This is a genomic window from Jiella avicenniae (assembly GCF_021390325.1).
In the GTDB taxonomy this organism is placed as follows: Bacteria; Pseudomonadota; Alphaproteobacteria; order Rhizobiales; family Rhizobiaceae; genus Jiella; species Jiella avicenniae.
In genome coordinates, this window is the sequence record NZ_JAJUWU010000001.1 from 1 (window position 1) to 53,516 (window position 53,516).

Annotated in this window: 60 protein-coding genes and 1 tRNA gene (1 of these 61 running past the window's edge); 37 read left to right on the forward strand and 24 right to left on the reverse strand. The window is 67.6% G+C overall.

Going from position 1 to position 53,516, the window contains the following annotated elements; all coding sequences use genetic code 11:
- Positions 1-332 precede the first annotated feature (332 nt).
- Complete coding sequence (locus tag LZD57_RS00005) at positions 333-695, reverse strand: DUF1294 domain-containing protein (protein WP_233717063.1); 363 nt, start codon at positions 693-695, stop codon at positions 333-335.
- Between the two features lie 105 nt (positions 696-800).
- Here LZD57_RS00005 and radA point away from each other — a divergent pair, with 105 nt between their 5' ends.
- From radA to LZD57_RS00025, 4 genes are all read left to right on the forward strand, one after another.
- A complete protein-coding gene (radA, locus tag LZD57_RS00010) occupies positions 801-2,204 on the forward strand; it encodes a DNA repair protein RadA (protein WP_233717064.1) in 1,404 nt (467 codons plus the stop codon).
- A 102-nt stretch (positions 2,205-2,306) separates the two neighbouring features.
- Positions 2,307-2,945 carry a CvpA family protein gene (locus LZD57_RS00015; RefSeq protein WP_233717065.1) on the forward strand — a complete coding sequence of 213 codons (639 nt, stop codon included), beginning with the start codon at positions 2,307-2,309 and terminating at the stop codon, positions 2,943-2,945.
- A 130-nt stretch (positions 2,946-3,075) separates the two neighbouring features.
- A complete protein-coding gene (gene purF, locus LZD57_RS00020; protein WP_233717066.1) occupies positions 3,076-4,527 on the forward strand; it encodes an amidophosphoribosyltransferase in 1,452 nt (483 codons plus the stop codon).
- Positions 4,528-4,559: 32 nt separating this feature from the next.
- Complete coding sequence (locus LZD57_RS00025; protein ID WP_233717067.1) at positions 4,560-5,300, forward strand: SDR family NAD(P)-dependent oxidoreductase; 741 nt, start codon at positions 4,560-4,562, stop codon at positions 5,298-5,300.
- A 40-nt stretch (positions 5,301-5,340) separates the two neighbouring features.
- Here the strand turns inward: LZD57_RS00025 and LZD57_RS00030 are convergent, their stop codons facing one another.
- Positions 5,341-6,480, reverse strand: a complete 1,140-nt coding sequence (locus LZD57_RS00030; protein ID WP_233717068.1) for an alpha-D-ribose 1-methylphosphonate 5-triphosphate diphosphatase — start codon at positions 6,478-6,480, stop codon at positions 5,341-5,343.
- Between the two features lie 131 nt (positions 6,481-6,611).
- Entirely contained in the window at positions 6,612-7,160 is a 549-nt protein-coding gene (locus tag LZD57_RS00035) for a GcrA family cell cycle regulator (protein ID WP_233717069.1), read from the reverse strand.
- A 435-nt stretch (positions 7,161-7,595) separates the two neighbouring features.
- On the opposite strand from LZD57_RS00035, the gene LZD57_RS00040 reads away from it, so the two are divergent.
- Genes LZD57_RS00040 through LZD57_RS00050 form a run of 3 tightly spaced genes read left to right on the forward strand, consistent with a single transcriptional unit; the run spans position 7,596 to position 10,756 of the window.
- Entirely contained in the window at positions 7,596-8,810 is a 1,215-nt protein-coding gene (locus tag LZD57_RS00040; RefSeq protein WP_233717070.1) for an aspartate aminotransferase family protein, read from the forward strand.
- Position 8,811: 1 nt separating this feature from the next.
- Positions 8,812-9,762, forward strand: a complete 951-nt coding sequence (argF, locus tag LZD57_RS00045; RefSeq protein ID WP_420844701.1) for an ornithine carbamoyltransferase — start codon at positions 8,812-8,814, stop codon at positions 9,760-9,762.
- On the forward strand, positions 9,755-10,756 hold the full coding sequence (locus tag LZD57_RS00050; protein WP_233717071.1) for an Hsp33 family molecular chaperone: 1,002 nt from the start codon (positions 9,755-9,757) through the stop codon (positions 10,754-10,756). The genes argF and LZD57_RS00050 overlap by 8 nt, the downstream gene beginning before the upstream one ends.
- A gap of 141 nt (positions 10,757-10,897) precedes the next feature.
- Here LZD57_RS00050 and cysN read toward each other — a convergent pair whose 3' ends face one another.
- The 3 genes from cysN to cysQ all read right to left on the reverse strand — a co-directional run bounded on the left by cysN (position 10,898) and on the right by cysQ (position 14,602).
- Positions 10,898-12,787 (reverse strand): sulfate adenylyltransferase subunit CysN, encoded by a 1,890-nt coding sequence (cysN, locus tag LZD57_RS00055; RefSeq protein WP_233717072.1) that lies wholly within the window; start codon positions 12,785-12,787, stop codon positions 10,898-10,900.
- Positions 12,787-13,713: a sulfate adenylyltransferase subunit CysD gene (gene cysD / locus LZD57_RS00060; RefSeq protein ID WP_233717073.1), complete on the reverse strand. Its 927-nt coding sequence runs from the start codon at positions 13,711-13,713 to the stop codon at positions 12,787-12,789. Before cysD ends, cysN begins: the two co-directional genes overlap by 1 nt.
- Before the next feature lie 79 nt (positions 13,714-13,792).
- Positions 13,793-14,602 carry a 3'(2'),5'-bisphosphate nucleotidase CysQ gene (gene cysQ, locus LZD57_RS00065; RefSeq protein WP_233717074.1) on the reverse strand — a complete coding sequence of 270 codons (810 nt, stop codon included), beginning with the start codon at positions 14,600-14,602 and terminating at the stop codon, positions 13,793-13,795.
- A gap of 428 nt (positions 14,603-15,030) precedes the next feature.
- On the opposite strand from cysQ, the gene LZD57_RS00070 reads away from it, so the two are divergent.
- Complete coding sequence (locus LZD57_RS00070) at positions 15,031-16,290, forward strand: polysaccharide biosynthesis/export family protein (protein WP_233717075.1); 1,260 nt, start codon at positions 15,031-15,033, stop codon at positions 16,288-16,290.
- 102 nt (positions 16,291-16,392) lie between these two features.
- On the opposite strand, the gene LZD57_RS00075 is transcribed toward LZD57_RS00070, so the two are convergent.
- The 3 genes from LZD57_RS00075 to LZD57_RS00085 all read right to left on the reverse strand — a co-directional run bounded on the left by LZD57_RS00075 (position 16,393) and on the right by LZD57_RS00085 (position 18,532).
- Positions 16,393-16,845 carry a hypothetical protein gene (locus LZD57_RS00075; protein WP_233717076.1) on the reverse strand — a complete coding sequence of 151 codons (453 nt, stop codon included), beginning with the start codon at positions 16,843-16,845 and terminating at the stop codon, positions 16,393-16,395.
- 212 nt (positions 16,846-17,057) lie between these two features.
- The gene (locus tag LZD57_RS00080; protein WP_233717077.1) at positions 17,058-18,077 is read right to left on the reverse strand and encodes a LacI family DNA-binding transcriptional regulator; all 1,020 of its coding nucleotides are present in this window, start codon (positions 18,075-18,077) and stop codon (positions 17,058-17,060) included.
- Between the two features lie 236 nt (positions 18,078-18,313).
- Complete coding sequence (locus LZD57_RS00085; RefSeq protein WP_233717078.1) at positions 18,314-18,532, reverse strand: hypothetical protein; 219 nt, start codon at positions 18,530-18,532, stop codon at positions 18,314-18,316.
- Positions 18,533-18,846: 314 nt separating this feature from the next.
- Between LZD57_RS00085 and LZD57_RS00090 the strand changes: the two genes are divergently transcribed.
- The 5 genes from LZD57_RS00090 (at position 18,847) to LZD57_RS00110 (ending at position 30,022) form a co-directional block, all read left to right on the forward strand.
- On the forward strand, positions 18,847-24,327 hold the full coding sequence (locus LZD57_RS00090) for an alpha-2-macroglobulin family protein (RefSeq protein ID WP_233717079.1): 5,481 nt from the start codon (positions 18,847-18,849) through the stop codon (positions 24,325-24,327).
- Between the two features lie 363 nt (positions 24,328-24,690).
- Positions 24,691-26,760: a penicillin-binding protein 1C gene (gene pbpC / locus LZD57_RS00095; protein ID WP_233717080.1), complete on the forward strand. Its 2,070-nt coding sequence runs from the start codon at positions 24,691-24,693 to the stop codon at positions 26,758-26,760.
- 182 nt (positions 26,761-26,942) lie between these two features.
- A complete protein-coding gene (locus LZD57_RS00100; protein WP_233717081.1) occupies positions 26,943-28,427 on the forward strand; it encodes a sensor histidine kinase in 1,485 nt (494 codons plus the stop codon).
- A 26-nt stretch (positions 28,428-28,453) separates the two neighbouring features.
- Entirely contained in the window at positions 28,454-28,870 is a 417-nt protein-coding gene (locus LZD57_RS00105) for a response regulator (RefSeq protein WP_255699715.1), read from the forward strand.
- 132 nt (positions 28,871-29,002) lie between these two features.
- Complete coding sequence (locus LZD57_RS00110; RefSeq protein ID WP_233717083.1) at positions 29,003-30,022, forward strand: sensor histidine kinase; 1,020 nt, start codon at positions 29,003-29,005, stop codon at positions 30,020-30,022.
- A gap of 72 nt (positions 30,023-30,094) precedes the next feature.
- Here LZD57_RS00110 and gcvA read toward each other — a convergent pair whose 3' ends face one another.
- Positions 30,095-31,012, reverse strand: coding sequence for a transcriptional regulator GcvA (gene gcvA, locus LZD57_RS00115; RefSeq protein WP_233717084.1), 918 nt, complete (start codon positions 31,010-31,012; stop codon positions 30,095-30,097).
- Positions 31,013-31,135: 123 nt separating this feature from the next.
- Here gcvA and LZD57_RS00120 point away from each other — a divergent pair, with 123 nt between their 5' ends.
- The 3 genes from LZD57_RS00120 to LZD57_RS00130 all read left to right on the forward strand — a co-directional run bounded on the left by LZD57_RS00120 (position 31,136) and on the right by LZD57_RS00130 (position 33,005).
- The gene (locus tag LZD57_RS00120) at positions 31,136-31,327 is read left to right on the forward strand and encodes a hypothetical protein (protein ID WP_233717085.1); all 192 of its coding nucleotides are present in this window, start codon (positions 31,136-31,138) and stop codon (positions 31,325-31,327) included.
- A gap of 292 nt (positions 31,328-31,619) precedes the next feature.
- Positions 31,620-32,558, forward strand: coding sequence for a TerC family protein (locus LZD57_RS00125; protein WP_255699716.1), 939 nt, complete (start codon positions 31,620-31,622; stop codon positions 32,556-32,558).
- Positions 32,559-32,645: 87 nt separating this feature from the next.
- On the forward strand, positions 32,646-33,005 hold the full coding sequence (locus LZD57_RS00130) for an excalibur calcium-binding domain-containing protein (protein WP_233717087.1): 360 nt from the start codon (positions 32,646-32,648) through the stop codon (positions 33,003-33,005).
- A gap of 26 nt (positions 33,006-33,031) precedes the next feature.
- On the opposite strand, the gene LZD57_RS00135 is transcribed toward LZD57_RS00130, so the two are convergent.
- Positions 33,032-33,778, reverse strand: coding sequence for a DUF3750 domain-containing protein (locus tag LZD57_RS00135; protein ID WP_233717088.1), 747 nt, complete (start codon positions 33,776-33,778; stop codon positions 33,032-33,034).
- A gap of 96 nt (positions 33,779-33,874) precedes the next feature.
- Between LZD57_RS00135 and LZD57_RS00140 the strand changes: the two genes are divergently transcribed.
- Positions 33,875-34,882: an asparaginase gene (locus LZD57_RS00140; protein ID WP_233717089.1), complete on the forward strand. Its 1,008-nt coding sequence runs from the start codon at positions 33,875-33,877 to the stop codon at positions 34,880-34,882.
- A gap of 681 nt (positions 34,883-35,563) precedes the next feature.
- On the opposite strand, the gene LZD57_RS00145 is transcribed toward LZD57_RS00140, so the two are convergent.
- A complete protein-coding gene (locus LZD57_RS00145; RefSeq protein WP_233717090.1) occupies positions 35,564-36,391 on the reverse strand; it encodes an NYN domain-containing protein in 828 nt (275 codons plus the stop codon).
- Between the two features lie 261 nt (positions 36,392-36,652).
- On the opposite strand from LZD57_RS00145, the gene LZD57_RS00150 reads away from it, so the two are divergent.
- The 4 genes from LZD57_RS00150 (at position 36,653) to LZD57_RS00165 (ending at position 39,393) form a co-directional block, all read left to right on the forward strand.
- Positions 36,653-37,342 carry a TetR/AcrR family transcriptional regulator gene (locus LZD57_RS00150; RefSeq protein WP_233717091.1) on the forward strand — a complete coding sequence of 230 codons (690 nt, stop codon included), beginning with the start codon at positions 36,653-36,655 and terminating at the stop codon, positions 37,340-37,342.
- A 29-nt stretch (positions 37,343-37,371) separates the two neighbouring features.
- Complete coding sequence (gene ilvC, locus LZD57_RS00155; protein WP_233717092.1) at positions 37,372-38,391, forward strand: ketol-acid reductoisomerase; 1,020 nt, start codon at positions 37,372-37,374, stop codon at positions 38,389-38,391.
- Between the two features lie 258 nt (positions 38,392-38,649).
- On the forward strand, positions 38,650-39,102 hold the full coding sequence (locus LZD57_RS00160) for a PilZ domain-containing protein (RefSeq protein WP_233717093.1): 453 nt from the start codon (positions 38,650-38,652) through the stop codon (positions 39,100-39,102).
- Positions 39,103-39,317: 215 nt separating this feature from the next.
- A tRNA-Lys gene (locus tag LZD57_RS00165) sits at positions 39,318-39,393 on the forward strand.
- A 107-nt stretch (positions 39,394-39,500) separates the two neighbouring features.
- On the opposite strand, the gene LZD57_RS00170 is transcribed toward LZD57_RS00165, so the two are convergent.
- The 10 genes from LZD57_RS00170 to LZD57_RS24100 form a co-directional block, all read right to left on the reverse strand.
- Positions 39,501-39,761 (reverse strand): hypothetical protein, encoded by a 261-nt coding sequence (locus LZD57_RS00170; RefSeq protein ID WP_233717094.1) that lies wholly within the window; start codon positions 39,759-39,761, stop codon positions 39,501-39,503.
- Positions 39,758-39,928 carry a hypothetical protein gene (locus LZD57_RS00175; protein WP_233717095.1) on the reverse strand — a complete coding sequence of 57 codons (171 nt, stop codon included), beginning with the start codon at positions 39,926-39,928 and terminating at the stop codon, positions 39,758-39,760. The genes LZD57_RS00170 and LZD57_RS00175 overlap by 4 nt, the downstream gene beginning before the upstream one ends.
- A complete protein-coding gene (locus LZD57_RS00180) occupies positions 39,928-41,136 on the reverse strand; it encodes a site-specific integrase (RefSeq protein ID WP_233717096.1) in 1,209 nt (402 codons plus the stop codon). The genes LZD57_RS00175 and LZD57_RS00180 overlap by 1 nt, the downstream gene beginning before the upstream one ends.
- Before the next feature lie 64 nt (positions 41,137-41,200).
- Positions 41,201-41,605 carry a helix-turn-helix domain-containing protein gene (locus LZD57_RS00185; RefSeq protein ID WP_233717097.1) on the reverse strand — a complete coding sequence of 135 codons (405 nt, stop codon included), beginning with the start codon at positions 41,603-41,605 and terminating at the stop codon, positions 41,201-41,203.
- Positions 41,602-41,811 (reverse strand): hypothetical protein, encoded by a 210-nt coding sequence (locus LZD57_RS00190; RefSeq protein ID WP_233717098.1) that lies wholly within the window; start codon positions 41,809-41,811, stop codon positions 41,602-41,604. The genes LZD57_RS00185 and LZD57_RS00190 overlap by 4 nt, the downstream gene beginning before the upstream one ends.
- On the reverse strand, positions 41,808-41,948 hold the full coding sequence (locus tag LZD57_RS00195) for a hypothetical protein (protein WP_233717099.1): 141 nt from the start codon (positions 41,946-41,948) through the stop codon (positions 41,808-41,810). The genes LZD57_RS00190 and LZD57_RS00195 overlap by 4 nt, the downstream gene beginning before the upstream one ends.
- Entirely contained in the window at positions 41,948-42,280 is a 333-nt protein-coding gene (locus tag LZD57_RS00200; RefSeq protein WP_233717100.1) for a hypothetical protein, read from the reverse strand. Before LZD57_RS00200 ends, LZD57_RS00195 begins: the two co-directional genes overlap by 1 nt.
- Positions 42,277-42,669, reverse strand: a complete 393-nt coding sequence (locus tag LZD57_RS00205; protein WP_233717101.1) for a hypothetical protein — start codon at positions 42,667-42,669, stop codon at positions 42,277-42,279. Before LZD57_RS00205 ends, LZD57_RS00200 begins: the two co-directional genes overlap by 4 nt.
- Positions 42,666-42,959: a hypothetical protein gene (locus tag LZD57_RS00210; RefSeq protein ID WP_233717102.1), complete on the reverse strand. Its 294-nt coding sequence runs from the start codon at positions 42,957-42,959 to the stop codon at positions 42,666-42,668. The genes LZD57_RS00205 and LZD57_RS00210 overlap by 4 nt, the downstream gene beginning before the upstream one ends.
- Positions 42,960-43,085: 126 nt before the next feature.
- Entirely contained in the window at positions 43,086-43,598 is a 513-nt protein-coding gene (locus LZD57_RS24100; protein WP_233717103.1) for a helix-turn-helix domain-containing protein, read from the reverse strand.
- On the opposite strand from LZD57_RS24100, the gene LZD57_RS00220 reads away from it, so the two are divergent.
- On the forward strand, positions 43,512-43,751 hold the full coding sequence (locus LZD57_RS00220; protein WP_233717104.1) for a YdaS family helix-turn-helix protein: 240 nt from the start codon (positions 43,512-43,514) through the stop codon (positions 43,749-43,751). The genes LZD57_RS24100 and LZD57_RS00220 overlap by 87 nt on opposite strands.
- A 59-nt stretch (positions 43,752-43,810) precedes the next feature.
- Here the strand turns inward: LZD57_RS00220 and LZD57_RS00225 are convergent, their stop codons facing one another.
- Positions 43,811-44,095: a hypothetical protein gene (locus tag LZD57_RS00225; protein WP_233717105.1), complete on the reverse strand. Its 285-nt coding sequence runs from the start codon at positions 44,093-44,095 to the stop codon at positions 43,811-43,813.
- Positions 44,096-44,291: 196 nt separating this feature from the next.
- Between LZD57_RS00225 and LZD57_RS00230 the strand changes: the two genes are divergently transcribed.
- From LZD57_RS00230 to LZD57_RS00285, 12 genes are all read left to right on the forward strand, one after another.
- Positions 44,292-44,756: a hypothetical protein gene (locus LZD57_RS00230; protein ID WP_233717106.1), complete on the forward strand. Its 465-nt coding sequence runs from the start codon at positions 44,292-44,294 to the stop codon at positions 44,754-44,756.
- Between the two features lie 18 nt (positions 44,757-44,774).
- Positions 44,775-45,095 (forward strand): hypothetical protein, encoded by a 321-nt coding sequence (locus LZD57_RS00235; protein WP_233717107.1) that lies wholly within the window; start codon positions 44,775-44,777, stop codon positions 45,093-45,095.
- Complete coding sequence (locus tag LZD57_RS00240; protein ID WP_233717108.1) at positions 45,095-45,367, forward strand: hypothetical protein; 273 nt, start codon at positions 45,095-45,097, stop codon at positions 45,365-45,367. Before LZD57_RS00235 ends, LZD57_RS00240 begins: the two co-directional genes overlap by 1 nt.
- Entirely contained in the window at positions 45,364-45,744 is a 381-nt protein-coding gene (locus LZD57_RS00245; protein ID WP_233717109.1) for a transcriptional regulator, read from the forward strand. The genes LZD57_RS00240 and LZD57_RS00245 overlap by 4 nt, the downstream gene beginning before the upstream one ends.
- A gap of 29 nt (positions 45,745-45,773) precedes the next feature.
- Positions 45,774-46,085: a hypothetical protein gene (locus LZD57_RS00250; protein WP_233717110.1), complete on the forward strand. Its 312-nt coding sequence runs from the start codon at positions 45,774-45,776 to the stop codon at positions 46,083-46,085.
- Positions 46,082-46,354 carry a hypothetical protein gene (locus LZD57_RS00255; protein ID WP_233717111.1) on the forward strand — a complete coding sequence of 91 codons (273 nt, stop codon included), beginning with the start codon at positions 46,082-46,084 and terminating at the stop codon, positions 46,352-46,354. Before LZD57_RS00250 ends, LZD57_RS00255 begins: the two co-directional genes overlap by 4 nt.
- Positions 46,351-46,635 carry a hypothetical protein gene (locus tag LZD57_RS00260; RefSeq protein ID WP_233717112.1) on the forward strand — a complete coding sequence of 95 codons (285 nt, stop codon included), beginning with the start codon at positions 46,351-46,353 and terminating at the stop codon, positions 46,633-46,635. Before LZD57_RS00255 ends, LZD57_RS00260 begins: the two co-directional genes overlap by 4 nt.
- Positions 46,632-47,066, forward strand: a complete 435-nt coding sequence (locus LZD57_RS00265) for a hypothetical protein (protein WP_233717113.1) — start codon at positions 46,632-46,634, stop codon at positions 47,064-47,066. Before LZD57_RS00260 ends, LZD57_RS00265 begins: the two co-directional genes overlap by 4 nt.
- The gene (locus LZD57_RS00270) at positions 47,066-47,362 is read left to right on the forward strand and encodes a hypothetical protein (RefSeq protein WP_233717114.1); all 297 of its coding nucleotides are present in this window, start codon (positions 47,066-47,068) and stop codon (positions 47,360-47,362) included. Before LZD57_RS00265 ends, LZD57_RS00270 begins: the two co-directional genes overlap by 1 nt.
- Positions 47,362-48,474, forward strand: coding sequence for a DUF7146 domain-containing protein (locus tag LZD57_RS00275; RefSeq protein WP_233717115.1), 1,113 nt, complete (start codon positions 47,362-47,364; stop codon positions 48,472-48,474). The genes LZD57_RS00270 and LZD57_RS00275 overlap by 1 nt, the downstream gene beginning before the upstream one ends.
- Complete coding sequence (locus LZD57_RS00280) at positions 48,471-49,079, forward strand: hypothetical protein (RefSeq protein ID WP_233717116.1); 609 nt, start codon at positions 48,471-48,473, stop codon at positions 49,077-49,079. The genes LZD57_RS00275 and LZD57_RS00280 overlap by 4 nt, the downstream gene beginning before the upstream one ends.
- Before the next feature lie 78 nt (positions 49,080-49,157).
- Complete coding sequence (locus LZD57_RS00285) at positions 49,158-51,041, forward strand: hypothetical protein (RefSeq protein WP_233717117.1); 1,884 nt, start codon at positions 49,158-49,160, stop codon at positions 51,039-51,041.
- Between the two features lie 11 nt (positions 51,042-51,052).
- Here the strand turns inward: LZD57_RS00285 and LZD57_RS00290 are convergent, their stop codons facing one another.
- Positions 51,053-51,499: a hypothetical protein gene (locus LZD57_RS00290; RefSeq protein ID WP_233717118.1), complete on the reverse strand. Its 447-nt coding sequence runs from the start codon at positions 51,497-51,499 to the stop codon at positions 51,053-51,055.
- A 412-nt stretch (positions 51,500-51,911) separates the two neighbouring features.
- On the opposite strand from LZD57_RS00290, the gene LZD57_RS00295 reads away from it, so the two are divergent.
- From LZD57_RS00295 to LZD57_RS00305, 3 genes are all read left to right on the forward strand, one after another.
- The gene (locus LZD57_RS00295; RefSeq protein WP_233717119.1) at positions 51,912-52,508 is read left to right on the forward strand and encodes a hypothetical protein; all 597 of its coding nucleotides are present in this window, start codon (positions 51,912-51,914) and stop codon (positions 52,506-52,508) included.
- 257 nt (positions 52,509-52,765) lie between these two features.
- Complete coding sequence (locus LZD57_RS00300; RefSeq protein WP_233717120.1) at positions 52,766-53,035, forward strand: hypothetical protein; 270 nt, start codon at positions 52,766-52,768, stop codon at positions 53,033-53,035.
- Positions 53,032-53,516, forward strand: partial view of a hypothetical protein gene (locus LZD57_RS00305; protein WP_233717121.1) — the beginning only. Its footprint extends 1,039 nt past the window's final position; only the first 485 of its 1,524 coding nucleotides appear in the window; its start codon is at positions 53,032-53,034; the stop codon falls past the right edge of the window. Before LZD57_RS00300 ends, LZD57_RS00305 begins: the two co-directional genes overlap by 4 nt.

Below are 53,516 nucleotides of genomic sequence, written 5' to 3' on the forward strand. Positions count from 1 at the left end.
CTACAACTTCCGCCGCATCCTCGCCTGGCTGAAGCTTTTTGTCGCCTTCATCCAGGCCGCGATCATCAGCCTATTCGGCACCCGCCAAACCGCCGCCGCCGCTTAGGGAGCCTTCTTCACGGACAACGCCTGAAGAAGCGTTGAGTCGCGACCCTTGCCCATCGCCGCTGCGAGTTTGGGCGAAACCGGTTCAGACCTACCTGATTCCTTATCGGTGGCGTCCTTGTCTGGGCGCCTTGTGGTGAAACCCGCCCTATCTCCGGCAAACGGGGCCTTGAGGCGACGCATGCTCCGTTGATCAGCTCAACGGGAACCGTTGCTACCGACCCGCCTCATGCTCCGCTCGAGATGGTTCTGAACCATTCGACGGCGAGGTGAGGTCCAGAGACGATGAGGGTTGCGGCTATCGCCACGACGATGATGCCGTGGAGCACTGCAATCAGGAGCAACTGGGTTCGAAAGGGTTCCTTGTTGGTCTTGTGACGGAGCAGCTTTTGGCCGGCAATCGCGCCGACACTGCCTCCCATTAGCGCCAGGCTAAGGAGCCGTTGTTCGGAAATTCGCCATCCGCCTTGACGCGCCCGTCTCTTGTCGAACAGGAAGGCCAAATAGGCGGCGCAATTGATCGCGACGAGATAGGCCCCGATCGCGAGCATGATGATGCCATCCGTCAAAGTGCCGTCCATCGTGGTCATGCCGCTCCTGATGAAGTCTATGTATCGTGGTCGCTCGTCGGCCCATGGTCGTGCCGACTCGGAGCGGTCTCGATCATGCCGCTTCGGAGCTGCCCAGGGAATTTCATGCCCAAACCCAAGCTCACCTTCATCTGCCAGGCCTGCGGCGCGGTCTATACGCGCTGGCAGGGAAAGTGCGACGCCTGCGGCGAGTGGAACACCATCGTCGAGGAGAACGCCTCGGGTGGCATCGGCGGCGGGCCGCAACGGGGGGCTAGGCGCAAGGGGCGCCCGTCGGCACTCTTGCCTCTTTCGGGTGAGATCGAGGAGGCGCCGCGGATCGTCTCCGGTATCGCCGAGCTCGACCGGGCGACGGGCGGAGGCATCGTGCGCGGCTCGGCGATCCTCATCGGCGGCGATCCCGGCATCGGCAAGTCGACGCTTTTGATGCAGGCGGCGGCGGCGCTGGCGCGGCGGGGCAGTTCGGTCGTCTACGTCTCCGGCGAGGAGGCGGTGGCGCAGGTGCGGCTCAGGGCGCAGCGGCTGCAGGCGGCCGATACCGACGTCCAGTTGATGGCCGAGACCAATGTCGAAGACATCCTGGCGACGCTGGCCGAAGCCAAGCGTCCCGACCTCCTGATCATCGATTCGATCCAGACGCTGTGGTCCGACTTCGCCGAATCGGCGCCCGGCACGGTGACGCAGGTGCGAGCCGGCGTGCAGGCGCTGGTGAAATACGCCAAGTCCTCCGGTGCCGCCGTCATCCTCGTCGGCCACGTCACCAAGGACGGCCAGATCGCCGGCCCCCGCGTCGTCGAGCACATGGTCGATGCGGTGCTCTATTTCGAAGGCGAGGGCGGCCATCATTTCCGTATCCTCAGAACCGTGAAGAACCGCTTCGGCCCGACCGACGAGATCGGCGTCTTCGAGATGGGCGGAGAGGGCCTCAGGGAAGTCGCCAACCCGTCCGAACTGTTTCTCGGCGAGCGCAACGCCAAGTCGCCGGGCGCGGCGGTCTTCGCCGGCATGGAGGGCACACGGCCCGTTCTGGTCGAGATCCAGGCCCTCGTCGCCCCCTCGGCGCTGGGCACGCCGCGCCGCGCCGTCGTCGGCTGGGACCAGCCGCGGCTCGCCATGGTGCTCGCCGTGCTCGACGCCCATTGCGGCGTCCGGCTCGGCCAGCACGACGTCTATCTCAACGTCGCCGGCGGATTCCGCATCTCCGAGCCGGCGGCCGATCTCGCCGTCGCGGCGGCGCTCGTCTCGTCGCTGTCCGGCGCGCCGCTGCCGTCCGACTGCGTCTATTTCGGCGAGGTCAGCCTGTCCGGCGCCGTGCGCCCCGTCGCCCATGCGGCGCAGCGGCTGAAGGAGGCCGAAAAGCTCGGCTTCTCCCGCTCCGTCCTGCCGGACTCGACCGCAGATCTGCCGAAATCCCACGGCATGCGGGTGGAGGCGGTGGAAGCGCTGCCAGATCTCGTCGCCAAGGTCGCGGCCGGAGGCTCGATTCACGGCTCCGGCGAAGAGGCTTGAACGCCCCGCGAATCTTTTAGTGAAAATCATGCCGTAAAACGGTAATGGGGTGTTCGGCCGCGACGGGCCGCCGCCGACCCCTCGACCCTGGAAGTCTCTACGATGTCACTCACACTGCTCGACGCCAGTCTCGTTGCGATCATGCTGGTTTCGGCCCTGCTTGCGATGGTGCGCGGTTTCTCGCGCGAGGTTCTGTCGATCGTCGCCTGGGCGGTCGCGGCCGTCGTCGCCTTCCTGTTCTACGGCGAGCTGACGCCCTATGCCGAGCAGTACATCTCCTCGCGCACGGTGGCGATGGCGGCCTCGGCGGCGGCGATCTTCATCGTCACGCTGATCATCGTCTCCTTCATCACGCTCAGAATCGCCGATTTCATCATCGACAGCCGCATCGGCGCGCTCGACCGGGTGCTCGGCTTTCTGTTCGGCGCGGTGCGGGGCCTGCTTCTGGTCGTCGTCGCCATGCTGTTCTTCAACTGGCTGGCGCCAGAGAACCAGCCGGAATGGATCGCCAACGCCGCCTCCAAGCCCTATCTCGACGACCTCGGAAAGCAGCTCGTCGCCGCGCTCCCGGAAAATCCGGAGGGCCTGATCATGGATCAGATCGACAATCTGAAGGAAGGCGGCGAGCCGGCGGAGGGACAGGCGCCGGCGGGCGAGGAGCCGACGACGATCGACGGCGCCATCCAGGGCTCGGAGCCGGCCAGTCCCGCCCCGGACGTCGACGAGGGACCGACGAATTGACGCGCTTTCGCGTCGGTGCCGGCGGCAAGAGGGGTGCGGCGAACGCTGCGCCCCCGACGCACGACTCGCGCTCTGCGACGAGAGTCCCTATATCTCTCCCATCACACCAGCCAGCGGAACGCGGATAGACATGGACGAGACGCCGTTCGGCGACGACACGCTGCATGAAGAATGCGGCGTTTTCGGCATTTTCGAGCGGGCGGACGCCGCCGCCGTGGTGACGCTCGGGCTGCATGCCCTCCAACATCGAGGCCAGGAAGCGGCCGGCATCGTTTCCCACGACGGCGCCCAGTTCCACGTCGAGCGCCACGCGGGACTGATCGGCGACACCTTCACCAAGCCGCAGGTGCTGGAACGTTTGCCCGGCACCTCGGCGATCGGCCACACCCGCTACGCCACCACCGGCGGCGGCGGCCTCAGAAACGTCCAGCCGTTCTTCGCCGAGCTGTCGGCCGGCGGCTTCGCCGTCGCCCACAACGGCAACATCACCAACGCCATGACGGTGCAGCGCGAGTTGCAGCGGCGCGGCTCGATCTTCTCCTCGACCTCGGACACCGAGACGATCCTGCATCTCGTCGCGACCAGCGGGGCGCGGGCCTTCGTCGACAAGCTGATCGACGCGCTGTCGCGGCTCGAAGGCGCCTTTTCGCTGGTGGGCCTCTCGGCCAGTTCGATGATCGGCGTGCGCGATCCCCTCGGCATCCGGCCGCTCGTCCTCGGCGAGCTCGAGGGCTCGGTCATCCTCGCCTCGGAAACCTGCGCGCTCGACATCATAGGGGCGGAGTTCGTCCGCGACGTCGAGCCCGGCGAGATGGTCGTCGTCACCGAGAGCGGCGTCGAGAGCGTCTTTCCGTTCCAGTCGCGCCGGCCACGCTTCTGCATTTTCGAATACGTCTATTTCGCCCGGCCGGACTCCAACGTCGAGGGCCGCAACGTCTACGACATCCGCAAGAAGATCGGGATGGAGCTCGCCCGCGAGAGCCATGTCGATGCCGACGTCGTCGTGCCGGTGCCCGATTCCGGCGTGCCGGCGGCGATCGGCTACGCCCAGGAGGCGGTGCTTCCCTTCGAACTCGGCATCATCCGCAACCACTATGTCGGGCGCACCTTCATCCAGCCGACGGATTCGATCCGCCACATGGGCGTGAAGCTGAAGCACAACGCCAACCGGATGATGATCGAGGGCAAGCGCGTCGTCCTCGTCGACGACTCGATCGTGCGCGGCACCACCAGCCAGAAGATCGTGCAGATGGTTCGCGAGGCCGGCGCCCGGGAGGTGCACATGCGGATCGCCTCGCCGCCGACCTCGGCCTCGTGCTTCTACGGCGTCGACACGCCGGAAAAGGCCAAGCTCCTCGCCTCGCGCATGACCATCGACGAGATGGCGGAATTCATCCAGGTGGATTCGCTCGCCTTCCTGTCGATCGACGGGCTCTACCGGGCCTGCGGCGAGACGGAGCGCTCGAAGATCTCGCCGCAGTTCTGCGATGCCTGCTTCACCGGCGACTATCCGACCTCGCTGACCGATCAGGACGGGGCGGACAACGTCCGTCAGCTGTCGCTGCTCGGCGGGGCCGGCTGAAGGCAAAGAGGACGAAAGGGGAGGAGATGCCGATGGCCGGACGGCTCGAAGGCAAGACTGCGCTGGTGACCGGCGCTTCGCGCGGCATCGGCTATCAGATCGCCAAGCAGATGGCGGCCGAAGGCGCCCATGTGATCGCGCTGGCGCGCACCGTCGGCGGGCTGGAGGAACTCGACGACGAGATCAAGTCGGCGGGCGGCTCGGCCACCCTCGTTCCCCTCGACCTCACCGACATGGGCGGCATCGACCGTCTCGGCGGGGCAATCAAGCAGCGCTGGGGCAAGCTCGACGTCCTGGTGGCGAATGCCGGTCTTCTCGGCGTCCTCTCGCCGATCGGCCACATCGAGGCGAAGGTCTTCGAAAAGACCATGACCGTCAACGTCACCTCGACCTGGCGGCTGATCCGCTCGGTCGATCCGCTGCTCAAGGCCGCTGACGCCGGCAGGGCGATCGTCATGTCCTCGGGCGCGGCCCATTCGGCCAAGGCCTACTGGTCGCTCTATGCGGCGACGAAGGCGGCCTGCGAGGCGATGGTCCGCTCCTGGGCCAACGAGACGATGAACACGCCCTTGCGCGTCAACGCCGTCAATCCGGGCGCCACCCGCACCCGCATGCGCGCCGAGGCGATGCCCGGCGAAGACCCCAAGAACCTGCCGACGGCCCGCGAAGTGGCCGCGAAGATCCTGCCGCTCGCTTTTGACGACGTCACCGAGACCGGGAAGATCTTCGACGTACGGGAGGGGCGGTTTCTGAGCTATCGGGACCCGGCCTGACGCAATCCGGCTGCTGCCGCCCAAACCATACAGCGGCCGTTCACCCCACCCGCCGTCCTTGCCGCCATACGGCGCGGACCACCGGTGGCTCACCGGGCGCATGCGCCACCCGGATCAGATCGGCCCGCATGCCCGCGGCGACGATGCCGCGGTCGGTCAGGCCGACGGCCGCAGCGGGATTGGCGGTGGCAAGCCTCACGGCAGCCGGCAGCGGCACCTTTCCGCCTTCGGCCAAGGCGAACACCGCCTGGATCAGGCTGAACGGCACGTAGTCCGAGGAAAGCACGTCGAGCAGCCCGGCGCGCATGAGGTCGATCGCCGAGATGTTGCCCGAATGCGAACGGCCGCGTACGACGTTCGGCGCGCCCATCAGAACCTTCATGCCGGCGGCGCGCGAGGCTTCGGCCGCGGCGATCGTGGTCGGAAACTCCGAGATCTTCGTGCCGAGCGCGATCGATTCCTCGACATGGGCGATCGTCGCGTCGTCATGCGATGCGAGCGCGATGCCGCGCGCCAAGCATTCGGCCGCGATCGCCCGGCGGTGTGGGCCGGCGTTTTTCTCCGACTGGGCGATGCGGGTGCGGGCGAAGGCCTCGAAATCGGCCTCGCTCATCTTGAACTTGTCCGTCAGATAGGCCCTGAGGGCAGCCAGATCGTGGAACTGGCGCTGGCCGGGCGCATGATCCATCAGCGAGACGAGCTTCAGCCGCGGATGATCCTTCAGGAGATCGAAACCCTCGACCACGTCGTCGGCCGAAACCTCGCAGCGCAGGTGGACGAAGTGCTCGGCACGCAAGCGCCCTTCGGCCGTCGCCCGTTCAATCGTCGCGACGAGAGTTGCGACGTCTTCGGCACCCGTGCGGGTGTTTTCGTCGGAGCCGACGCGCGCCGCGTCGAAGACCGTGGTGATACCCGACGTCGCCACCTGGCCGTCATGGGCCTGCACAGCCGCCATCGCGTTCCAGACGACGCCGGAGCGCGGGTTGAGGTGCCCCTCGATCTGGTCGGTGTGGAGTTCGACGAGCCCGGGCATGAGATAGTCGCCGCCCATGTCCTCGCCGCCGGTCGATCGCGATGGAAGGATCTCGGCGATGCGGCCGTCCTCGACCGCGACGGCCCCTTCGACGATCGTGTCGTCGAGGACGATGCGGGCGTTGGCGAAGATCGACGGGTCGGTCATGGCGTGTTCCCTCATGGCGGAGCTCGCCGGCCTGCCGGCGACGACCATGCCGTCGGACGAACAAACGAAAAGCCCGTGGCATCGTCTGCCCCGGGCTTTCGGTGGAAGCCGCAAAAATTCGGCAGCTCGCCTCAGCGGACGCGCCGCCGCTCCGTCACCGCCTGAAAGGCGAGCTTGGCGTGGAAGGAGCAGTAGGGCGTACCCTCGCCGGAATGATCGCCGCAGAAGTGGAAGTCCGGCGACAGCGGATCGCCGATCGGCCACTTGCAGGTCCGCTCGGTGAGCTGCACCAGCGACAGCTTGCGCATCATCGGAACCACTTCGGCGCCCTTGCGCGCGACCGGTTCGACCTTTTCCTCGATCTCGTCCTCGACCTCGACCTTCAGCGCCGTCGCGCCCATGGTCCGGGCGACGGGCCGGCTGGTCTGGATGACCTGGGCGGCCATGACCTGCGAGGCGACGACGCGCGGGGCCGCGGCGACTTGCGGCTCGGGAACCGCGGCGACGACGGGCTTTTCTTCCGGCGCCGACTTTGCACGGGATTCCAGCTTCAGGCGATGCACCTTGCCGATGACCGCATTGCGGCTGACGCCGCCGAGCTTCTCGGCGATCTGGCTGGCGCTGTGGCCTTCGGACCAGAGTCGGCGCAGCATCTCCACGCGTTCGTCCGTCCAACCCATTGGCTTGCTCCTTCTTCACGGAAGCGGCGCCCGGAATCCAACACCCTCCCGCGCAAGCCAATGCGCGGATGGGGACACAAGATGTAGGGTGAAACTAGGTCCGCCGCTCGAAGTCTAGTATCTAAGCACGGAATTTACCGTATCGCCCGACTCGCTGACAAGAGTCGCATGGCAAGGAAACGACGCTTCCGATGTTTTTCCCCAGCCAATATGGGTATTGCGCGCGGTAAAACCAGCGTCCCGTGTGGGGCTGCGGGCCGTCCATGCCGCAAATTCGAGGCTCTTGCCTCGCAACGCGCCAGGGGGCATGTTATAGGAGCGCATCCGAGACATCGGAAACGCATGCGAAGCCTGCCCTGTCGGCAGGCTTTGACGTTTTCAGGGGCATCGCCCGTCAGCCTCGCGGCACGGCGCTCCAAGAAGAGTTGACACACCATGGACAAACAGCCGATCGATCCGTCTCCTCTCTACCAGACCTATCAGCGCGCGCCGCTCGCCTTCGAGCGCGGCGAGGGCGTTTGGGTGGAGACGCGAGACGGCCGACGCTTCATGGACCTGTCCGGCGGTGTCGCGGTCAACGTTCTCGGCCATGCCCATCCGCATCTCGTCGCGGCACTGAAGGACCAGGCCGAGAAGCTGTGGCACACTTCCAACCTCTTCGAGATCCCCGGCCAGCGCCGGCTGGCGGAGCGGTTGACCGCCAACAGCTTCGCCGACAAGGCGTTCTTCGCCAATTCCGGGGCAGAGGCCCTGGAATGCGCGATCAAGACCGCGCGGCGCTACCACTACGTCTCCGGCCAGCCGGAGCGCTACCGCATCCTCACCTTCGAGGGCGCCTTTCACGGGCGGACGCTGGCGACGATCGCGGCGGGCGGTCAGGCGAAATATCTGGAAGGCTTCGGTCCGAAGGTCGAAGGCTTCGATCAGCTCCCGTTCGGCGACGAGGCGGCCCTGCGGAAGGCGGCGGCCGGTGCCGACGTCGCCGCGATCCTGATCGAGCCGATCCAGGGCGAGGGCGGCATCCGCAGCGTCCCGACGCCCTTCCTCAAGCTGATCCGCGAACTCTGCGACACCTACGGCCTGCTGCTGATCTATGACGAGGTGCAGACCGGCATCGGGCGCACCGGCCGCTTCTACGCCTACGAGAATTCCGGCGTGGCGCCGGACATCCTCGCCTCGGCGAAGGGGCTCGGCGGCGGCTTCCCGGTGGGCGTCTGCCTTGCCACGCAGGAAGCGGCCAAGGGCATGACTCCCGGCAGCCACGGCACCACCTATGGCGGCAATCCGCTGGCCATGGCGGTCGCCAATGCGGTGCTCGACGTGGTTCTCGAAGACGGCTTCCTCGAGGAGGTCCGCCGCAAGGCGCTGCTCTTCAAGCAGTCGCTCGCCTCGCTCGCCGACCGCTATCCCGAGGTGATCGAGGCGATCCGCGGCGAGGGCCTGCTGATCGGGCTGAAGATGCGCGTGCCGAACACCGAGATGGTCGCGGCGCTGCGCGAGGAAGCCCTGCTCGCCGCGCCGGCGGGCGACAACGTCGTCAGGCTGTTGCCGCCGCTGAACCTCACCGAGGAAGAGATCCGCACGGCCATGGAGCGGATCGAGAACGCGGCGGCGCGGCTGTCGCCGGCGCTGCAGCGCGCGAGTGCATGAGATGACGATGACGACGAGCGAGAACCCGCGCCATTTCCTCGACCTTTCGCAAGTCTCGAAGGGCGACCTCCGGTCGATCATCGACGACGCCTGCCGACGCAAGCAGCGCCTGCCGGGCGGCGACAAGCCGCTCGCCGGCAAGATGCTGGCGATGATCTTCGACAAACCGTCGACGCGCACGCGCGTTTCCTTCGACGTCGCGATGCGCCAGCTCGGCGGCGAGACGCTGTTTCTGTCCGGCGCCGAGATGCAGCTCGGCCGCTCGGAGACGATCGCCGACACGGCCCGCGTCCTGTCGCGCTTCGTCGACGCCATCATGATCCGCACCACCGAGCACGAGCGGCTGATCGAGATGGCGGAGAATGCGACGGTGCCGGTGATCAACGGCCTGACCGACGACACCCATCCCTGCCAGATCATGGCGGACCTGATGACCTTCGAGGAAAAGCGCGGGCCAGTGAAGGGCAAGGTCTTCGCCTGGTCGGGCGACGGCAACAACGTGCTCGCCTCCTTCGCCGAGGCCTCGGCGCGCTTCGATTTCGAGCTCCGGATCGCGACGCCGAGCGGCTCCGACCTCGACGGCCGTTTCATCGACTGGGCCCGGGGCGAGGGGGCGAAGATCCTGACGACCGAAGATCCCGTCGAGGCGGTTTCCGGCGCCGATTGCGTCGTCACCGACACCTGGGTGTCGATGGGGCGCGAGGACCGGGCGCGCGGCCACAACGTCTTCATGCCCTATCAGGTCAACGAGCGGCTGATGGCCCATGCCAAGCCCGAGGCACTGTTCATGCATTGCCTGCCGGCCCATCGCGGCGAAGAGGTGACGGACGACGTCATCGACGGGCCGCAGTCGGTGGTCTTCGACGAGGCGGAGAACCGCCTGCATGCGCAGAAGTCGATCCTCGCCTGGTGCTTCGGCGAGGTGACGTCCGGAAGTGCCGCGCATGGCTGAGAACGAACGCGTTCTTTCGGCGAGCGATCTCGTCGGCGACGACGCCGTCGTGCCCTTCGCGGTCGAGGCGCTGGATGCGCGCGGCCGCGGCGTGCAACTCGGCTCGATGCTCGACCAGATCCTGGCGCGGCACGATTATCCCGAGCCGGTGTCGCGGCTGCTCGCGGAAATGATCGTGCTGACGGTGCTGCTCGGCACCTCGTTGAAGTTCGAGGGCAAGTTCATCGTCCAGACCCAGACCGACGGGCCGGTGGACCTCCTCGTCGTCGACTATGCGACGCCGTCGAGCGTGCGGGCCTATGCCCGCTTCGACGAGGATGCGCTTCAAGCCGCCGTCACCGCGGGCGCAACGAGTTCGGAGGCGCTTCTGGGCAACGGCACCCTGGCTCTGACGGTCGATCAGGGCGCCTATACCCAGCGTTATCAGGGGATCGTCGAACTCGCCGGCCAGGGCATCGAGGCCGTCGCCGAGACCTATTTCCGCCAGTCCGAGCAGATCCCGACCACGGTGAAGCTCGCCGTCGCCAAGATCGCCCGACGCGGCGAGAACGGCTTCGTCGAAAGCTGGCGGGCGGGCGGGCTGATCGCCCAGTTCCTGCCGGAGTCGCCCGAGCGCATGCGCATGCCCGACCTTCCCGGCGGCGACCTGCCGGAAGGCGCGGAGGAATATGCCGAGGGCGACGAGTTCGACGACGCCTGGCTCGAGGTCCGGGCTCTGGTCGACACGGTCGATGCCTCGGAACTGACCGATCCCGAAGTCGGCGTCGAGCGCCTGCTCTTTCGCCTGTTCCACGAGCGCGGCGTCCGGGTGTTTCCCGCCGACAGGGTGATCGACGACTGCTCCTGCTCGCGCGAGCGGATCGGCGAGGTGCTGTCGAATTTCTCCGCCGAGGAAATCGAGGAGAGCATCGAGGACGGCGCCATCAAGGTCACCTGCGAATTCTGCGGGACGAACTACGAGTTCGATCCGAAGGAATTCCTGCAGGAAGAATAGGCGTCGCCACCACGGCCTTGCCGATGTCCGCAGGCCGAGGACGCTTGCGATCTTTTATTGTGTGTCGGCGATGTCCGGCAGGATGGCGGGGCGGCATTCGCTCCGTCCGAAGCACGGTCAGCACCGCCGCCCCGCCTTCGCTCAGATGTACCCCTGCTCGCGCAGATACTCGACGACCTGGTCGGCGAGTTCCTCCGGCGCGGCCATGCCGCCGGCCAGCGTGATCTCGGCCCGTTCGGGCGGCTCGTAGGGGCTGTCGATGCCGGTGAAGTTCTTGATCCGGCCCTCGCGCGCCTTTTTGTAGAGACCCTTCGGATCGCGCTTTTCGGCGACGTGCAGCGGCGTGTCGACGAAGACCTCGACGAATTCGCCCGGCTCCAGCAGATCACGCGCCAGCCGCCGCTCGGAGCGGAAGGGCGAGATGAAGGAGCACAGCACGATGACGCCGGCGTCGACGAACAGCCGCGCTGCCTCGGCGACACGACGGATATTCTCCACACGGTCCACCTCGGTGAAGCCGAGATCGCGATTGAGCCCGTGGCGGATGTTGTCGCCGTCGAGCAGATAGGTGTGCTTGCCGAGGGCGAAGAGGCGCTTCTCGACGAGGTTGGCGACGGTCGACTTGCCGGCGCCGGAAAGGCCGGTGAACCAGATCGCCGCCGGGCGCTGGCCCATCGCCTCGCCGCGGCGATGCTTGTCGAGATCGACCGCCTGCCAATGGATGTTCGACGCCCGCCGGAGCGCGAAGTCGATCATGCCGGCGCCGACGGTCAGATTGGTCAGCCGGTCGATGACGATGAAGCCGCCGGTCTCGGGATTGTCGGCATAGGCGTCGAAGGCGATCGGCTCGCGGAAGGACAGGTTGACGACCGAGACCTCGTTCAGATCGACCTTCTTGGCAGCCAGATGCTGGAACGTGTTGACGTCGACGTTGTACTTGATTTCGGTGACGGAGCCGGGCACCGTCTTGGTGCCGATCTTGAAGAGATAGGGGCGGCCCGGCACGAGCGCGTCGTCATGCATCCAGATGAGATGCGCCGAGAACTGGTCGGCGACTTCCGGACGCTGGTTGGCGTCGCACAGCAGATCGCCGCGGGAGATGTCGATCTCGTCGGTGAGCGTGATGGTCACCGCCTCGCCGGCGATGGCGTTCTCCTTCTCGCCGTCGTAGGTGACGATCGACTTCACCGTGCTCTTGCGCCCGGAAGCCGCGACCACGAGTTCTTCGCCGACGCTCACGGTGCCCGAGGCGAGCGTGCCGGAATAGCCGCGAAAATCGAGGTTGGGACGGTTCACCCATTGCACCGGGAAGCGCAGCGGCCGCTCGGTCTCGGCCCCGCGCACGTCGACCGCCTCGATGTGTTCGAGCAGCGTCGGCCCGTCATACCAGTCGAGATTCGCGCCACGCTGGGTGACGTTGTCACCGAAGCGCGCCGACATCGGGATCGGCTGGATGTTCTCGAAGGCGAGGACGTGGGCGAAGGAATTGTAGTCGGCGAGGATCTTCTCGAAGACGTCCTGCGAATAGCCGACGAGGTCGATCTTGTTGATCGCCAGGACGACGTTCTTGATGCCGAGCAGCGAGGCGATGTAGGAGTGCCGCCGCGTCTGGGTGAGGACGCCCTTCCTCGCGTCGATCAGGATGACCGCGAGATCGGCGTTCGAGGCGCCGGTCGCCATGTTGCGGGTGTACTGCTCGTGGCCGGGGGTGTCGGCGACGATGAACTTGCGCTTTTCGGTGGCGAAGAAGCGGTATGCGACGTCGATGGTGATGCCCTGCTCGCGCTCGGCTTCCAGCCCGTCGACGAGAAGTGCGAAGTCGATGTCCTCGCCGACCGTGCCGTGCTTGGCGCTGTCCTTCTGCAGCGTCGCCAGCTGGTCCTCGAACAAGAGCTTGGTGTCGTAGAGCAGTCGCCCGATCAGCGTCGACTTGCCGTCGTCCACCGAGCCGCAGGTGAGGAAGCGCAGGAGATCCTTGCGCTCCTGGCGCGAGAGATATTCGGCGAAGGCCGCGGGATCGAAATTGTCCATCAGAAATAGCCCTCGCGCTTCTTCTTCTCCATCGATCCGGCCTCGTCGTGGTCGATCAGGCGACCCGAGCGCTCCGAGGTCCGGGCGATCAGCATTTCATGGACGATTTCCGGCAGCGTGGCGGCCGGCGACTCCATCGCCGCGGTCAGCGGGTAGCAGCCGAGGGTGCGGAAGCGGATCAGCCGCATCTCCGGCGTCTCGCCGGGGGCGAGCGGCAGCCGCTCGTCATCGACCATGATCAGCATGCCGTCGCGCTCGACCACGGGGCGCTTGGCCGCGAAGTACAGGGGGACGATCGGGATGTTTTCCTTCAGGATGTACTGCCAGATGTCGAGTTCGGTCCAGTTCGACAGCGGGAAGGCGCGGATCGACTCGCCCTTGCGGACGCGGGCGTTGTAGATGCTCCACAGTTCCGGCCGCTGGTTCTTCGGGTCCCAGCCGTGATTTTCCGTCCGGAACGAGAAGATGCGCTCCTTCGCGCGGCTCTTCTCCTCGTCGCGGCGCGCGCCGCCGAAGGCCGCGTCGAAGCCGTATTTGGTCAGCGCTTCCTTCAAGGCGTCGGTCTTCATGATGTTGGTGTAGACCGAGGAGCCGTGGGTGAACGGCGTGACACCCTGCTTCACGCCCTCCTGGTTGGTGTGGACGATGAGGTCCATCCGCGCGTCCTCGGCCGCCTGGTCGCGGAAGGCGATCATCTCGCGGAATTTCCAGGTCGTGTCGACATGCAGCAGCGGGAACGGGGGCGGCGAAGGATAGAAGGCCTTCTTCGCCAGATGCAGCATGACCGAGGAGTCCTTGCCGATCGAATAGAGCATCACCGGATTGCGGAACTCGGCCGCAACCTCGCGCATGATGTGGATCGATTCGGCCTCGAGGCGCTGGAGATGGGTGAGTTGGTGTGCCTTGACGGGTAGCGATGCCGACATCGGTCGATCAGTCCTTCATTCCGGCGATAAGACGGCGGGTTCGAAATCGCCATGGCGCCACGGCGAATGATCGAAACTCTCAGAAACCATCGTCCGCCAATTTCGTGGCGAGCAGAGGGTCGGCGAAGGCGACGAAGTGCGGATTGGCGAAGTCGACGTCGTCTTCCTGCCGGCGCTTGCCGTAGCGAAGCGGTGCGCCGTCGAGGGTGGTGACCATTCCGCCGGCGGCCCGAAGCACGGCGTCGCCGGCGGCCGTGTCCCATTCCATGGTCCGGCCGAGCCGGGGGTAGACGTCCGCCTCTCCCTCGGCGACGAGGCAGAATTTCAGCGACGACCCGCGGGAGACGAAGCGCTCGACGTCGTAGCGCTTCAGCCATTCTTCCGTCTCGGCAGAGCCGTGCGAGCGGCTGCCGACGGCGACGAGCCGCCGCGGCGCCTTGCGGGCGGCGATCGCCCGACGCTCACCGAGCGTGCCGTCGGCGACCTCCGCCGTGAAGGCACCTTCGCCGACGGAACCCGCCCACAGCTTGCTGAGGGCGGGGGCGTAGACGACGCCGGCGATCGGCACGCCGTCTTCGACGAGGGCGATGTTGACCGTGAAGTCGCCGTTGCGGTTGACGAATTCCTTCGTCCCGTCGAGCGGATCGACCAGAAACAGGCGGTCGGCCTCTTGCGGCACATGGCCGGCCGAAACGGCTTCTTCCGCGACGACGACGATGTCCGGCGCCAGCTTCGCCAGCAGCGGCTTCAACGCCGCCTCGCATCGGATGTCGGCCTCGGTTACCGGCGAAGCGTCGGCTTTCGTCCGTGTGTCGAAGGCCGTTCCGTAGATCGCGAGTATCTCTTCGCCGCCCTTCAGGGCAATCGCGGTCAGCTCTGCAAGGGTCAATGCGGGCTCGCTCGTTCTTACCGAAGAAGGCCGTTCCCTTACGGAAAATCGGCGGAACAGACAACGCCGGCCGTCGGCACGTGGAATTCGCGTCTGCCGATGTTGCTTTGCAGCACGCATAGCAGATGGTCGCGACCGTGCAAGTCTCGCCCGGCGGCGGAGCATTCAGGCGCGGCCGCGAAAGCTTTGGAGGCGGGCAGCGGTTGTGTCAAATCGCGCACAGCCGCGGACGAAAACGTCACTGCGCTGATTTGCGGCCTGTACCTGACGGGCCGTTGGGATACTCTTGCGCCCGGAACTGCTGCGGGGGCAGCGATACGGCATGTCGAAGCGAGCGCGTCGGGGGACGAGGTCGCTTCGGACGTCGGGGTGAAGCGTGCGGCGCGGGAGCGCCGTCGCGGACACGTCGATGGAACCGGGGGACTTGAATGACGGCCAGGACGATGGCGTTTGGCGGGATGGCCGGTCGGGCCGGTCCGCATCGGCGTGGCGGGGCCGGGCTGGTTCTGGCGGTGCTGGCGGCGGGGCTTCTGTCCGGCTGTGCGGCGCTGCCCTCGGCGGGGCCGACGGCCGGCGCCTTCGTCGGCAACGTCGACGAAAAGGCGGTGCAGTGGCGAGACGGCTATCTCCTCGTGCCGGTCGACGACGCCGTCCTCGCCTATCAGCATGAGGAGCCGCGGCCGAGCTTTCGCGGCATCGCCAGCCGGTCGCTGCCCTCCGACACCGGCATCGGCGTCGGCGACGTCGTCCAGGTGACGCTGTTCGAGGCCGGCGTCGGCGGGCTGTTCTCCTCGCTGAACGCCGGCGGCCAGGGCTCGTCCTCGGTGCACCTGCCCGAGCAGCAGGTCGCCCGCGACGGCTCGATCACCATTCCCTATGCCGGCCGCGTCCGGGTCGCCGGCTCGACCGCTTCGGCCGTCGAGCAACGCATCGTCGCGGCTCTGAGAGACCGGGCGATCGAGCCGCAGGCCGTCGTCGCCGTTTCGCAGGGCAATTCGACCGCGGTGACGGTGACCGGCGACGCGGTGCAGGGCGCCTCGGTGCCGATCCCGGCTTCGGGGCTGAAGATCCTCGACCTGATCGCCCGGGTGGGCGGGCCGAAGACGCCGATCTACGAGACCGCCGTGTCGCTGACCCGCGGCGGCCGGACGGTGCAGATGCCGTTCTCCGAACTCGTCAACGATCCGACCGAGGACGTCTATGTGCGGCCCGGCGACGTCGTTCTCCTGACCCGCCAGCCGCGCACCTACGTGGCGCTGGGCGCGACCGGCAAGAGCGACCAGCTGCCGCTGCAGGGCTACGAGATGTCGCTGGCCGAGGCGCTCGCCCAGGTCGGCGGGCTGAACCCCGCCCTCGCCAACCCGAAAGGCGTCTTCGTGCTGCGCCGCGAGCCGGGGGCGGAGATGGTCGCCCGCTACGAGGGCCAGGCCTTCACCCGCGCCGCCCCGGGCGAGGACGCCACCCGCCTCGCCGGCGAGATCCCGGTGATCTACCGCTTCGACCTGCGCCAGCCCTCCGGCCTGCTCCACGCCCAGGACTTCCGGATCCACGACGGCGACATGCTCTATGTCGCGACCGCCCCCTTTGTCCCCGTCAAGCAGGCCCTCGACGCGCTCAGCGGCGTCGTCACCCCGGCGCTGACGACCGTCAATACCGCCGCCGTCCTGTCGACGCGGCTGAGCAAATAGGACGCGGCGTCCGGCGCGGTCTCGAAGAACGACATCGAGAGGCCGCACGACAGCCCCGCCTCGGCTCATCATGCCGGGTTGACGGAAGACGACGGAGGCGGCTCAGCCCTTCGCCGGAACGATCGTCACCAGCGCGTCGGACGGATAGACGGATTCGTAGAGCACGCCGTCTCCCGGCATGAAACGCATCACCGTCTCGCCGTGGGTGTCGGCCATCTCCAGCGTACCGTCGCTTTCGGCCCGCCACTGCGACACGCGCGAAAGCTGCGAAGAGCTGCAGTCGGGCAGCAGCGGCGCGGGCTCGAACGCGCCCGAGTTCGGCCGGCTTCCGAGGATCTTGCAGCTCTCACCCGATCTGAGATCGATCAGCCGCATGGCGGAAGGCTTGGCGTCGCTCGCCCGGACGGATCCGACCATCGTCGGATCCACGGTGACGACGCCGGGTCCGACGAGGGGCGCACCGAGGCTGGCGCCCGGCTCCGGAGCTGCCTGGAGCTTGGCGACCAGGACGAGAGCCGCGACGCCGGTGCCGAGAACGGTGGCCGTGAAATTCATGGGCTCATTTCCGTTAAAATTGACTGAACCCGATTATCCACCCGAAAAGCTTAACCGAACGTTGAGACTGCGCGGCGATCGTCATCTTTCGTTATGAATTTGGCGTGATCCTTTCCGGCAGAAGCCGCAGGTCGAGGCCATCTTCTGCGCTGGAAAGCCTTGTGGGAAGGCGTCCGCAAGCCAGGCGCGAAACCCGGGCTTCAAGCGCAGCTTCAGTCTTCGCCGGCGGCGCCGCAGGACCGGCGCACCTTCAGTTCCGGCCTGATCAGCGTCGTGTGCTCCATCGCCGGGGTTCCGCTCAGCCGTTCGAGCAGGGCGCTGGCGGCGCGCTCGCCGACCTCGCTCTGGCCGTTGGAGACGGTGGTCAGCGGCGGCGTCGCGATGGCCGCCTCCTCGATGTCGTCGTAACCGACGACGGCAATGTCGACGCCCGGCCTGACGCCGCCGCGGGCGAGGCCGTACATGAGGCCGAGGGCGACGAGATCGGAAAAGCAGACGATCGCCGTCGGGCGTTCGGCGAGAGCCAGGAAAGTCGCGGCGGAATCGAAGCCGGAGTGGCGGTCGCGCGGGCCCTCGATCCGCCACTCCGGCCGGAATGAGATCTCGGCGCGATGCAGGCCGTCCAGATAGCCCGTCTCCCGCTCCCGGCCGGTGGAAGTGGCTCTGGTGCCGCCGATCATCGCGATCGACCGGTGGCCGAGCGAGACCAGGTGATCGACGGCAAGGCCTATCCCATAGGCGTCGTCGCCGCGAAATCCGTGGACGCCCGCGCCCTCGATCGTGCGGGCGATGAGGATCACCGGCAGGCCGTTCTCCTCGGCAAGGCCGATGTCGGCCGCCGGCGTGCCCAGCGCCGGCGACAGGATCAGCCCGTCGGCGCCGAGCTGCAGCAGCGTGTCGACGAAGGCGCGCTGCTTCGACAGGTCGTCATGGTGGTTGCACAGGATGAAGGTCTGGCGGTTCCGGTCGAGTTCGCTCTCGATCGAGCGAAGGATCTCGCCGTAGAAGGGATTCATCACGTCGTGGACGCAGACCCCGACGATTCCCGACCGCGAGGTTCGAAGCGAGGCGGCGCGGCGATTGTAGATGTAGCCGAGCTCGCGGGCGGCCTCCTTGATCCGCTCGCGGGTCACGTCCGCCACCAGCGGGCTGTCCCTCAGCGCCAGCGACACGGTCGCGGTCGACAGCCCGAGGGCCTCCGCGATGGTCGACAATTTCACCTTCTGCGCCACGAACGCCCGATGCTTTCCTTCAAACCGATCGGCGATCTATTGCAAAAGCAGCGGGACGCGGGAAGCCCCGGATGTCGGTCGATCCGTCCGCCGCCGCAGATGGCCGGCCGAAACGGCGAAAACCGCCCCGGGGAGGACGGGGCGGTTTCCGTGGGCTGGCCGGCCCCTCGTGAGCGGCGGGGAGGGGGACCGGTGACGGGGCATGGCCGGACAGCGGGAAGACGGATCGGTTCGGCTCAGTGGCAGGACTTGACGCGCTTCCAGACCCAGAGCTTGTTGCCGCACTCGTCGTAGCCGGCGAAGACCTTCTGCTTTTCGACGTGGCAGACCTTCTCGTAGCGGACGGTGTCGTAGCCGTAGTGCGGCTTGTGCCAGCTCTTGGCACTGGCCGGGGCCGAAAGGGCGGTGCCGGCGACGACGACGGTGGCGAGGGCGATGAGGGTGTTGCGGATCATTGTCGGGCTCTCCTGAGGGTTTGATCGGTGCCGGTCTGTCGACCTTGGCGTCTTGCGTGCCGGTCGTCTCGACCGATGCCCGACGAGTGAAAAGCCCAGAGCCGATTTTGCGCAGTACCGCCCGAAAAGCCCCTCGGCGGAAAATCGGGCAAGCGTCGGCGGCGCTTCGAAACCGCGCCTCCCGCGACCGCCGGATGGCCGTTTCGCCGGCCGCTCGTGCGATCACCGAATCTTTTGCCGGCATCGACTAGTCGCCGACCTTGCTTCGTCGTAATGAACGCTCGGGGCGAAACTGACGTTGGGAGAGTCGATCCGTGCAAGGGTTCGGCGGTTTTTGTCTCAAGGCTCTGGCCTTCACCGTCCTTTTCGGTGCCGGCCTTTCGGCCGCCTTCGCCCAGGCGAGCGGCGAGCGCAACGTGGTGGTCACGCGCGACGCGGACTATTTCGGCCGCGACTACGACATCCTGAAGAACACCGACCTCGACGGTTGCTCGGCGGCCTGCAAGGCGGACAGGCGCTGCAAGGCCTTCACCATCAACGAGCGCAGCCGGTGGTGCTTCCTGAAGGACGGCGTGGGCGAGTTGCGCCGGGTCGCCGGCGCCGTCTCCGGCGAGATCGTCGAAGCTCCGGCCGTCGACGAGACGACGGTGGCTGCCCGCGCGAAGGAACTCGACTTCATCCCCACCGCCGGCGTCGAGGCGGCGAATCGCTACCGGCTTGAGCTTGCCGGGGCCGAGCGCGACGAGGAACTCGCCGCCGTTCCCGCCGCCGGCCTCGCCAGCCGGGCGCAGTCGGCGCTGGCCTTTCCCGAGGCGATCCGCCTGTGGCGGGAGGTGCTGAAGCGCGAACCGCTCGACCGGGACGCCTGGCAGAGCCTCGCCTCCGCCGCGCTCGCCTACCAGCCCAGCGACTACGACGAGCAGCGGCAGAACGCGGCCTTGCGCAAGAACGCGGCCGTCAACGCCTATCTCACCGCCGACGGCGACGGGGAAAAGGCCGCTGCGCTCGCGGCCATCGCCGGAAGCTTCGAGGCCGAGGAAAACTGGAAATCGGCGATCCGCGCCTATCGCCGGAGCATCGCCATGGCGAGCGATCCGGAGGTCGAGACCCGCCTTGCATCCGTCGTCGCCTCCCACGGATTCCGGATCGTCGAGCACACCGTCGACAACAATGCCGCGAGCCCGCGCATCTGCCTGACCTTCTCCGACCAGCTCTCGCGCACGCTGACGAGTTCGGAAAATCCCGGCGACTATCTCGCCATCGAGGACGGCGACGCCCTGCCCGTGACCGCCGACGGTTCGCAGATGTGCGTGGACGGGGTGAAGCACGGCGAGCGCTACCGCATCGTCGCCCGGCCCGGCATCACCTCCGTCGACGGCGAGACGCTGACGAAGGCGGCCGAGTTGTCGGTCTATGTCCGCGACCGCGACCCGGCGGTGCGCTTTGCCGTGAACGCCTATGTCCTGCCGTCCGGCGGCAACGCCACGATCCCCGTGGTCACGGTCAATGCCGACACGATCGAAGCGAAGGTCCAGCGGATCGGCGAACGCGGCCTCACCGGCGCTTTGTCGAGCGGCCAGTTCCTCAAGGCCCTGTCGCAATGGCAGATCGACGAGATCTCCGGCGAGAGCGGCGAGGACGTGTGGACCGGGACCGTCTCGGTGCAACGCGAGACCAATGCGGAGACGACCACCGCGATCCCGGTCTCAGAGATCGCCGGAGAGATGAAGCCCGGCGTCTACGTGCTGTCGGCCAAGGCGAAGAACGGCCCGCAATATCCGGACCAGCTCGCCACCCAGTGGTTCGTCGTGTCCGATATCGGCCTGTCGACCTTCTCCGCCGTCGACGGCTTCTACGTCGTCGCCCGTTCGCTCGGCAGTGCCGCGCCGCTGCGCGACGTTTCGGTCGAGCTGATCGCCGCCAACAATCAGATCCTCGGAGAGGGAACCAGCGACGCCGACGGCCATCTGCGCCTGCCGGCGGGGCTGATGCGCGGCACCGGCGGCGACCGGCCGTCGCTGATCGTGGCGAAGAAGGGAGCCGATTTCGTCTTCCTCAATGTCGGCGACACGCCTTTCGACCTCACCGACCGCGGCGTCGACGGCCGCGCCCCGGCAGGGCCGATCGACGTGTTCCTGACCGCCGATCGCGGCATCTACCGGGCCGGCGACACGGCACATTTCAATGCGCTCGCCCGCGATGCGGCGGGCAAGGCGATGGCCGGCCTCTCCCTCACCGAAATCGTTAAACGGCCGGACGGCGTCGAGTTCTCGCGCCGAAACGTCTCGGACTTCGCGGCCGGCGGTTACGCCTTCGATCTCGCCGTGCCGGGCGGGGCGATGCGCGGCCTTTGGAAGGTCGCGCTCCACACCGATCCCAAGCAGCCGGCGCTGGCCGAGACGAGCTTCCTCGTCGAGGACTTCGAGCCCGAGAAGATCGACTTCGACATCGCGACCGCCGCCGAGGCTCTCGATCCGGCGTCGCCGCCGAGCGTCACGGTCGATGCGCGCTATCTTTTCGGCGCGCCCGCCGGCGATCTCGAGGTGAACGGCGAGGCGGTGCTGACGGCCTCCTCCGGTATCGCGGCCTATCCCGGCTATTCCTTCGGCCTTTCCAGCGACGCGGTGACGGCGACGCGCCAGCCCTTCGACGCGGCACGCACCGATGCGGACGGCAAGGCGGAGCTTTCGATGGCCGCCTTCGAGCCGCCGGCGACGACGCGGCCGCTCTCGGCCGAGCTGCAACTGCGCATCGTCGACGCCAGCGGCAAGCCGGTGGAGCGGGCGAGGAGCCTGCCGGTGGCTGGCTCGAGCCAGCGGATCGGCCTCAAGCCGCGCTTCGCCGGCTCGGTGCCGGAAGGCTCTGAGGCCGGATTCGACGTCATCGCCATCGACGCGGACGGCCAACGGGTCGCCGCGTCCGGGCTGACGTGGGAACTGAAGAAGGTTCGCGTCGACTTCCAGTGGTATCAGACTTCCGGCTCGTGGAACTACGAGCCGGTGAAGTCCGCCTCGCGCGTCGCCAGCGGAACGCTCGACGCCGGAACGAACGAGCCCGCGGCGCTGTCGCTGCCGGTCGAATGGGGCGAATACGAGCTTTCCGTCGTCGATCCGTCGGGCGTCGCCGTCCCGGCGAGCCTCACCTTCGACGCCGGCTGGTACGTCTCGGCCACCTCGCTCGACACGCCGGACGTCGCGCAGGTTTCGCTGGACAAGCCGTCCTACAGTGTCGGCGAGACGGCCAGGGTGAAGATCGAGCCGCGCTTTGCCGGCAAGGCCGAGATCTTCGTCATGGACGAGCGGATCGTCGCGCGACAGACCGCCGACATTCCCGCAGACGGCGGCACCGTCGATCTGCCGGTCACCCGCGACTGGGGGCCCGGCGCCTATGTCGCGGCGGTGGTCTACCGGCCGATGGATCTTGCTGCCAAGCGCATGCCGGGCCGGGCGATCGGCATCGCCCACGTCACCGTCGAGCCGGGTGATCTGGCCCTGTCCGTCGCGATCGACGCGCCGGAAAAGATCACGCCGCGGCGGACCGAGGAGATCGGCATCAAGATCGACGGCGTCGCCGCCGGCGAGACCGCCTACGTCACGCTGGCGGCCGTCGACGTCGGCATTCTGAACGTCACCGGTTTCGAGCCGCCGTCGCCGAAGGGCTATTATTTCGGCCAGCGGCGGCTCGGCGTCGAGATCCGCGATCTCTATTCCAAGCTGATCGACCGGATGGCCGGGGCGCCGGGCACGGTGCGCTCGGGCGGCGATGCCGGGGCGAGCTACGAGAGCCCGCCACCGATGGACGAGCTGGTCTCGCTCTATTCCGGCCCGGTCGCCGTGGATTCGGAGGGCCGCGCCACCGTTGCCCTCGACATCCCCGACTTCAACGGCACGCTGAAGCTGATGGCCATCGCCTGGTCGCCCTCGGCCGTCGGCGAAGCCAGCCGCGACATGGTGGTCCGCGATCCGATCGTCGTCGCGGTGAGCCGTCCGGCGTTCCTCGCGCCCGGCGACACCTCGCGGCTGGCGGTCGACGTGACCCATGTCGAGGGACCGGCCGGCGAGGCGACGCTGTCGCTGCGCGGCGGCGGCTCGATCGTCTCGCTCGGCGCCGACGAGGAGACCAGGCTGACGCTCGCCGAGGGCGGCCGCGAGCGGGTGCTCGTGCCGGTGACGGGAGAATCGATCGGCGAGGCGACGATCGAGGTGGCGCTCGTGACGCCGTCGGGCGAAACGCTGCGCAAGACCCTCGTCCTGCCGGTCCGCTCCAACGCTCCGAAGGAGGTCGACAAGTCGCGGCTCGCCATCGCGGCGAATGGCGGCCGGCTCGGCCTCGATCCGCAGCTCTTTTCCGGCTACGTACCCGGAACCGCGTCGGCGACCATCTCGATCACCGGCGCCGCCGAGTTCGACGTCGCCGGGGTGGTGCGCGGCCTCGACCGCTATCCCTATGGCTGCACCGAGCAGCTGACCTCGCGGGCGATGCCGCTGGTCTATCTCGACCAGACGATCCTCTCGGCCGGTCTCGGAAACGGGGAGGACGTGAAGAAGCGGGTGAACGACGCGATCGCCGGCGTTCTCTCCAACCAGGCCTCGAACGGCTCCTTCGGCCTCTGGGGCCCCGGCTATGGCGACCTCTGGCTCGACGCCTACGTCACCGACTTCCTCACGCGGGCGCGCGAGGCCGGCTACGACGTGCCCGAAGAAGGCTCCACCCTCGCCGTCGACAATCTGCGCAACAGCCTTTCCTACCTGCCCGAAAAGCCCGACTGGGGGCCGGTGGCCTACGCCTATTACGTCCTCGCCCGCAACGGCAGGGCTTCGATCGGCGACCTGCGCTACTATGCCGACAACGAGTTGGCGGGCTTCCCGACCCCCCTGTCGAAGGCGCAGATGGCCGCGGCTCTGGCGCTCTACGGCGATCGGATCCGCGCCGAGCGGGTGTTCCGGGATTCGATCGACGACACCATGACGCCCCAGTCCAACGTCGCGCGCTCGGACTACGGCACGGCGCTGCGCGACGATGCGGCCGTTCTGACCCTCGGCCTCGAAACGGCGGTCGACGGCGTTTCCTTCGACGAACTGGTCACCAAGGTGAACGCCCAGCGCCGCAGCCAGCGCTACACCTCGACCCAGGAGGACGCGTGGTCGCTGCTCGCCGCCCATGCGCTGCTGGGCCGCAATCCGCCGAAGCTGACGGTGGCCGGAAAAGAGATCGAGGGTCCTTACTCCGCCTCGCTCGACGGGGACGACGTCGCGGCCGGAATCGACATCGCCAACCGGGCCGCGACGCCGGTTTCGGCGGAAGTGACGATCCGCGGCGTGCCCGAGGTCGCGCCGCCCGCATCGAGCAACGGCTATGCCGTCGCGCGCAGCTACTACACGCTCGAAGGCGAGCCCGCGGATCCGTCCCGCATCGGTCAGAGCGACCGGCTGGTGGTCGTCGACGAGGTGACGCCGCTCGACGTCGGCCCGGCCCGGCTGATGCTCGACGACCCTCTGCCGGCCGGCTTTTCCATCGACAACCCGGCGATCCTGCGCGTCGGCGACGTCGCCACCCTCGACTGGCTGGAGCTTTCCGGCGAGGCGGCGCACACCGAGTTCCGCGCCGACCGGTTCCTGGCGGCGATCGACCAGGGCCCGAACGACACGGCGACGCGGCGCTTCGCCTATATCGTCCGGGCCGTCGCGCCCGGCGAGTTCGAGCATCCGGCGGCGACGATCGAGAACATGTACGATCCGAGCCGCCGCGGTCGCACCGACGCCGGCCGGGTGACGGTCATCGGGCCGCTTCGGTGAGGAGGTTGGCGGGACAGGGCACGACCGGGGGCCCGGACTCGGCTTCCGGTCCATCGGCGCCGCGTGACGATACGCGGTGTGCACCGGCGGGGCGGTTCGCGAATGCCGCCGTCATCCTCGGGCTCGTCCCGAAGATCGACTGCAATGTCCGCCACAAGATCCCGAAAAAGCCATCTCTCGCCGACGGCCGTGCCACCTCGCCGGCGGCGATGGATCCCTGGGACAAGGCCGGGGAGGACGACTTGGAGACGTTAGCGCCTCTTGGTGGACGGTTCGTCGACCCGGGCAATGGCGTTCGAGCGGTGACGCCGACGCGGATATGTCCGGTTCTCGACGGCCCTCTCGCCGGCCGGATCGTCTGACATGTCCGCCCTGCGCCGCACGGCCCAGGCCGGTCTCGTCGGCCTGCTCCTCCTTCTCGTCGCCGGCCTGTGGTCCTACTCCGCCTTCGAACGGGCGGTGTCCCGCCGCGTCGCGGCGATCGCGGCGCCGGCGGTGGGCGTCGAGGTGGTCGGCCGCGAGGGCATGCTGCTCCGGGCGTTTCCCGTCCATGACGGCCGCTGGCGGCTCGCCGCCTCCGGCGGCGACGTCGATCCGCGCTTTTTGAAGATGCTGCTCGCCTGGGAAGACCGCCGCTTCCTCGACCACGGCGGCATCGACCCGCTGGCGCTGCTGCGTGCCGTCTGGCAGTCGGCCCGCCACGGCCGCATCGTCTCCGGCGGCTCGACGCTGACCATGCAGGTGGCGCGGATGCTGGAGAATCTGCCGACCGGCAGCTTTTCGGCCAAGTTCGAGCAGATGCTGACGGCGATCGCCTTGGAACGGCGTTACGACAAGGCGGAGATCCTGTCGCTCTACTTTCGGCTGGCGCCCTATGGCGGCAACGTCGAGGGCATCCGCGCGGCCTCGCTGTCGCTGTTCGGAAAGGAGCCGAGGCGGCTGACCGCGGCCGAAGCCGCGCTTCTCGTCGCTTTGCCGCAATCGCCCGAGCGCTACCGGCCGGATCGCTTTTCCGAACGCGCAAGACTTGCGCGCGACCGCGTGTTGGCGCGCATGGCCGAACTCGGCATTCTCAGCGAGCGGGAAGCCGGCAGGGCCGAGCGCGAGCCGGTCCCGTCCGTCCGGCGCGACATGCCGGTGCTGGCGGCGCATCTCGCCGATCGGCTGCACGCCGAAACTCCGGAGCGCAGCCCGATCAATCTGACGATCGACGAGCGGCTGCAGGAACGGCTGGAAGCCTATGCACGGGACAAGGCCCGCGGCCTGAAGAGCCCGGTGTCGCTGGCTCTCGTCGTTGCCGACCATGCGACGGGGGAAATCCTCGCCGAGGTCGGCTCGCCCGACTATTTCGATCGCTCCCGCCAGGGCTTCGTCGATCTGACGCAGGCGCTGCGCTCGCCGGGCTCGACCCTGAAACCGCTGATCTACGGCCTTGCCTTTGAGCGCGGGGTGGCGCATCCCGAAAGCCTCGTCGACGATTCTCCCGGCGGGTTTTCCGGCTATACGCCGCAGAATTTCGACCACGAGTTCGAGGGCGTCATCACCGCCCGGCGGGCACTGCAGCTGTCGCGCAACCTGCCGGCGGTGGAGCTCCTGTCGGCCGTCGGCCCGAGCCGGCTCGTCCAGCGCATCCGGCGCACTGGCGCGACGCCCGAACTCGGCGACCGGTCGTTGCCGGGGCTCGCCATCGGCCTCGGCGGGCTCGGCTTGACGCTGGAGGATCTGGTCCGGCTCTATGCCGGCATCGCCAATGGCGGCGTTTCGGTGCCGCTGCATGTCCAGGCGGGCGCGGAGCCGGGCCGGCAGAGACGCATCCTCTCCGAACAGGCGGCTTGGTACGTCACCTCGATCATCGCCGGCGCCACCTCCACCACCAAGGGCTCGCCGGGCGAGATCGCGCACAAGACCGGCACGTCCTACGGTTATCGCGATGCCTGGACCATCGGCTACGACGGCCGACACGTCGTCGGCGTCTGGCTCGGTCGGCCCGACGGGGCGCCGGTGCCGGGGCTCGTCGGCCAGGACTCCGCCGTGCCGGTGATGCACGACGTCTTCGCGCGGATCGGCCCGGCGACGCGGCTCGCCGGGCCGCCGCCCGGCATTCTCGCCTCGGCCGGTGCCGGCCTGCCGCCGCCCCTGAAGCGCGTCGGCCGGGCGGCCGAGCGCCGCCAGGCGGGGCTGAAGCCGGAAATCGTCTATCCGCCGGCGGGAAGCCGCATCGAACTCGGCGACGGTGCGGGAAGCGCCACACCGCTCTATCTCAAGGTCCGCAACGGTCGCCCGCCCTTCACCTGGTATGTCGACGGCCTGCCGGTGGATCGGGGCCAGCTCCTGCGCCAGTCGGCCTTCCGGCCGAAGGAGCCGGGCTTTCTGGCGATCTCGGTGGTCGATGCCACGGGCGCCGCGGCGAGCGCCGAGGTCTTCGTGAAGTAGATGGCGGCGACCGTCCCGGCGTTTCCGGCCACAACCCCGTCTCTCGGGCTTGAGTGACGGCATGGACTTGGATAGGTAGCGTCTCACGCCATGTTCGTCTCCTTTGAAAACGTAGACTCAAGCGACCGTTCCCGCGCCGTTTCGGCGGGAACGCGCCACCGAATGGGCCAGCCGACCCGATGATGACACGTCAACGGCGCGCCAATCGCGTCATATTCCTCGCCGTCGCCGCCGGGTTCGTCATGCTCGCCGTGGCCGCGGTCGCCGTCGTCTGGAGCTTCATGCGAAGCCAGGACTACAGCGACCTGGTCTCGCATACGATCGAGGTCGAGGCGGCCGTCGGCGATCTCAACCGCTTGAACGAGCGGGTCGAGGTGGCGCGGCGCGGCTACCTCCTCGAAGGCGATCCGCGGTTTCTCCAGACTTTCGAGAGGACCGCCGCGGAGATCCCGTTGCAGATCGAGCGCATCGCCGGTCTGACCGCCGACAATCGCAGTCAGGTCGAGCGGCTGATCCGGTTTCGCAACGTGACGCAGCAATATCTGACGCTGGTGCGCAATTCCATCGCCGACAAGCAGGCCGGCGGAACCGGCATCAGCGGCGCCAGTCTACTGGACGAGGAAGACATTGCCGTCGTTCAGGAACTGCGCGACATTTCCGACGCGATGGCCATCGAGGAGCGCCGGCTTCTGGTGGTGCGCGAAGCCGCGGCCAGTCGCAGCGTCTATCTGTCGACGGTCGTCGCGATCGCTGCGGCAATCCTTCTGGTCGTCGTCGCCGCCGGAACCATCTGGGCGACCCGGCGCACGCTCCGCGCCCTCACCACGACGGGCGTCCAGCTCCAGGATCTAAACGACGATCTGGAGTCCGCCGTCGCCGAGCGCACGAGTGAACTGCAGCGCGCCAACGCCGAGATCCAGCGTTTCGCCTACATCGTCTCCCACGATCTGCGATCGCCGCTCGTCAATGTCATGGGATTCACCGCCGAGCTGGACGCGGCGATCAAGCCGCTGAACGCATTGATCGACAAGGTCGAGGAAGTGGCGCCGGAAATCGTCTCGGACGAGACGAAGTACGCCGTGCGCGAGGACTTGCCGGAGGCGATCGGCTTCATCCGCACCTCCACGGAGAAGATGGACCGGTTGATCAACGCCATCCTGCGGCTGTCGCGGGAAGGGCGGCGGGTGCTGGCGCCGGAGGCGGTCGACATGAACGCCCTGGTCTCCGGCATCGTCGACAGTCTTCAGCATCGCGTCGACGAGCTCGGCGTGACGGTCGAGACCGAGCCGGTGCCGACCGTGGTGAGCGACCGGCTGGCGGTCGAGCAGATCGTCTCCAATCTCGTCGAAAACGCCATCAAATACCTCAAACGCGACCGGCCGGGCCGCATCACCATCCGGGGCAAGAAGGCCAACGGCCGTGTCCTGGTCGAGGTCGAGGACAACGGCCGTGGCATCGATCCGAAGGATCACGAGCGGATTTTCGATCTCTTCCGCCGGTCCGGGAGCCAGGATCAGCCGGGCGAGGGGATCGGGCTTGCCCATGTGCGGGCCTTGGCATACCGATTGGGTGGAACGATTACTTGCGAGTCCGTGCTCGATCAGGGCGCCATCTTCCGGCTTTCCCTGCCGACGGCACTCGCACCGCAACAGGGGTCGAACACGTGAGCTCACATCAGACCGTCAACATCGTCATGATCGAGGATGACGAGGGCCATGCCCGACTGATCGAGAAGAACATTCGCCGCGCGGGCGTCAACAACCCGATCCGCCACTTCCTCGAAGGCACGGCGGCGCTGCACTACCTCTTCGACGCGCCGGATGGGCCTGCCAGGAACGGGCCCGCCCTGGTGCTGCTCGACCTCAACCTTCCGGATATGAGCGGCATCGACATCCTGCAAAGGATGAAGGCGTCGGACAGCCCTTTGAAGCGCACGCCCGTCGTCGTTTTGACGACCACCGACGACAAGGTGGAGATCGAGCGCTGCTACGATCTCGGCGCAAACGTCTACATCACCAAGCCGGTGAACTACGAGACCTTCGCCCAGGCGATCCGTCAACTCGGCCTGTTCCTGTCGGTGATCCAGGTGCCGGAGCCCGAGGTGGATTGAGGCGCGGGGCTTTGATTTATCTGCAACAGTCTGATTTATAACACCATTCCTCGAGGCGCGCCGCTGGCGGGCCAATCGCTGACGACATCGGTCGAGCCACTCGGGGGCTCCGCTGGGGGAAAATCGGGCAAGATGCCGCGTGTTCTCTACATCGACGACGACGAAGGCCTTCGGCTGCTGACGAGCCGCAGGCTTTCGCGCCGCGGCTTCGAAGTGGAGACGGCCGCCGATGCCGACAGTGGTGTCGCCCGGCTTTGCGAAGGCGGCTTCGATCTCGTCGCGATCGATCACTACATGCCCGGCAAGACGGGGCTCGATGCCCTGGCGATGATCGGGGCGCTGCCGTCGCCTCCGCCGGTCGTCTACGTCACCGGCTCCGAGGAGACGAGCGTCGCGGTCGCGGCGCTGAAGGCGGGCGCCACGGACTACGTGGTGAAGACCGTCGGCGAGGACTTCTTCGATCTTCTCGCCTCGAGCTTTCGCCAGTCGCTCGAACGCCAGGCGCTGGTGGCTGCGAAGGACGAGGCGGAGCAGGCGCTGCGGGCCTCGAACGAACGCCTGGCGGCGATGGTGAAGGAGGCGAACCACCGGGTCGCCAACAGCCTGCAGATCCTGTCGGCCTTCGTCAACATCCAGGCTTCCGCGGTCGGCAGCGAGGAGGCGAAGTCCGCCCTCAGGGACACCCAGCAGCGCATCGCCGCGATCGCCCAGGTGCATCGCCGGCTGTACAATTCCGACGACATCGCCACCATCGACATGGCCGAGTATCTGCTGCCGCTCGCTGAGGAACTCCAGGCCACCTGGTCGACCCCGTCTTCGCCCCGCAAGGTGAGCTTTCTGGCGGAGTCCGTGCGGTTGAAGACGGACCGGGCGATTTCCGTCGGCATCATCGTCACCGAACTCGTCGGCAATGCCTGCAAATACGCCTATCGCCCGGACGAGGCCGGCGAGGTGCGCATCCGGCTCCTGCACGAGGCGTCGAACTTCCGGCTGTCCGTCGAGGACGACGGGCCGGGCGTCGACCTCAGCGCCAAGCCGCAGGGAACCGGCGTCGGAACCCGTCTGATCCGGGCGATGGCCCAGAGTCTCGGCGCCGATCTCGACTACGGGCAGGGGCCCGGTGCGCGGATCTGCGTCACCGCGGCTCTCTGACGCCGCCGGCCGATCGACCTCGCCGGACGGCAGGTCTCCCGGGCGCGCTACGGCGGGAAGCTGCGCGCGGCGTCATTGCGCGGCATCAGCATCCGGTTCCCCGCCCGACTGCAACTCTTCCAGAAACCAGTCGCGAAACGCCCTGATCTTCGGGACGTTTCGGCGCGCGGTCGGATAGGTCAGGAAGTAGTACTGTCCGGGCTCGGAGATGGCCGGGAACGGCTGGACGAGCAGGCCCGCCGCGATCTCTTCGCGGTAGAAGGCCGGGGTGAGGATCGCCACGCCGTAGCCGCCGATCGCCGCTCTCGCTTCGAGGTGCTGGTCGCCCATGCGCGCGTCGGGATGACCGCGCGGTTCGAAGCCGGCAACGCCCATCGCGTCGAACCACAGCTTCCACCACCGATCGCCCGGATCGATCAGAAGGACGCGCAACAGATCGGCCGGGTCGTCGATCGGCCCCGAGCGCCCGATCAGCTTCGGACTGTACATCGGCGAAAAATCCACCGGAAACAGCGGATGAACATCGAGGCCGGGCCAGTCTCCCCGGCCGCTGCGAATGGCGACGTCGACGTCGTCGCGGGAGAAATTCGCGACGTCCCGGGTCGCCTTCGTGCGCACGGCGATGTCGGGATGCTTCATCTGGAACCGGCCGATGCGCGGTGCCAGCCAATGGGCGGCGAAGGTCGGCAGGACGCTGATCGACAGAACGCCGCCTGCGTCGGCTCGCGCGGCGGAAAATGCGGCGGCGAGCTGATCGAGCGCCTCGCTCGTCGCCGGGGCCAGCAGCCGCCCCGGAGCCGTCAGTTCGACCGCGCGGGTGCGCCGCAGAAACAGCGGCGCGCCGAGGCGCTCCTCCAGGAGCTTGATCTGGTAGCTCACCGCCGCCTGGGTCATGCCGAGCTCGTCCGCCGCCTTCGTGAAGCTGAGATGGCGGGCAGCCGCCTCGAACACCCGGATGGCCGCGAGTGGGGGCAGGTCGCGATGGCGCATGCATAAGTTCTCCTTATGCATGCTGCCCGAAGTTTCGTTGGTCCGCAAGCCGTCGCCGCACCAGAATGGCTCCATCGCAACAGAAAGTTGGCGCCGCTGCCCGTGGCGCGGATCGGATCCTTCATGACCAGGCTTGCAAGGGCCGGGCGCAGGATGCTGCGCGCCCTCGCCAGACCAATCGCGGCATTCTCGATGCGCCGTCGAAAGCGGATCGTCATCACCGAAGAGACGGCGCCAGAGAGTCTTCTCCGGGACATCGGCCTCCTCGACGGTCGTGGCCGCCGCGGCGGCACCGGCAGTCGCGACCGCTTTTGAGCGGCCATCCGGCGTGCGACCGATCGGAGCTTGCGGCAACGCCCCGCCTCGTCGGCTCTCGCGATGACGTTGCCATCACGTCTTCGCCAGCGCGCGCCATACGGGTTTCCGCGCGCTTGAACGGCCGCCGGCCTGCCACCACCTCGCCTCCGAGTCCTGATCCGGGCCCCTCTGGCGAGAGCTGCCGGCGCTCTTGCGATGTCGGATCTTCATTCGGCATTGCGGCCGGCGGGAGATTTCGTCCGTGGACATCGCCTTTCTCGCGGCGCCGTGGCTCGGCACGCCGCTCTGGATGTGGCTGGGCTTCTTTACCCTCGTCCTCCTGCTTCTCGCTTTCGACCTCGGCGTTCTTCACAAGGAGAACCACGAGATCGGGGTGGCCGAGAGCCTGAAGCTGTCGGCCCTCTACGTCACCCTCGGCCTCCTCTTCGGCGTCGGCGTCTGGTGGCTGAAGGGCCCGGAGCCCGCCATCGACTACGTCACCGGCTTCGTCGTCGAGAAGGCGCTGGCGATGGACAACGTCTTCGTCATCGCGACGATCTTCGCCTTCTTCGCCGTCCCGCGACTCTACCAGCACCGGGTGCTGTTCTGGGGCATCCTCGGCGTCATCGTCCTTCGGGCGATCATGATCGGCTTCGGCGCGGCGCTGGTGAACCAGTTCTCCTGGGTTCTCTATGTCTTCGCGGCCTTCCTGATCGTCACCGGCGTCAAGATGCTCGTCGTCGGCGACAAGGAGCGCCCGCTCGGCGAGAACCCGCTGGTGAAGTTCCTGCGCCGGCATCTCAACGTCACCGACGAGCATCACGGCGAGCGCTTCTTCGTCCAAAAGCCCGACCCGAAGACCGGCAGGATGACCCGCTACGTCACGCCGCTGTTCATGGCGCTCGTGATGATCGAGATCGCCGACGTGATCTTCGCGGTCGATTCCGTGCCGGCGATCTTCGCCATCACCACCGACCCCTTCATCGTCTACACCTCGAACATCTTCGCCATCCTCGGCCTCAGGGCGCTCTATTTCGCCCTCGCGGCGATGGTCCACCGCTTCCAATATCTGAAGGTGGCTCTCTCCTTCGTGCTGATCTTCATCGGCGCCAAGGTTTTCGCCGCCGACCTCCTCGGCATCGACAAGATCCCGCCGGCGATCTCCCTCGGCGCGACCTTCGCGATCCTTGGCGCGGGCGTCGCCTGGAGCCTGTGGAAGACGCGCGGCCGAAAAGCCGAGGCCGGCTGAGAAAGCCCGGGAGAGGTCGCGACGGGCGGTCTCTCCAAAAAGTAGAAATGACTCGACTCATGTACAACCAAAGGTAATATGGTTCGCATGACCGATCATCGATCCACCCCCACGCAGACCCACGGCTCCGACCTGCCGTGGCGGGGCCGACCGGCTCTCGCTTTGGCAGTCTGCCTACTCCTCGGCGCGCCGTGGCCGACCACCGCCTGGGCTGCCGGCGATCCGCCCGGCGCCCAAAGCGGGGCAGGGCAGATCCCGTCCCCTCTCGGCGAACTCCTCCTCGCCCAACGCCGGACCTGCAAGTCGGTGTCGAGCTGCGAAGAGGCGGTGCGCCTGTGGTGCGGCGGATATTCCCGCGCCGACGGCGACAATGACGGCATCCCGTGCGAGAACGTCTGCCACTCCAAGCGGGAGGTGGACGCGATTCGGGCGCAAATCGGCTGTTAGGCGCGCCGGCGGCCGCTTTGTGCCGCTCACGCCTCGATCAGCGCGAACGTCCCGAAGGCCGGCACCTTGATGCCGAGACGTCTGAAATCCAGCCCAGCGACGAGGCCGAGGAAATTGATCTCGAAGCCGCTCTTCCAGCCGGCGGACAGCCCGGCATAACCGAACAGCGACAGATGCAGATCCCGCCCGTCGGGATCGAGAAAGGCGAGGCGCCCGCCCGTCGGGTAGTCGCGGCCGACCGAGACCGGCGGCAGTGAGACGTCGATCTCCGGCACCTGCCGCATGACATGGGCGACGAAGGAGTTCGAATTCGGGCCGGGAAAGATGTGATAGCCGCCGCGCATGGCGAAGGGATAGCTCTCGATCGCCGCCCGCACTTTCGGGATCAGCGTCGCGGCCCGCTCGCCCGCTGCCGCGAAGACGACGCGCGGCTCGTTGGAGTACCAGCGGCCGTCGGCAGGATAGCCGTTGTGACGGACGGGCATGCCCCAGCCGACCTTGTCCCAGCGCTCGTACTGCGCCCCACCCTCTTCCTTGACGACGATCCAGCTGTGCTCGGACACCGCGCCCTTCAGGCCGCCGGTGCGGGCCGAGAGGATGTAGACGCGCGCCTCCGGCACCGTGGCCGCCGGCGGCAGCAGCGCGGAGGAGGACCAGTCGGCGGTTCGCCACGAGGTCGCATGGTCGCCGAAATACCAGATCGCGGCCGACGCCGCGGCCGGCAGGACGAAGACGACGAGGAAGCCGAGAAGCATCAGTTTCAGTGTCCGCATCTTTCCTCGTCAAGACGATCGCTCGAAGCGCTCGCAGGTCGGCCCGGTCGCGCTAGTTCTGCCGCTTGTCATCAACCCGGCAGGCAGGTCGAAATTATGGAAAACCCCGTCCTCGTGGAAGTGACCCGCGGCGAACTCGTCGAAAGCATGCATCGCGGCGCCTTCGCGCTGGTCGACGGCGACGGCAGGCTGGTCGCCGGGGCCGGCGATGTCGATCGTCCGGTCTTTCCCCGTTCGGCGGTGAAGCTCCTGCAGGCGATCCCGCTGGTCGAGACCGGCGCGGCAGCCCGCTTCGGCCTGTCCGAAAAGGACCTCTCGCTCGCCTGCGCCTCCCATTCCGGGGAGCCGGAGCACGTGCGCCGCGCCGCCGCGATGCTCGACAAGGCGGGGCTCGACGAGACCGCCCTCGAATGCGGCAGCCACTGGCCCGGCGAGGCCGAGGTTTCGCGCGACATGGCGCGCCGCGGCGAGACCCCGTGCCAGCTCCACAACAATTGCTCCGGCAAGCATGCCGGCTTCCTGTTGACGGCGGCCCATCGCGGCGAGGAGATCGCCGGCTATGTCGGGCCGAACCATCCGGTCCAGGTCCGGGCCAAGGCGGTGATCGAGGATCTGATCGGCCGCAGCCTCAACGTCGACGTCTGCGGCACCGACGGCTGCTCGATCCCCACCTATGCCGCCCCCTTGCGCGACTTCGCCGTCGCCTTCGCCAGGATCGCCTCGGGAAACGGCCTCGAGCCGCAGCGGGCCGAGGCGGCGCGCTCGCTCGTCGCAGCCTGCATGGCCGAACCGTTCGAAATGTCCGGCACCGGCCGCGCCTGCCTGAAGCTCATGCAGGCCGCTCCCGGCAAGGTCTTCGCCAAGACCGGGGCCGAGGGCGTCTATTGCGGCCTCCTGCCGGAACTCGGCCTCGGCTTCGCGCTCAAGATCGACGACGGCGCGCGGCGGGCGAGCGAGGCGCTGGCGGCGGCGCTGATCGCGCGCGCGATGGGCGACGGCGAGCCCGCGCTGGCGGAGACCTTCGCCGCCATGGCGAACGAGGACCTGACCAACTGGCGCGGCACGCGCACCGGTGCGCTGCGGGCGACACTGCCGAGGAGTTGAGGCCGTCCCTGCCGCTGCAGTCCCGCCGGGGCCTGTGCCGGATGGTAGCGTCGCGGCGGCCGGACCCTCGGCCGCAGGCGCCGCGACGGCCGGTCTTTCGAGCCTGCCGGCGGCCGCTCTTCCAGTCGGCGTGTGGACGTCCGATAGTCAGTCTGTCGGACGGCTACAGTTGCAACGGCTTTTTTCGAGTATGAATGTCGAAGTTGCTTGACCTTTTTCAGAAGGCGCGTAGTCTTCGAACTGTCATGATCGTCGACGAGGGAGGTAGCGATGGAGCCACCCCAGCAGGTCGCCGCCTAGACGCCAGGGCTTGACGAACGGGGCTCTGGCCAGCGGCATCGGACTGTCGGATTTCGGGAGGCGGCCTACGAGCCGCCGGAGCCGTGGAACAGGCTCGACCTTCGCCGCCTCCTGATTTACCTTGATCTGCCGATCCGCGGCAGGTGGATACTTGCAAATACTTTGAGTCGTCCGAAGCGTTTTGCGGGTGGCAATCGCCTTTGGGCTTTGCCGCCATGTCTTCGTTTGTGCGGGTGGTCGTCTTTCGCGGCGTGCTTCCTGTCTCCTCGTCACGCCGCGTGGCGGCGAGCAAAGGAGGCGTGCAAGGGGAGCGGGTGTCGTCCCGCCGGGAGCGGCATCCCGCCGATGGTGACCGGGCGTTGCCTTCGAGTTTCCCCGATATCAGCCGGTCTTTTCCGCGGGCTTCTTCGGCTCCGCCGCCTTCCTGGGCGTTCGCGATCTGCCGCGGCGGGCAGCCGGCTTCTTCGTCGGCTCCTTCGGCGCCTCGCGGATCTCGATGCCGCCGCCTCCGTCCCGCTCGCGCACCTCGAACTCCTCGGTGGCCCGCACCAGGTCGCTCAGCTTCTTGAAGCCGTAGGTTCGCGGATCGAAGTCCGGCGCCAGGTTGAGGATCTGCTTGCCGAAGGTTCCGAGATTGGCCCAGCCGTCCTCGGTATCCATCTGGGCGATGACCCGCAGCATCAGCCGCGTCGCCTCCTCCTGGCCGGCAAGCGGCTCGGCCACCTTGGTGGCGCTCGCCGCATCGGTGCCGCTGCGTTCCGGCAGGAGGTTTTCCGTATAGATGAAGCGGCGGCAGGCCTGACGGAAGCTTTCCGGCGTCTTCTGCTCGCCGAAGCCGAAGACGTCGACCCCCTGTTCGCGGATGCGGGCGGCGAGGCGCGTGAAGTCGCTGTCGGAGGACACCAGACAGAAGCCGTCGAAGCGGCCGGAATGGAGAAGGTCCATCGCGTCGATGACGAGGGTGATGTCGGAGGCGTTCTTGCCGATCGTATAGGCGAACTGCTGCTGCGGGACGATCGCATGGCGTGCGAGGATGTCCACCCAGCCCTTCGAGCGCGGGCTGGAAAAGTCGCCATAGACCCGCCTGACGCTGGCCTCCCCGATCTTGGCGATTTCCTCGAACAGCCCGTCGGCGATCTTCGCGGACGCATTGTCGGCGTCGATCAGCACCGCGAGGCGGCGGGTCGTGTCACTGCGGATGGCGGCCATGCATGTTTCCTCGCTTCTTCCCCCGGCAATCATAGGCCGGCCGCCGTCGATTTCACGCGCCGACGGGACGGCGATCGGCTCGCGGCCGTCCGAGGCGCGCTCGGGTGTTGTCCGTCCGGCTTGCGGCCGTCGGACCGGCGAGGGGGGCTTCCCCGGCCAATCGGCGGCTCCGCCGAAATTTCCGCTGTCAGGGGCGTGGCCGCTTGCAATCGCTCGAACGAGCCGTTAAACGCCGCAGCCGTAACGTACGGTACGGTACTGATGGAACTGGCGACGACGATTTCCGAACGCGCGAAAGCGGCGAGCGAGACAGGCGGGGATCCGACGCCGCGCCAGAAGGCCGTGCTCGACGCCGCGCTGGCGCTGATCGTCGATCCGAAGGCGGCACTGACCATGTCGAGCCTCGCAAGGGCCGCCTCCTGCTCGAAGGAATCGCTCTACAAGTGGTTCGGCGACCGCGACGGGCTTTTGACCGCGACCGTTCAGTGGCAGGCCTCCAAGGTCCGCGGCATGCCGGTGCGGCGCGAGGAACTCGGCCGGCAGACGCTCGAGGCGAGCTTGGAGCGATTCGCCGCCGATTGGCTGACGGTGCTTTCCGGCGAGACCTCGGTCGCGCTCAACCGTCTCGCCATCGGCGAGGCAGCCGGCGGGGGCGGGCGCAATCTCGGCCGGATCGTCCTCGAGAATGGCCCGGTCGCCATGGGCCGGCGGCTGAGGCCGCTGCTCGAACTCGGCCGCGAGGCGGGCCTGCTCGCCTTCGACGATGCCGGCGAGGCGTTCCGCGACTTCTTCGGCCTGGTCGTGCGCGACGTGCAGATCCGGCTGCTTCTCGGCGACAGGATCGACCTGTCGCCATCCGACATCCGCGCCGGCGCGGCTCGCGCCGCGCGACAGTTCCTGGTCCTTTACGGGGCCGGTCACCGGCCCGACGGGCCAGAATCCGCAAGCTGAGACTTCGCAAGCAAAGGGAAGGAATGACCATGCGCGTCTATTACGATCGCGACGCCGATCTCAATCTCATCAAGGGCAAGAAGGTCGCCGTCATCGGCTACGGCAGCCAGGGCCGCGCCCATGCGCTCAATCTGAAGGACTCGGGCGTGCCGGAGATCGCCATCGCGCTGCGCGCCGGCTCCGCCACGGCCAAGAAGGCCGAGGCCGACGGCTTCAAGGTCATGTCCGTCGCCGAAGTCGCCAAATGGGCCGACCTTATGATGATGGCGACGCCGGACGAACTCCAGGCCGACATCTATCGCGACGAGATCGCCCCGAACATCCGCGACGGCGCGGCGATCGCCTTCGCCCACGGCCTCAACGTCCATTTCGGCCTGATCGAGCCGAAGGCCTCCGTCGACGTCCTGATGGTCGCGCCGAAGGGCCCGGGCCACACGGTGCGTTCGGAATATCAGCGCGGCGGCGGCGTTCCCTGCCTCGTGGCCGTCCATCAGGACGCTTCCGGCAACGCCCTCGATCTCGGCCTGTCCTATGCGTCGGGCGTCGGCGGCGGCCGCTCGGGCATCATCGAGACGACCTTCCAGGAAGAGTGCGAGACCGATCTCTTCGGCGAGCAGGTGGTGCTCTGCGGCGGTCTGGTCGAACTCATCCGGGCCGGTTTCGAGACGCTGGTCGAGGCCGGCTACGCGCCGGAGATGGCCTATTTCGAGTGCCTCCACGAGGTCAAGCTGATCGTCGACCTCATCTATGAGGGCGGCATCGCCAACATGAACTACTCGATCTCCAACACCGCCGAATGGGGCGAATACGTCTCCGGCCCGCGCATCATCACCGCCGAGACCAAGGCCGAGATGAAGCGTGTCCTCAACGACATCCAGACCGGCCGGTTCACCTCGGAATGGATGCAGGAGTACCGGTCGGGCGCCGCCCGCTTCAAGGGCATCCGCCGCAAGAACGACAGGCACCAGATTGAAGAGGTCGGCGAGAAGCTGCGCGGCATGATGCCGTGGATCAAGTCCAACGCCCTGGTCGACAAGGCGCGCAACTGACGGCGCAAGCCGCGCTCTCCGCCGATCCGCGGCGCCCTCTCCCTGCGCGTCCTCGCAGCCTGAAGGCGGAGGGCGGGCCGGGAGTGGGTCCAATGCCCTGGTCAATGCGACGGGCGATCATGACGCCCGCAGGCGTGGTTTCCTTCCGCGCGTGCGGGCGTTTTGCCGATTCCGCTCGATTTGGCTTGCCGAACTTCACGGAATGGAAACCGTGGCTGCGACATTATGGCTCCCGTGAAGGTTCCGGAGGGCCCAAGCATGACCGCGACAGTGCCTGAATTCGACGGGGCAGAGCGCCGAAGCGCGCCGCGCATGCGCGTCCTCAAGCGCGCGAAGCTGATCTTCAACGGCGGCTTTTCCACCTTCGACTGCATCGTGCGCAACGTCTCGGCGACCGGTGCGCTGCTGACCATCGACGACAGCGTCCAACTGCCGAAGGAATTCCGGATCCGCATCGGCGACGAACAGGCGATGCGGCCGGCGGAACTGATCTATCGCCGTTCGCTCTTCGCCGGCATCCGGTTTCTCGATCTCGGCGAGCACGGGGGCGGCGCGTTCCCCCTGTCGCGCGAACACCCCCACCCGCACGAAGGCAATGACGCCGCCGGCGGCGAACGGCCGCAAGGCATCCGCCGGCTCGTTCCCGAGCGGCTTCCCGAGGCCGTCACCTGTCGGTTCGCCTGGCACCGCGGCGAACTCCGGCGCGACTGATTCCGGCCTTCCGGGCCGAAAGACGACGCGACGGGTTTTGAACGAGAGCGTCGGGCCCCACGAAGGCGAAAAAATCCGCCGATCTTCGCCTCCGGTGAGTGCCCCTCCGGCCTGGGTCCGGCCAAGACCGCCCCAAATCGCGAAAGGGTGAAAACGAGGGTAGACAGGCCGGGAGACGGCCTTTATACAGCCGCCATCCGCGAAGGCGGCCCGGCGGGTGATTAGCTCAGTTGGTAGAGCAGCTGACTCTTAATCAGCGGGTCGTAGGTTCGATCCCTACATCACCCACCATTCTTTTCAACGGCTTAGGCGGCATAGACCCGGAACATGTGAGGAACGTGTGAGGGCTTTGTGAGGTTTGCGAGCCTCACACGGTCGCCGTAGTTCACACGACGTTCTCAGTCGAAGTCCCTGAGGCCGTAGCCCGACGGCACCGCCTGGACGATCATCCTCATGCGACGGCAGCCGCATTCGCGGCAGAAGATGGCTGGCCGGCTCGGCGTCCAGTCGATGTAGATCTGGTCGGCGCCGTAGATCTCGATCGCACGATCGAGCGTCAGTCCGAGTTCGCGGCCGCACTTGGAGCCGGTGCAGAAGAAGGCCAGCGACATGCGGTGATCGCGAAGATCACCCAGCGTCTCGATGACGGTGCGCGTCATGCCCACTCAGGATCGAGGGCGCGAAAGGCCTCGACGACGTCGGCAAAGCCGTGAGTCAAAAGAACTTCTTCAAGGATCGCCACGGCTTCGGACAGCTTCGCTTCGCGCGGCGTCGCATCCTTGAGTTGGCGCAGCGCTTCGATCGCCTCGGATCGTTTCATGGTCATCACAACGCCTCGTCTTCTTTGCCGGCCTGGTCCCAGCGGGCGACCATCTTGCCGATGGCGCTATCGGACATTTCCGGGTGGATCGCCAGATAATGCTTCATGATCGAATGCACGGTCTCGAAACTGTGACCGGTCACCGAGGCGATCTCGTAGGGCTCGGCGCGGCCGAGGGCCATCCAGGTGACGGCCGTGTCGCGCAGGTCCTGGTCGCGCAGGTCGGCGACGGACGGCAGCACCTTGGCGGCGCTCGCGCGGACCTCGGCGAAGACGTGGCGATACCAGTCCGGCTTGAACGGCTTCCAGGTCGCCTCGTCGAGGATGACGTGCGGGTCGACGATGCCCTTCGCCCGCCGGCGGGCGCTGGCGGCCGTGAGGCGGCGCTCCAGCTCGGGGGCGTCGAGGACCGAGACGATGGCGCCGGTCTTCTGCTGGCGGAAGACGCGGCGGCCGGACATGAGGGCGGAGCGGTGGACGACGAGGGCGAGGCGATCGTTCTGGCGCTGGCCCGTCCAAAGGCCGAGGGTGACGGCGTCGCCGATCTCGGGCCGGCCCATGGCGTCGGCCGCCGCCACCAGCGCCTCGATCTCGGCGCGCTCGGCAAAGCGCACGCGCGGCGCCGGCGTCTGCATGCCGAGGCGCATGGCGGGGTTGGTGGCGAGCTTCACCTTGCCGCGCCTGCGGCCCCAGGAGATCGCCGCGGACAGGGTGCGGATCACGCCGTTGGCCGTGTGCAGGCCGCGGGTCTCCCACAGATCTTCGTACAGGCCGAACAGGATCTGTTCGGACAGGGCCTCGACCGCGGCGTTGTAAAGGTCCTGGTCGTGATCCTCGACGACGCGCATCTTCTGGCGGTAGTCGCGGCGGGTGTTGGCCGAATAGACCTTCTCGACGCGCTTGCCTCTCGCCTCGCCGGCGCCCCATCGGGGCGAGCGCTGCCAGTCGCGGAAGAGATCGGCGAGGCTGTAGGGCATCGGACCGCGCATCTGGCGCTCGCCGGGCTTTGCCGCGGCCGCGGCACCGCCCCGCACCGCGGCGATCTCGGCGGCCTTGGCGAGCGCCCAGTCCAGCGCCTCGCCGGCGCTCATCCAGGCGCCGTCGGCGCGCTTGAGATCGGCGGCCTTGTAACCCAGCTTGCGGATCGGCTCGCCGGGGGTGAAGCGCGGCCTGCCGCCGCGCCACGAGACGTTGGGGATCTTCGGATCTGCCATGGTCCTGCCTTCTCTGCCTGCCGTCAGCGTCGCCTAGACAGGCGGTTTCGGCAAGTCGGGCTGCTCACTCGGCCGCTTCGAGAGCGCCGCCCTCGATCGGCCTGGGATGCTCCAGCGCCTCACAGAGCTTGGCGGCGACGGTGACGACATGGGCGCGGTGAACCGGCGGCAGCCCGCCGATGCGGTGGGCGATCTGGATGACGGGAACCGGCAGGACGACGAAAGTGGTGGCCTGCGCAGCTCCCGCCTCCGGCAGAAGGTCGGTCGGCTGACATTTCAGGGCGGCGGCCAGCTCGACCAGGCGGCAGGCGCTGATGCGGTTGAGGCCCTTTTCGTATTTCTGCACCTGCTGGAAGGTGATGCCGAGTGCTTCGGCCAGCGTCTCCTGGCTGATGCCGACACCGATGCGGCGGGCGCGGATCTTGGCGGCGATTGCGGCGGTCGTGTCGTTGGTGGACTTGGCGTTCATGACTGATGGTCCTCGGTTGCGTTGATGGCGGTGCCGGGCCAGCCGGGGTTGAAGGCGGTTTCTTCGCGGACGTTGAGGGCGCTCGCGATGATCGCTGCCCAATCATGCGAGACGGCAAAGCAGATGCCGACGGGCGGGGCCTCGCCGACCTGCATGGTGACGGCCGGGGCCTTGTCCGGCTTGGTGGCTTCGAAGCGACGGCTCATTGCGAGATCCCCCGATAGGAGACGAAGGTTTCCTGGTGGATGCGGGCGAGCCGCGCGTCCTCGGCGCGGCCCGCCATGACGGCGGCGACGAGGACGACGACGGCCGCCGGCAGGGCGACGAGGCAGGCGGTGCGCATCAGCCCCGCCCCCCGTAGCGCGCGGCAAGGGCGGCGCGTTGTTGGGCGACGATCGACAGGGGCCGGATCTCGGCCGTGCCGGCGTCAGCGTCGTCGTCTTTCGGTCCTTCGCCGCTGGCGACCAGCATCCAGCGGCGGATGGCGGCGCGGCTCCAGAACCAGCCGAAGGGCCGGAGCCGGCGGGGGAAGCCGTATTTGCGGCTCCACTCGGCGGCGTCGCGCCGCACCAGGGCCTCGTCGATGCCGAGGGTTTCGGCGATCTCGGCCGCGTCGACGACGTCGGCCGAGAAGTGGTTGGCGGGGGCCAGCCCGCGTTCGAGGGCGGCGGTCATGCGGTGCCTCCCTCGGTCGCGCGGATGGTTTCGGCCGCGATCGCGGAGCGACCGTCGCCGCTGCCGAGATCCATCTCCGCGACATCGCCGATCGCCTGAAACATGATCTCCGAAAAGCGCGGATCGACCGTATCGACGATCGAGCGCAACATCGAACCGATGGTCGTTCCGAAGGCCTCGGCCGCCGGCGCGTTGACCATCCCGTCGTTGCGCAGGCGGCAGAGCTCTATGGTGGCGACGAAGCCGATCTCCGAAAGTCGCTTCTGCAAGGCAATGTAAGGCAAAGCCTCGGGCTGGGCCTTGGATCGAGCCTCGGCAAAGGCCGTATCGGCAGACCTGCGGATCTGCCGCTCCACCGCCTCAAGGTCAAAATGGACGGGCGCGGTCATCGGCCGCCCCCGGTCTTCTTGCGCCGGTCCTGCTGCCAGCCGGCGATCTTTCGGCCGAGGTCGGTGGCGACGAGGCGCGGGTGGCCGGGGGTGGTCCTGATCTCGGCGGCGCCGGCGGTGCGCAAGGCGAGGCCGGTGCCGAGGCTGATCGCCGGCTGGCCCGGCGCCGTGAAGCCGCGCCGCGACCGCGTGTAGGTGGCGGCGCAGAGCCGCCCGAGCGCGTCGCGCTGCGCCCGGCTCAGGAGATTCGTGGGCGCGGCCGTGCCGCACGCCACATCGCGATTGTCCATGATGGTCTCCGCTTCGGCAGGATTGCCGAGGAGGAGAAAGTTGCGCAACTTGCAACTTTTGTCAACGACGCCGAGTGCGTCAGGTTGGTTTGCCTGACGTAGCAGGTCGCTATCGCGTCAGTTGAGTTAAGCCCGCTTCCGAGGGAACGCCGCTTCCAGCGTCCGCTTCATGCGTTCGATCTCGTCGCGGCTGCGATCGGCGAAAAACTTCGCCATCCAGTCGTCGTCAGGGTGGCGAAAAAGAGCGTCGCGATCGCAGTTGAAAAGCGCAGCCAGCCGGTTTTGATAGTCTTCGCTGGGAGTCGAGCCCTTGTACCAGCGTGAAACGACACTCTTGTCGGCATCGAGTTCGCGCGCCAGGTCCGCCTGCGTCATCCCCCGAGCCTCGGCCCAGTCCGGGATATGATGAGGGCGTCGTGGCTGCTTCATGTGATGGATGCGCACGATCTCGGTCATAGCCATCATGTGCGACAAATTCTCCGCCGACGTCGTTAGCGAGTTGCGCAGGGAAACGGGTTGACGAATGTTGCAAGTTGCGCAACATGTCGCTCCATGCGAACCAAATCGTCCCCCATCGCCGAACACCGCGAGAAGCATCGGCTGACGCTCGAAGCGTTTGGTCGGCTTTTCGGCGTTCACAAAACCACGGTCAGGCGATGGGAGTTGGATCGTGCCCCCGCTGATCGTGTCATCGAGATCGAGCGTCTGACCGGCCTTTCGCGCCAGGTGCTTCGTCCGGACATCTTCGGGGAAGCGGCCGCGCCGGTATCGTCCGAAAGGACGGCGGCATGACCGGCGCCGCAGACATGTATCGCAAACTGCCGCGCGTCCCCCGGCTGGGCGAATTGACGCTAGCGCTCACGCGGCTCCCCGAGGCGAAGGCGGCGCGCTTCGTCGAAGAGTTTCTTGATCTTATCGAGCGCGATGGCGCGAGCGCGCCGGCGGATGGCGTTTTCAGTCTCGCCAGCGGCACCGACCATTTTCTTAAAGTCATCGAGCGCCAGTACCTCGAAGCGGGTCAGAGCCCCCTCGGAGACGGGACCGTCGCGCGCAGCGCGGCCGAGCTGGGCATAGGCGCGGGTGAAGACGGCGTTGATCAGGCTGCCGGCCATCTCTTCGGCCGAGGTAAACTTCATCGGTTCCTCCAGGCTGTCGCTAGCCGTTCCCGCAAGCGAGACGGGGCCGGTCGATGACTTCCCAATCCGCCGGCCCCGATCGTCTGATGATGACTTGCAACCACATACTGTATTCACGCCTGTCTCCTTGGCGGAGTCAACCGCCGGCGTGCGCCGTCCCCCTTTCCGATCCTCAAGATAGATCGGGAAACTTACCATGTCCGACACGAATGGTGTCGCGGACGGCACTTTTGGTGTCGCCTGCGACACGCGTGACGCCGTGAGCTTCGCGGCGCTGGAGCCGGCGGTGGCCGAGGCGGTGCGCGACATGCGCCGGCTGCACCGGGCGCTCGACGACGGCCTGAGCGACAATCACGAATCGACGCGGGCGAAGATCGCGCGGCAGACCGGGGTTCCGGTCAGCTATCTGAAGCGGCTGCATCAGCGGGCGTCGGAGATGCCCGACGTCTCCGGCAAATGGGCGCGGGCGCTGCGGCTGGCCTGCGAAAGGCTCGACGCCCGCACGGCGCGGCTGAAGCACCAGACGGGAAAGATCGAGCATGAGCTTTCGACGATCCGTGGCGCGCGCGCTCGCCGCCGAGGCGAAGCGCGCGGCGGCGCGGATCAAGTGGCTGTTCTGGAAAAGCCTGGAGGCGACCGAACGATGGGTCGCGAGGCATAGGCGAAAGGGGAAGCGGTGATGGCAGGAATTCGCACAAAAGGCACCGAATTCGAGGGCTTCCAAGTGCCGACGATCGGACCAATCGCGCACGAAGCACCGGCATGGTGGTCGTCCATTTTCGCCGCGCCGCCAATGCTGCTGCGCCCCAATGGCAAGCTCGTCGAAATCGAGCTGCCGCAAGGCAAGGTGATCGAGGGGCTCGACGGCGGCGCACTGATCGGCGCGTTCGGCAGAACGCTCTATGCCGGACCCGGTCACTGGATTTTCCGCCATCGGCGCTCGGGTGATCTGACGCGCGTGACGCCGGAAGACTTCGCCGCCAACTACGAGGCGGTGTGATGGCTGAGGCGATCACCGATGTTTTCGAGATCGCGCGCTGGCCGCTGGCTTCCGGCCACGGCCACCGCGTCCTCGCCGAGCGTTGCGGCCTGTTGAAGATCGGCACCATCGGCCCGATCGCGGACGGCGTCGCCTTCGCGGTCGAGGCCGAGTTTTCTCGGGAAACCGCCGGCACGCTGGCCGCGCGCGTCATGGCCGGCGACGAGACGGCGATGACGCATCCGCAGGCGCTGCGCATCCTCGCCGCCGCCTATCTCGACGAGGTGGGATGATGACCGCGCTCGGCGCCGTGACGCCAGCAGACGGCCGTGAGGCGATGCGTCTAGACGGGTGTCTCGAATGCGGCGCGGGGTTTCAGCGGCGGCGCGAGCACGGGGCGTTCTGCTCGCCGCGATGCCGCGGAACCTTCAACAACCGCCGCGCCCGGCGCGGGGCGGAACTCTACGACCTCTACATGGCGCATCGCTACGAGCGGCCGCTGGCGCGGGCGCTCGGCCTGTTCCAGGCGATCAACCGGCTGGCCTCGGTCTATCGGGCCGAGGACCTGTCGCAGCGCGACGGCCGGGCGAGCTGGCGGCGGCCGCAGGAGGTGATGGCCGAGCGGCCGTTCCTCAAGGCGATCGCCACGGCGACGCGGGCGGGCCGATGAACGCCGAACCCCTTTTCCCGGAGATTTCCATGGCCGACCGCCTGCATCTCGAACGCCTGTCGAAGCGCCTTACCGCCGAGGGTCAATTGATCGAGGCCGGCTGGATCGGCCTCCGGCTGGCGGCGATCCCGCACGACGCGCCGCCGATCCAGCTGACGGAAATGCGCAACGCCTTCTTCGCCGGGGCGCATCACCTCTTGGCCAGCATCATGACCATCCTCGATCCGGGCGAGGAGCCGACGGCGGCGGACCTCGAACGCCTGTCGCAGATCCGGCGCGAGCTGGACGCCTTCATCGCCGACTACGCGGCCAAGGCGATGCCGACGGACGGCAGCGCATGACGCCGCCGCTGCGGGTGGCGGCGATCGACCGCTTCGACCCGAGCTACGGCACGCAGGCGCGCTTCGTCGACGCGCTGATCGGCGAGGTGGCGCTGACCTGGCGCGAAGCGGGGGTGAAGGGCGAGCGGCTGATCGAGGCGGACTGGACGGACGGGGTGCTGTTCCTCCTCACCGGCGCCGACGCCAGGCCGCTGACGCGCGCGGCGGTGCGGCAGTTTCTGAAGGCCAGCCAGGACGCGAAGAGAAGAGGGGGACGGAAGGCGGCATGACGACGAGCATCATCACCCAGCAGCTCGACGAGGCGCGGGACGATCCCAGGGCACGGGCGCGGCTGATCGCGTCCATGCCGTGGTGGTCGCTGATGGGCAACGAAACGCGGCAGTGGATCGGCGCGCACGGGACCATGGCCGAGCGCCAGTATCTCGCGAGCGTCAATTCGCTGCTCAGTTCCACCTGGCAGGTTCGACAGGCGTCGCTCGACGTCGTCGCCGCCAGCCTGCGGCAGCTTGCGGAGCAAGCCAATCCCATCATGACGGTGACGCCGTCATGATCCGTCGGCGCGCGCCTCACGACCGGGACCGGCTGGCCTATCTCGTCGCCGCGGGCATCGCGGCGGAACTCTGCCGCGTCGAGGTCGACGACGTGATCGCCCGCGGCACGCCCGGCACGTTCCGCCGGCGGCGGGTGCGCACGGCGCGGGCGCTCGCCCTCTATCTCGCCCATACCGGCGCAAATCTTTCGATCGCCCGCGTGTCACGGGCGAGCGGGCGAACGAAACAGCGGGTGTCGTTTCTTTGCCACCTCATCGAGGACCGGCGCGACGAGCCGGCCTTCGAGGTGCTGGTCTCGCGGGCCGAGGGCTGGTTCCTGCTGCGCTTCGGCGCCGCGCCGATCGCGATGGTGGCGGCGATCGCCGGCGCCAGCCGCGACGCGGCGCTGGCGCGCTCGGCAGCCGTGTATCTGGCGGAAAGGGCGGCGTGATGCTGGAGGAAACCTTCAGAGAGTTCGATGCCCGCACTCGCCCGCTTCATCCGGAAGAGCGGATGGCGAAGCTACGTGCGCGCAACGCGGTTGCTGAAAAGTTCTTGCGAACAAACCTGAAAGCAGGCGATCGCCTTCGAGCCACCAAAGCCGAGTGTTCTTCGCGCGAAGCCAGTTTCACCTTTTCCGGATGGGACGGCGGCTGGATCATGTCCAAAAGCGGCTGCTCGATCGCGCCGCTTTCCGTCTACAGCGTGAACGGCAAAGTCCTGCGTTTTCCGGTCGAGATCGCCTGATGACCTCCGGCCCGACCTTCGAGGACATCCGCGCCGCGCTGGAAATGCGCATCGTCGAATTGTGCGAGCGGCTGGCGCCGGCGGAGGCCTACCGGGCGAATGGCGGGGCCTACTGGTTCGCGCTCAATCCGACGCGGGCGGACCGGCGGCCGGGCTCGTTCTGGATCAGGCTGAAGCCGCCGATCGGCGTCTGGTGCGACCATGCGACCGGCGAAGGCGGCGATCTCTTCAAGCTGATCCAGTACATCGAGCGCCTGCCGGACTATGCGGCCGTGCGCGCCTGGTCGCTGGCCTTTCTCGGCTGGTCGAAAGACATGCCGAAGCCGACGGCGGCGAAGATCGCCGCCGATCGGCGGCGGGCCGAAGCGCTGACGCAAAAGCGGGCGGCGCTGGGGGAGGCGAGCCTTGCCGACAACCGCCGGCGGGCGCTCGGCCTGTGGCTGACCGGCGAGCCGATGGGCGCCGAGATCCCGACGCTCGTCCGGCGCTATCTCGCCGGGCGCGGCATCGCCATCGACCGGCTGCCGAACGCGCTGCGGTTTCTGCCGTCGCACGACTACCGCCTCGCCGACGGCAGCCGGATCGCGCGGCCGTGCATCCCCGCGCTGATGACCGGGCCGGACGGCAAGCCGTGGGCGGTGCACCGGACCTGGCTCGAGCCGGACGGCTCGGCCAAGGCGGTGTTCCCCGACCCGGAGCGCAACAAGCCGCGCAAGATCTGGCCCGCCGGCTGGCAGGGCGCCGTCATCCGCCTGTCGAAGGGCGACAGCGGCGTCTCGCCGGAGGAGGCCGGACGCACCGGCGAGATCGGGCCGCTCGGCATCGTCGAGGGCTGGGAAGACGGGCTGCCGATCGTCATCGCCCGGCCGGACTTTCGCGTGTGGGCGGCGGGAACGCTCGGGAACATCGGGCACGTGCCGATGCTCGGCTGCATCGAGAGCGCGATCGTCTTCGCCGACAACGACTGGAACAACCCGCAGGCCGAGCGCTCGCTCGCCGACGGGCTTTCGAGACTGCGGGCGCCGCAATTCGGCATGGCGTCCCGCAGGGTGAGCGTCGCGCGGTCCTGGCGCGGCAAGGACGTCAACGATCTGCATAGAGGTGCAGCATGAAACACACTCAGATCGCCACCGTGGCGCTGGCGGCCGCCGGCCATGCCTATGCGGCGCTCGCCGTGGAGGACGGGCGGGTGACCGAGGCGAGCTTCGCCGCCTTCCTGGCGAGGAACGGCGACGACGCGCGGCGGCTCTACGGCTATTGCCGCGAGCGCGGCTTTCCGAAGCCGGAGATCCTGTGGCGCAAGTCGCACGAGTTCGAGGGCGAGCCGGTCAGCCGCGACTGGACGGCGATCGCCGAGGCCGAGCGCGCCTTCTTCACCGCGTTTCGTGCCGTGGCCGAGGCGATGGAGGCGTTTCACGAGGAGGACGCGGCCGACGCCCCGTTTCCCGCCTCCGGCTGGCAGGCGCTGTTCCGCGCGGCCGAGGACCAGACGGTTGCGGCGGAACCCGCAGCAACTCGATCTGACGACGTGGATCAGGCGGCAGACGGCGCGGCAGGAGAAGGCCCGAGCGCTGACGGCGTTCCTGCCGCTGAAGCCGTGAGCGCGCCGCCGGCGGCCGAGACCGGCGAGGCGGCGGCCGAGGCAACGACGGAGACCGGGACGGAAAAGCCGGCGGCGCCGGCGAAGGCCAGGCGCGGGGCTCCCAACCCCGCGTGAGCGACCGGCGGCGCGGGGCGGTTCGATGTGAGCGCGCCGCCGGTCCATTCATTCCACTGCCAGACATGAAAGCCTGCCGTGCCATCTCGCGGAGACGACGACTTTTTGCCCTCGGCCAATGCCGGTCTGGCCGACGTCAAGGCGATGATCGCCGACGCCGAGGACGAAGACGCGGCCTATGCGCTGGAGCTCGGCCGCGGCGACCCGTTGCCGGGGCAGAAGTTCGAAGGCGTCACGCCGGGCGAATGGGAGCCCGGCGACGACGGCCTGCCGGACAGTTGCCCGGTGCTGCCGCTCGGCACCGAGGAGGGCGTATTCCATTTCATCGACGTCATCGGGCAGCTCAGGAGCTTCAAGGGCTCCGAACTCGGCCAGAGCGGCATCAACGAACTGTTCATGGGCCGGCATCTGTGGCTGCAATGGGCCTGGCCGCAATACAACAAGGACAAAGCCATCGTCGGCTGGCGGGCGAACAAGGCCCGCGAGGACCTGATGGGCGCCTGCGGCCGGAAAGGCTCGTGGAACGCCATCGACCGGGTGCGCGGCCGCGGCGGCTGGACCGGCCGGGACGGGCGGCTGATGTTCCACGCCGGCAACCGGCTCGTCTCGCTCGGCCTCGCCGGCCAGGGCCGGGCGTCGTCGGGGCTGAAGAAGGAGGCGATCGGCGAACTCGACGGCATGGTCTATCCGACGCGGCCGCCGCTGCCGAAGCCCTGGCCGGTCAGCCTGATCGACCAGGACGGGCCGGCAACGGCGCTCTTGCCGCATTTCCAGACCTGGCACTGGATGCGCCCCGACCTCGATCCGGTGCTTCTGATCGGCTGGCTGGGCGCCGCCTATCTCGGCGCGGCGCTCCGGTGGCGCCCGGCGATCGTCATCATGGGCGACAAGGCGACCGGCAAGTCGAGCCTGCAGGAAGACGTCAAGGCGATGTTCGGGCCGGCGCTGCTGCAGAGCGCGGACGCGACGGCCGCCGGCATCTATCAGCAGCTGAAGTTCGACTGCCTTCCGGTCGCCGTCGACGAGTTCGAGGCGAAGGCCGACACGCGCAAGGCCAAGGCCGTGCTGGAGCTGATGCGGCTTTCGGCCTCGGGCGCGCCGATGCACCGCGGCGGCGACAACCACAAGGGAACGCAGTTCCAGGGGCGCTCGGCCTTCGCCTTTTCGGCCATCAACATTCCGCCGCTCGACCCGCAGGACCTGTCACGCCTGGCGCTGCTTCGCCTGAAGCGGCTGCGCGAGGGCGAGGAGAAGCCGATCATCCCCGTCGAGGAGCTGGCGGTGCTCGGCCGCAAGATCATGCGCCGGCTGCTCGACAACTGGCACCGCTGGCCGGCCACCTATCAGGCCTGGCGGCGGTTCCTCGCCTCGTGCGGCCACGACGGCCGCGGCCAGGACACTTTCGGCACGCTGATGGCGCTCGCCGACATGATCGTCGACCGCGACGCCGGCAAGCTCAATCTCTGCCTCGCCGAGAACGCCGAAGACTACGAGCCCTGGCGCGAGGTGCTGTCGAGCCGCAACCTCATCGAATACGAGGGCATGTTCGAGAACTGGCAGAACTGCCTCAACCACGTCATGTCGAAGCGCATCGAGGCCTGGCGGGGCGGCACGCGCCACACGGTCGGCGAGGTGCTGACCGAGTTCTTCGAGGCGGACGTCAACAATCAGGACGCCATCGGCTATCAGGGTGCGCGCAAGCTCCTGGAGCAGACGGGCCTGACCCTCCTCAGGCCGGGCGACGGCCGCGACGACTACGCGCTGTTCATCCCCAACCAGCACCCGGCGCTGTTCGAGCTGTTCGCCGGCTCGAAATGGCAGGGCGAGATGAACGCCGGCACGTGGATCGGCGCTCTCGACCAGGCACCGATGGCGCTCGTCGCCAGCGGCCGCATCGACGGGCGCAAGCATCGCGGCCGGGCGTTTCTGCTCAAGGACATCATCGCGGAGGTGGAGGGGTGACGGCGCAATCTTCAGAACGGGGCGACACGCCGCAGCACGGCCGCGATCGCGTCGCTGGCGTTGAACATGGTGCCGGCAAATGGCGCGCTGGCAATGAAGACGGCCAAGCCGATCGCCCAGCGCTTGGCTCGCTCCGTTTTCGACCGCGGTTCATGCGGCAGGCGATGTTCGATTTGGAAGCGCATCCGCTCACGATCCGCACGCTCCCATCGCGTGACGACCCATACGAGAGGTCCCCAGGCGACGACGATCGCGGCGAGGTTCCAGATCGTGATCAGGATCTCTGCAATCATGCCCGTCTCGATCTTCTTTGCCCGTACCCTTGCCATGCTAGCCGCAACGCGAGCCGGCGGCGAGAGCGCCGGTCCGGCGCGACGCCGGCGGCGGCGATGACGGGTATCAGATCGAGAAATCTTGCCGCGCGGTAGCGCGGCGCCGCTTGATCCCACGAGCCTCACGGATGACGATCACCCACACCCCGCAGCGCCGGAAACATGACGCCCGCACCCGCACCCATAGGTTTGCAGGGAAAGACCGCGGGCGTTTTGGCGGCGGTTTGGGGCAGGGTGGAACGGCTGGAACGCTCTGGAACGCGCGACCGTTCCAGCCAAGTGACTGAAACATAAGGCAGATTTCGAAAGTGGAACGCTGGAACGCCAGAATGCACATGGTCTCGCACGCGCGCGCGCGTACACGGGAAGTATGTATATATGCGTTCCAGCGTTCCAAGGGTAAGTTTTCATATAGAAAGCAAAGACTTAGCTGGAACACTCGCCGGTTCCACGGCGTTCCAGCCGTTCCACTTTCGAGATTTTCCATCGCAATCAACGGCTTGGCCGTTCGCGGCAATAAAGAAAGGGGTGTCTAAGGATGGCGACCGATCCAAAGCACGGTTTGAGCGGCGCGGTGGGACTGGATCTGGCTGCGCGGGGGCTGTCTGAAAAGGACGAGGCCGGCGAGGCGGTGCAGGACGACCTCTTCGCCGGGTCGAGCGTCTTCGGGACGCTGCAGGTCGGCGGCAAGCCGGTGACGCGGAGCGGGCCGGGGCGCCCGAAGGGATCGCGCAACCGCTCGACGGCCGAGCTGGCGAAGCTGATCTCGACGACGGGCAGGCATCCGGTGCTGGCGATGGCCGAGATCGTCTCGACGCCGATCGACGTCATCGCCGCGACGCTCGGCTGCAAGCGGATCGAGGCGGCCGAGTATCACCGCAAGGTCATGGCGGACCTCGCGCCCTACGTGGCGCAGAAGATGCCGACGGCCGTCCAGGTCGAGGGCGCGACGGCCGGGATGCTGACGATCGTCCAGCTCGGCCAGGCGACGGGTGGCGGAGGCCTCAGCGAGCACGGGCTGGCACTGACGCTGGCCGGTGGCACCGGCGACGACGAGAGCGAGGAAAATCAGACACTTAGCGATGATGAGGCCGAGGTCTCACACGATGACGCCTCACACGGTGGCGACAAGTGACTGACGGCATTGACGAAACGGCCCTAGACCAGCTGATTGAGGATCATCGGGACGGCGCGGCGGCGGCGACCAGGCCGGCGCCCGGATCGGTCCGGAGGGGGGTGGTCTCGCCGGCGGCGGGCGGCGGCCGGGGGGTGCCCCCGAAACGCGGTTCCCTTCCCGGATCGGTGGACCGCTGTGCGGTTTTAGGCCGTCAAATCGGCCTGATTGGACAGACTGAAAAATCGAAAACGAGCGCTAGCGAGGAGGGGTCGGGGGTGAGGCCTGCCGCCAGCCGCCACAATGCCGGCGGCAAATTCGGCGCAAAGCATGTCGATGCCGACATGCGCGCGGAGATGACGATTTTCGATAGCCTGCCTGGCTCCTGCCGCGCGATCCTGGCGGACGCGCCGTTCAACTATGTGCCAAGTGCCATCGCAGCGCAACTGGCCAAGGGGCGGTCTGTGGAGGGCGTCTGCGCGACCATGCGCGCCAGCATCCGCGCCCATCTCGACGCCGCTTATAAGAGCCGGGGGATCGCTCGATGACGGCGGGGCTCGACGTCCGTACTTATACGCCGCCGGGTGACGTAGCCTCGCAGTTCCTGGCGAGCCGAGAAGCGGTCCGCTTCATCAAAGGTCCGATCGGATCGGGCAAGACGAACCTCGTCTTCTTCGACATGATCACCTGCGCGTCGCAAATGCCGAAATGCAGCTATGGCAGCAACGCCGGAAACCGCCTCTTCCGTGGCCTGATCCTGCGCGAAAACTACACCGACCTGTGGCGAACGACCATTCCATCGTGGTGGCAGTGGTTCCCGGAAGGCGTCGGCGACTGGAAAGGCTCACCGGGCCGCCAGGCCATCCACAAGCTGCGCTTCGAGATGCCCGACGGCGGGTTCCTGGTCTTCGAGATCTGGTTCATGGCGATCGAGGACCACAAGGTCGAGGACGTGCTTCGCGGCATCGAGTTCACCATGGCCAACATGAACGAGGCCGACCGCCTGGCAGAGGACGTGTTGACCTATCT

What these genes read in the sequence shown, in the direction of transcription:
- LZD57_RS00005 (WP_233717063.1), bottom strand. Translation starts at nt 695, where the DNA reads ATGACCACGATGGACGGCACTTTGACGGATGGCATCATCATGCTCGCG.
- radA (WP_233717064.1), top strand. Translation starts at nt 801, where the DNA reads ATGCCCAAACCCAAGCTCACCTTCATCTGCCAGGCCTGCGGCGCGGTC.
- LZD57_RS00015 (WP_233717065.1), top strand. Translation starts at nt 2,307, where the DNA reads ATGTCACTCACACTGCTCGACGCCAGTCTCGTTGCGATCATGCTGGTT.
- purF (WP_233717066.1), top strand. Translation starts at nt 3,076, where the DNA reads ATGGACGAGACGCCGTTCGGCGACGACACGCTGCATGAAGAATGCGGC.
- LZD57_RS00025 (WP_233717067.1), top strand. Translation starts at nt 4,560, where the DNA reads ATGGCCGGACGGCTCGAAGGCAAGACTGCGCTGGTGACCGGCGCTTCG.
- LZD57_RS00030 (WP_233717068.1), bottom strand. Translation starts at nt 6,480, where the DNA reads ATGACCGACCCGTCGATCTTCGCCAACGCCCGCATCGTCCTCGACGAC.
- LZD57_RS00035 (WP_233717069.1), bottom strand. Translation starts at nt 7,160, where the DNA reads ATGGGTTGGACGGACGAACGCGTGGAGATGCTGCGCCGACTCTGGTCC.
- LZD57_RS00040 (WP_233717070.1), top strand. Translation starts at nt 7,596, where the DNA reads ATGGACAAACAGCCGATCGATCCGTCTCCTCTCTACCAGACCTATCAG.
- argF (WP_420844701.1), top strand. Translation starts at nt 8,812, where the DNA reads ATGACGATGACGACGAGCGAGAACCCGCGCCATTTCCTCGACCTTTCG.
- LZD57_RS00050 (WP_233717071.1), top strand. Translation starts at nt 9,755, where the DNA reads ATGGCTGAGAACGAACGCGTTCTTTCGGCGAGCGATCTCGTCGGCGAC.
- cysN (WP_233717072.1), bottom strand. Translation starts at nt 12,787, where the DNA reads ATGGACAATTTCGATCCCGCGGCCTTCGCCGAATATCTCTCGCGCCAG.
- cysD (WP_233717073.1), bottom strand. Translation starts at nt 13,713, where the DNA reads ATGTCGGCATCGCTACCCGTCAAGGCACACCAACTCACCCATCTCCAG.
- LZD57_RS00070 (WP_233717075.1), top strand. Translation starts at nt 15,031, where the DNA reads ATGACGGCCAGGACGATGGCGTTTGGCGGGATGGCCGGTCGGGCCGGT.
- LZD57_RS00075 (WP_233717076.1), bottom strand. Translation starts at nt 16,845, where the DNA reads ATGAATTTCACGGCCACCGTTCTCGGCACCGGCGTCGCGGCTCTCGTC.
- LZD57_RS00085 (WP_233717078.1), bottom strand. Translation starts at nt 18,532, where the DNA reads ATGATCCGCAACACCCTCATCGCCCTCGCCACCGTCGTCGTCGCCGGC.
- pbpC (WP_233717080.1), top strand. Translation starts at nt 24,691, where the DNA reads ATGTCCGCCCTGCGCCGCACGGCCCAGGCCGGTCTCGTCGGCCTGCTC.
- LZD57_RS00100 (WP_233717081.1), top strand. Translation starts at nt 26,943, where the DNA reads ATGACACGTCAACGGCGCGCCAATCGCGTCATATTCCTCGCCGTCGCC.
- LZD57_RS00105 (WP_255699715.1), top strand. Translation starts at nt 28,454, where the DNA reads ATGATCGAGGATGACGAGGGCCATGCCCGACTGATCGAGAAGAACATT.
- LZD57_RS00110 (WP_233717083.1), top strand. Translation starts at nt 29,003, where the DNA reads ATGCCGCGTGTTCTCTACATCGACGACGACGAAGGCCTTCGGCTGCTG.
- gcvA (WP_233717084.1), bottom strand. Translation starts at nt 31,012, where the DNA reads ATGCGCCATCGCGACCTGCCCCCACTCGCGGCCATCCGGGTGTTCGAG.
- LZD57_RS00120 (WP_233717085.1), top strand. Translation starts at nt 31,136, where the DNA reads ATGACCAGGCTTGCAAGGGCCGGGCGCAGGATGCTGCGCGCCCTCGCC.
- LZD57_RS00125 (WP_255699716.1), top strand. Translation starts at nt 31,620, where the DNA reads ATGTGGCTGGGCTTCTTTACCCTCGTCCTCCTGCTTCTCGCTTTCGAC.
- LZD57_RS00130 (WP_233717087.1), top strand. Translation starts at nt 32,646, where the DNA reads ATGACCGATCATCGATCCACCCCCACGCAGACCCACGGCTCCGACCTG.
- LZD57_RS00135 (WP_233717088.1), bottom strand. Translation starts at nt 33,778, where the DNA reads ATGCGGACACTGAAACTGATGCTTCTCGGCTTCCTCGTCGTCTTCGTC.
- LZD57_RS00140 (WP_233717089.1), top strand. Translation starts at nt 33,875, where the DNA reads ATGGAAAACCCCGTCCTCGTGGAAGTGACCCGCGGCGAACTCGTCGAA.
- LZD57_RS00145 (WP_233717090.1), bottom strand. Translation starts at nt 36,391, where the DNA reads ATGGCCGCCATCCGCAGTGACACGACCCGCCGCCTCGCGGTGCTGATC.
- LZD57_RS00150 (WP_233717091.1), top strand. Translation starts at nt 36,653, where the DNA reads ATGGAACTGGCGACGACGATTTCCGAACGCGCGAAAGCGGCGAGCGAG.
- ilvC (WP_233717092.1), top strand. Translation starts at nt 37,372, where the DNA reads ATGCGCGTCTATTACGATCGCGACGCCGATCTCAATCTCATCAAGGGC.
- LZD57_RS00160 (WP_233717093.1), top strand. Translation starts at nt 38,650, where the DNA reads ATGACCGCGACAGTGCCTGAATTCGACGGGGCAGAGCGCCGAAGCGCG.
- LZD57_RS00170 (WP_233717094.1), bottom strand. Translation starts at nt 39,761, where the DNA reads ATGACGCGCACCGTCATCGAGACGCTGGGTGATCTTCGCGATCACCGC.
- LZD57_RS00175 (WP_233717095.1), bottom strand. Translation starts at nt 39,928, where the DNA reads ATGACCATGAAACGATCCGAGGCGATCGAAGCGCTGCGCCAACTCAAG.
- LZD57_RS00180 (WP_233717096.1), bottom strand. Translation starts at nt 41,136, where the DNA reads ATGGCAGATCCGAAGATCCCCAACGTCTCGTGGCGCGGCGGCAGGCCG.
- LZD57_RS00185 (WP_233717097.1), bottom strand. Translation starts at nt 41,605, where the DNA reads ATGAACGCCAAGTCCACCAACGACACGACCGCCGCAATCGCCGCCAAG.
- LZD57_RS00190 (WP_233717098.1), bottom strand. Translation starts at nt 41,811, where the DNA reads ATGAGCCGTCGCTTCGAAGCCACCAAGCCGGACAAGGCCCCGGCCGTC.
- LZD57_RS00195 (WP_233717099.1), bottom strand. Translation starts at nt 41,948, where the DNA reads ATGCGCACCGCCTGCCTCGTCGCCCTGCCGGCGGCCGTCGTCGTCCTC.
- LZD57_RS00200 (WP_233717100.1), bottom strand. Translation starts at nt 42,280, where the DNA reads ATGACCGCCGCCCTCGAACGCGGGCTGGCCCCCGCCAACCACTTCTCG.
- LZD57_RS00205 (WP_233717101.1), bottom strand. Translation starts at nt 42,669, where the DNA reads ATGACCGCGCCCGTCCATTTTGACCTTGAGGCGGTGGAGCGGCAGATC.
- LZD57_RS00210 (WP_233717102.1), bottom strand. Translation starts at nt 42,959, where the DNA reads ATGGACAATCGCGATGTGGCGTGCGGCACGGCCGCGCCCACGAATCTC.
- LZD57_RS00220 (WP_233717104.1), top strand. Translation starts at nt 43,512, where the DNA reads ATGCGAACCAAATCGTCCCCCATCGCCGAACACCGCGAGAAGCATCGG.
- LZD57_RS00225 (WP_233717105.1), bottom strand. Translation starts at nt 44,095, where the DNA reads ATGAAGTTTACCTCGGCCGAAGAGATGGCCGGCAGCCTGATCAACGCC.
- LZD57_RS00230 (WP_233717106.1), top strand. Translation starts at nt 44,292, where the DNA reads ATGTCCGACACGAATGGTGTCGCGGACGGCACTTTTGGTGTCGCCTGC.
- LZD57_RS00235 (WP_233717107.1), top strand. Translation starts at nt 44,775, where the DNA reads ATGGCAGGAATTCGCACAAAAGGCACCGAATTCGAGGGCTTCCAAGTG.
- LZD57_RS00240 (WP_233717108.1), top strand. Translation starts at nt 45,095, where the DNA reads ATGGCTGAGGCGATCACCGATGTTTTCGAGATCGCGCGCTGGCCGCTG.
- LZD57_RS00245 (WP_233717109.1), top strand. Translation starts at nt 45,364, where the DNA reads ATGATGACCGCGCTCGGCGCCGTGACGCCAGCAGACGGCCGTGAGGCG.
- LZD57_RS00250 (WP_233717110.1), top strand. Translation starts at nt 45,774, where the DNA reads ATGGCCGACCGCCTGCATCTCGAACGCCTGTCGAAGCGCCTTACCGCC.
- LZD57_RS00255 (WP_233717111.1), top strand. Translation starts at nt 46,082, where the DNA reads ATGACGCCGCCGCTGCGGGTGGCGGCGATCGACCGCTTCGACCCGAGC.
- LZD57_RS00260 (WP_233717112.1), top strand. Translation starts at nt 46,351, where the DNA reads ATGACGACGAGCATCATCACCCAGCAGCTCGACGAGGCGCGGGACGAT.
- LZD57_RS00265 (WP_233717113.1), top strand. Translation starts at nt 46,632, where the DNA reads ATGATCCGTCGGCGCGCGCCTCACGACCGGGACCGGCTGGCCTATCTC.
- LZD57_RS00270 (WP_233717114.1), top strand. Translation starts at nt 47,066, where the DNA reads ATGCTGGAGGAAACCTTCAGAGAGTTCGATGCCCGCACTCGCCCGCTT.
- LZD57_RS00275 (WP_233717115.1), top strand. Translation starts at nt 47,362, where the DNA reads ATGACCTCCGGCCCGACCTTCGAGGACATCCGCGCCGCGCTGGAAATG.
- LZD57_RS00280 (WP_233717116.1), top strand. Translation starts at nt 48,471, where the DNA reads ATGAAACACACTCAGATCGCCACCGTGGCGCTGGCGGCCGCCGGCCAT.
- LZD57_RS00295 (WP_233717119.1), top strand. Translation starts at nt 51,912, where the DNA reads ATGGCGACCGATCCAAAGCACGGTTTGAGCGGCGCGGTGGGACTGGAT.